Below are 57671 nucleotides of genomic sequence, written 5' to 3'. Positions count from 1 at the left end.
GCGGTCGCATCGCACCCCATTCTAGCTCTTCAACACACATAGTTCATAATTCCTGAACTATTGAATCGCCGAACTACCACCTCTCATCCGATGCTCCAGAAGGCAGAACGACGCTGCTCATCCCGAGCCCGCCAAAAACCACCGCCTTCACAGGAGTCTCATCATGGGTAAGCTCAATGGAAAAGTAGCCGTCATCACAGCCGCCACCTCCGGCATGGCCCTCGCCACCGCCAAGCTCTTCGTCGAAGAAGGCGCCTACGTCTTCATCACCGGCCGCCGCAAAGACAAGCTCGACGAAGCCGTCAAAGCCATCGGCAAGAATGTTACCGGCGTTCAAGGCGACGCTTCCAACCTCGCCGACCTCGACCGACTCTACGACACCGTCAAGAAAGAAAAAGGCCACATCGACATCCTCTTTGCCAGCGCAGGACGTGGAGAGTTCGGTGCGATCGGTCAGATCACGGAGCAGCACTTCGATGAGACCTTCGACCTCAACGTTCGCGGCACGCTCTTCACAGTGCAGAAGGCTCTGCCCCTCTTCAACGACAACGGCTCAATCATCCTGAACGGCTCGATCGCTGGCGTGAAGGGTTTCCCTGCCTTCGGCGTCTATGCGGCGAGCAAGGCAGCCGTGCGCTCGTTTGCGCGTACCTGGCTCAATGAGCTCAAGGACCGCAGGATTCGCGTCAATGTGATCAGCCCCGGCCCAATTGACACCCCAATCCTCGATCCCCTCGGTCCCGACGCCAAGGAGCAGTTCACCGCGCTCGTCCCCCGGGGTGAAATCGGACGTCCAGAGGAAATCGCAACCACCGCACTTTTTCTTGGCTCAAGTGACTCGAGCTTTATAAACGGCGTCGACCTGTATGTTGACGGCGGCCTGGTCTCCATCTAATCGCAAATGTCCCTCATTTTTTGCGCAAACAAAAAGCGGCGAGCCGAAGCCCGCCGCTTTCATTCGTTTCGCGACCGGCAAGGAAACTCTCGCCGTCCGCGCAGGACTACTTGATGATCTCGGAGATCGTACCCGCGCCCACGGTGCGGCCGCCTTCGCGAATCGCGAAGCGCAGACCCTTCTCCATGGCAACAGGCGTATGCAGCGTAATCTCGAGCGAGATGTTATCGCCCGGCATCACCATCTCGGTACCTTCCGGCAGCTTCGCCGAACCGGTCACGTCCGTGGTCCGGAAATAAAACTGGGGACGATAGCCGTTGAAGAACGGAGTGTGACGCCCGCCCTCTTCCTTGCTCAGAACGTAAACCTCGCCCTTGAACACGGTGTGCGGCGTGATCGAACCCGGCTTGGCCAACACCATCCCGCGCTCAACATCTTCCTTCGCGATACCGCGCAGAAGAAGACCAGCGTTATCGCCCGCCAGACCTTCATCCAGCTGCTTCTTGAACATCTCGACGCCCGTAACAACCGTCGCCTGTGTATCGCGGAAGCCGACGATCGATGCAGCCTCGCCAACCTTGATCTTGCCGCGCTCAATACGGCCGGTGACAACCGTTCCACGACCAGAGATCGAGAAGATATCCTCGATCGGCATCAGGAAGGGCAGATCAACAGCGCGCTCCGGCTGCGGAATGAACTTGTCCACCGCCGCCATCAGCTCGTCGATCTTCGCTTCCCACTGGGCTTCGCCATTGAGCGCACCAAGTGCAGAACCGCGGATGATCGGTGTATCGTCGCCCGGGTAATCGTACTTCGAGAGCAGCTCGCGGACTTCCATCTCCACCAGCTCGATCAGCTCTTCGTCCTCAACCGCATCGCACTTGTTCAAGAACACGACGATGAACGGAACGCCAACCTGGCGCGCCAACAACACATGCTCCTTGGTCTGAGGCATCGGGCCGTCGGTAGCCGCGACCACAAGAATCGCGCCATCCATCTGCGCTGCGCCGGTGATCATGTTCTTGATGTAATCCGCGTGACCCGGGCAATCGACGTGCGCATAGTGGCGGTTCGGCGTCTCGTACTCCACGTGCGAAGTAGAGATCGTGATGCCGCGCTCGCGCTCTTCTGGAGCGTTATCGATGGTGTCGAACGAGCGGAAGCTGTTCTTCGGATTATGCTTCGACAGCACCTTCGTAATCGCCGCCGTCAGCGTCGTCTTGCCATGATCGATGTGTCCGATCGTTCCAATGTTTACGTGCGGCTTGCTGCGATCAAATTTTTCCTTCGCCATGACTGCTCACTTTCCTCTCGATATCGAATCTGTCTTACTGCACAACTCACCGCCGGCCGCTGTCCCGAAAGCCCAGCCTTAATCCGGCTCATGCGTTTAGCTCTTCCTAGTAATACGCGTAGATCTTGAAATGTTTGTCACGAAGCTTAACTTCCACCTGCTCCACCGACGCCAGGTAGAACTCGCGAATCTGCCCCTGGTCGCCATTCGACAACTTCCCATACTGCGCCGCCGTCTCCTTGCCCAGCAGCCCAGCCTGCAGCACGCTCTCAAAGCTGCGAATCCGCACGCCAGCGCGCTCCACCGACTTCAAAAACTTCTCCACATTGCCCGGCGCAAACGCGCTCGCAATCGCCTGTTTCACCTCGGCAAACGTGGTTGCGTCCACAATATCCATTGCCGGGCGCTCATACAGAGCGGTCGTGCGGTCTACCTGAAACTGGGGTTGCGCCATCGTGTACTACCGTCCTTCGGGGTTCTTCAAAATCTGGAGCGGGAGACGGGAATCGGACCCGCGACCAACAGCTTGGAAGGCTGTGACTCTACCACTGAGTTACTCCCGCCCTGCCTTACAAAATTCTGGAGCTGATGATGGGGCTTGAACCCATGACCTCTCCCTTACCAAGGGAGTGCTCTACCACTGAGCTACATCAGCGTTCCTGTTCTCTTCGCTCCTCGATTCGTGCGCGCATATTCGCGATCACGACCCGAAACGCAAAGAGCCCTAAAAACAAGATCGGCAACCATCGAATCTCGACGTCCCGATCCGCAATCCCCACATACCTGGAAGAATACCCATGCATGTGGAGTACCGCCGCGGGATCAATCGTGAACCACGACAGCAAGCCTAAGACTACCAAAACTCCGAGTGCAACAAACATCCGCCCTCGGTCCGCCGCCGGGTTGAGTGATCGTTCCATACCTCACTCACTCCACTTACAACTGAGAACTAACAACTAACAACTGAAAAATGGTGCACAGGGAAGGATTCGAACCTTCGTAGCGCATAACGCGGCAGATTTACAGTCTGCTGCCATTAACCACTCGGCCACCTGTGCCCAAGCCTCACCAATCGCTTTTCCCGCAACCCATCGCTTCCGCAATCCAAGTTCGCGCGATCTCGCACGAAATCTTCTGCCGGAGTTGTCGATGGCGAACGCTGCAAGGGGTAACAACCGGCAGGTACAACCAACTTCCTTCTCATCTACTGCGCCCCAGAAGTCTGGAGCTGGCGAAGGGATTTGAACCCCCGACCGCCTGATTACAAATCAGGTGCTCTACCAGCTGAGCTACGCCAGCCCGATAGCCGGGCCCCCTTCGAATCTCTTCGCTTGAATTCCTCAGCTCGAAGCTCTCCGGGCAGTACGCCAAAACCCTCTCAAGACATCGCTGCCCAACTGGGTTCTAACAGTAAACGGCGCTCGTCAAAACACCCGAGCGCAGCTTTCACTTTACCATAGGCGGCACGCCGCGAGAAACCCCGCCAAACCCCCGCGCGACGCATCCCCTGCCCGATAATCAGCCCTACTGAAGGATCTCCGGCGTCCCCGGCGCGACCGATCCACAGTCCGCCCCCACATACTTGCTCTCCCACTTCGTATCCATCGTCATTTCTTTTCCCCCGGCGTTCATCACCATGTGCATCGACCCGTGCCCCGTCGACCCGCTCCCGAAATCCATCTCAACATGCCCCGTCGCTTTGCTCGACGAGCAGCTCAAATCGAAGCTGTAGCTCGTCGCCGTCCTTTTTTCGTTCACCGGCGTGCAGTCCTTATTCTGCCGCGACTGCCCAAACGCCTTGCTCCACGACTCCGCCGTCGCGCAGCTCCGTATCTTCATCGACCGCGGCGGCATATCCATCCCCGGCATCTGCATGGTCGTCGACGACGTCGTCTCCCACAACCCCAGCTTCATCGGCGGCGCCATCGGCGCCTGAAAAAATCCCGCCAGCAACCCGCTCGTCGCCACGACCTTCACCAACATCTTATTAACCACAAAGCACCTCCGCCCCACCATTTACCGAGCATCCTAGTCACCCGATCCCCCCACACGCAACCAAAAAATCATCCCCACCCCTGTGACCGGCGCCCTATCGCCGCCCTCCCCATCCACCTACAGTCAGCAGCAGAAGGAAGCCCATGCCGACCCTCACCGCTCCCGAACCCACCGCAACAACGTCGGCCAAAAAGCCTTTCATCCGCCGCCATCTCCTCGACCACTCCCAGCGCATCCGCCACGCCGTCCAGATCGCCTTCCTCGCTCTCAACGCCTGGCTCGGCCTGGAGTTCTATCTCTGGGTTCGCTATTACGAAACCAACGGCCGCGGCTTCTACATCGACCGCCCCGCCGGTATCGAAGGCTGGCTCCCCATCGCCGGCCTCATGAACCTCAAGTACTTCCTCTCCACCCACCACGTCTCCGCGATCCATCCCGCAGCCATGGTTCTCCTCGTCATCTTCCTCATCTCGAGCTGGCTCCTGAAAAAATCCTTTTGCTCCTGGCTCTGCCCCGTAGGCACCGCATCGGAATACCTCTGGCATCTTGGCCAGCAACTCTTCCACCGCAGCCTAATCCTCCCCCGCTGGCTCGACATCCCCCTCCGCAGCCTCAAGTACATCCTTCTCGCCTTCTTCGTCTACGTCGTCGCCACGCTCTCGGCCGACGGCCTCCACCAATTCCTCCTCGCCCCCTTCGGCATCATCGCCGACGTCAAGATGCTCAACTTCTTCCGCCACATGAGCCTCATCGGCATCGCCGTCATCCTCACCCTCGTGCTTCTCTCCCTAATGATCCAGAACGTCTGGTGCCGATTCCTCTGCCCCTACGGCGCGCTCATGGGCCTAGTCTCCATCCTTAGCCCAGTAAAAATCCGTCGCGACGAAGCCGCCTGCATCGACTGCAACAAATGCACCCACGCCTGTCCCTCCCACCTCCCCGTAGCCCAGCTCGTCACCATCCGCTCCGCCGAGTGCACAGGCTGCCTAAGCTGCATCGCCATCTGCCCCGCAGAGAACGCCCTCAACTTCGCCTTCCTACCGCGCCAAACACCGAACGTCCAGCTCGCTGCGGACATCTCGCCCGCAGTTCAGTCCCTCGCCATCTCCACCATCCGGTGGCACAACCGCGCCCTCCAACCCCGCACAGTCGTCCTCATCCTAGCCATCCTCTTCTTCGGACTCATCACCGCAGCCCGCATCACGCACCACTGGCAGACCAACCTACCCCGCTCGGTCTACCAACAACTAGTCCCCCACGCCGACGACTACACCCACTAGCCTCAGTTCCACTCTCCGTCTCCGACCACCAAACCGTCGTCATCTCGACCGGAGCGCAAAGCGCGCAGCGGAGAGACCCCTGCATTTGCAATTGCCGTTGCTCTTGTTCCTGCTCCTGCTCCTGCTCCTGCTCCTGCCCTTGCTCCTGCTCCTGCCCTTGCTCTTGCCCTTGCTCTTGCCCTTGCTTTTCTGTCTGTCATTCCGAGCGCAGCGAGGAACCTGCTGTCTCCCGTTCTCCCCTTTGCAACGCCCATAAATCAAGCCCCTCCCCACATCTAGCTCCCGTTGTCCGCGCAGGACCAAAGACCTAGCCTTTGCTAAAAGCCAGAACCTGGAAGCTAAGAAAGCATCTGTACCAAATCCTCCTCCGCCGTCCCAATCGCCATCAAGTTATAGTTCTCCCGCAACAGCGCCAACACTCCCGGCGACAAGAACGCCGGCAGCGTAGGCCCAATCCGCAGATTCTTCACCCCCAAATAAAGCAGCGTCAGCACCACCGCAATCGCCTTCTGCTCATACCAAGACAGCACGATCGACAGCGGCAGATCATTCACCCCACACTCCAACGCCTTCGCCAGCGCCAGCGTCACCTGCACGGCCGAGTACGCATCATTACACTGCCCCATATCCATCAATCGCGGCAGCCCTGCCACCTCGCCAAACTCCAACTTGTTGAACCGATACTTCCCGCAAGCCAGCGTCAAAATTGCGCAGTCTTCCGGAACTTCCTTGGCCAGCTCCGTGTAGTAACTCCGCTCGGACCGCGCCCCATCGCATCCCGCAACCAAAAACAAATGGCGCAGCTTACCCGACTTCACCGCCTCCACCACCTTGTCCGCGACGCTCAACACCGCGTGATGTCCAAACCCCACCGTAATCTCCCGGCCCCCACCAGCCTCCGCAAATCCCTCCGCCTCGAGCGCCGCCTCAATCACCGCAGCAAAATCCACACCCTCCACGTGCTTCACCCCCGGCCAATGCACCGCGCCCGAAGTAAAAATCCTCCCCTCATAAGAAACCTTCGGCTGCTGCATGCAATTCGACGTCATCAGGATCGCCCCCGGGAACGCCGCGAAATCCGTCGCCTGATCCATCCACGCCCCGCCATAATTCCCCGCCAGGTGCGCAAACGCTCTCAGCTTCGGATACCCATGCGCCGGCAGCATCTCGCCATGCGTATACACCTCGATCCCCGTCCCCCGAGTCTGCTCCAGCAGCGCATAGAGATCATGCAAATCATGTCCCGAAACCAGGATCGCCTTACCCTTGCGCGCGCCCAGCCGCACCTTCGTAGGTCGCGGATGTCCGAACGTCCCCGTATGCGCCTTATCCAGCACCTCCAGCACGCGATAATTCAACTCGCCTACGCTCAGCGCCATCGCCAACAACTCCGCCACGCTCGGGTGCTCGTGCGTAAGAAAGCACAGCACCTCATGAATCTTCCCAAAAGCCTCCGGATCGCCAGCACCCAGCGCCAGCGCATGCTCCGCATACGCCGCCACCCCCTTGATCCCGTACAGCACCAACTCCTGCAGATTCGCAATCTCCTTGCTCTCATACTGAATCCGCGCCGGCAGCGTCACCGTCAGTCCCTGCGCAATCAATCCCTCCACCGTCTCCGCCGGTATCCATTCCGCCGTGCCGCCAAACTCTACAGCCGCAATCCCACTCTCGCCCGCCGCGCGCTCATACACACACCGCGCCGCCGCCCGCATCGCCACCGCCTCATAAATCAGCTCCACCAGCCGATCCTTATCGAAGTTCACATTCGTCAACGTGGCAAACACCGCCTCGACCACAAACGCGTCCACCTCGGGATCGCACACCCGCAGCCGCTTGTCCGCGACGCCCAGCAACCGAGCATGGTGCGCATACACCGAAATCCCCTTCACCACATGAATCAACAAATCCTGCAGTGATGCCGTCGTCTCATCCTTGCCGCACACACCCTGCGTCTGGCATCCCACACCCTTGGCCGTCTGCTCACACTGATAGCAAAACATGTCTCGTTTCCTCCCTGGATTCCATCTACTGTTTCCGTCTACCCCACCACCCTAACCACCACCTGCCAACCCGCGCTGCGACGCCCATCACATATCCCAGGGATCCATTCCCGAAATGTCATCCCCAAAAAAATAAATGTGCGTCGTGTGATTTCAATCGCAGCGACAACCCGCCCAACCCTTCTAAGTTCGATCCAAGGGAGTTAGCCATGACGTCCACCGAGACCCACCTACCCGCAACCCACAACGCCGCAGAGTACCTCGCCGCCATCCCAACCGTTCGCGACATCGCCCTCCACCAACCCACCGCCATCCGTGTATTCGAGCACCTTGGGATCGACTACTGCTGTGGTGGCAACCAGTCCCTCGCCGCCGCCTGCGCCGCCGTCAACCTCGACGCCCACGCCGTTCTCCTCGCCCTCGAGTTTGCCGCCGGCCGCCCCACCCTCCCCCAGCCCGAATGGGGCAAGGCCTCCCTCGAGCTCCTCTGCGCCCACATCATCGTCAAGCACCACGCCTACGCCCGCCGCGAGCTTCCCCGCCTCCTCGACCTGGCCACCAACGTCCTCGCCCGCCACGGCGAAACCCACCCCGAGCTCGCCGCCATCCATGCCGCCCTCTCCCAGCTCGACACCGAGATCAACCAACACCTCGCCAAGGAAGAGTCTGTCCTCTTCCCCTACATCGTCAGCCTCGAGCGCTCCCTCACCTCACCCGACGTCGATCCCGTCAGCTGCTACGGCTTCCTCCCCGACCCCGTCGCCGTCCTCTCCCACGACCATGAAGATGTCGGCGCCCTCCTCTCCCACATCCGCCAACTAAGCCACAACTTCACTCCACCCCTCGGCGTCTGCCTCAGCTACCGCATCTTCTACACCGGCCTCCAGGAGCTAGAGCACGACCTTCGCCAACACATGCACTTAGAAAACAACATCCTCTTTCCCCGCGCCATCATGCTCGAAGCCGCCACCGCCTTCGCCGTAGCCTAACCAAACTGCTAGCTACCGGCCTTGCAGTACCCCACCCGTCCGCGAACCAGCGAGCGGGTGGGAACGAAGACGTCCCACCACCCACCAGCCTCGTCATCTCGACCCAAGCGCAAAGCGCGCAGCGGAGAGACCCCTGTATTGGCACTTGTCGTTGCCCTTGCCTTTCTGGCTGTCATCCCGAAGGGATCTGCTTCTTCTTTTGCCGTTGCCTTTGCTTTTGCTCTTGCTCTTGCCTTTCTGGCTGTCATTCCGAGCGCAGCGAGGAACCTGCTTCTCGCTCGCGCAGCGAGCGCCCGTTCTTGCCTTTAGCTAAAGCTAGAAGCTAAAAGCTCCCATCTCTCACACACCCTGACCGCCCAGGCGCGCGCAGCGCGTCTTGCCCAGCGCGTAGTGGTAGCATGGCACCCATGGCCACGGTTTCACCCGCACCCATACATCCGCTCGCCGACCACCCTCAGCGCCGCGCCTCCCTCGCCTCACCCTCCCCGCACAACCTCAAAGGCACATGCGCAAACGCACGCTGATTCCCCTGCTCATCGCCATCCTCCTGCTCTGCGTCCTGGGAGTCATGCTCTATCTCCGCGCCAAGGCTCCCCCTGAAGCCGCGCGCCTCCTACCCGAATCCGACGCAATCGTCTTCCTCAACCTCAAGCCCGTCCGCGCCGCCACCCACTTCGACAAAACTACCCTCCAGCGCAGCCCCGACTTCCAGCACTTCATCGACGTCACCGGCATCGTCCCCGAGCGCGACCTCGACTCCGTCGCCCTCGCCTTCCACCGCATGCCCGACCCCAACGGCCCCAACGGCCCCGTCGCCTTCTCCGAAGTCTTCGTCGGCCGCTTCGACGGCGTTCGCCTCGCCCAGTACCTCCACTCCCTCGCCTCCACCGAGGAGCCGTACGCCGGCCGCACCATCTTCACCATCCCCATCGACGGCCGCCAGCTTCGCATCGCCCAGCTCGGCTACGATATTCTCGCCGCCTCCAACATGCCCACCACCGAGCAGATCCACTCCATGCTCGACCGCTCCCGCGCCGGCGCCCTCTCCACCCCCGGCTCCTCGCTCCTCGCCGCCCGCTATCACGAGGTCCCCATCCTCTCCGAAGCCTGGGGCATCGGCCATATAGGCCTCCCGCTCTCCTCCGACGACGACCCCAACTTCATCAGCGTCCTCGGCCTCCAGCTCCCCCTCCGCACCGACACCGACTTCGTCGCCAGCCTCCGCTACACCGCCGCCGCCCACGTCCTCTCCGGCGGCGCCGTCCACCTCCGCATCGAAGAGTTCGCGCCCGACTCCACCTCCGCCACCTCCACCGTCGACGCCCTCACCAACCTACTCAACCTCCTCCGCGGCATCAGCGCCGAACAGGCAGCCGCCCAGCAACCCCCCAACCCCTCCAACGATGCCATCCAGTCCATCCTCAACTCCATCACGCTCACCCACCACGACGACCGCGTCCTCCTCAACGCCAACGCCGGCATCGACCAGCTCAAAGCCTTAACCACCACCCACGACCCCGCCGCCTCCCCCCTCGCCCCCTCATCATTCAGCCCCACCTCCCCAACCCCCGCCCCACCGCCCTCCTCCCCACCGGCACGCCAATCCCCTGCCCCAAAACCTCACCATGCGACCCGAACGCCCCCTGCTGCGTCCAACTAACCGAACCCTGTAGCACTCGTTGCCGTTGTTGTTGCCGTTGCCGTTGTTTGTTTTACGCCGTCATCCTAGAGCGAAGCGAAGGATCCCTGTATTTGTTGTTGCATTTGCCGTTGCTGTTGTTCTTGCATTTGCCGTTGTTCTCGCCGTTGCTGTTGCTCCTGAGATAGGTTCGGGCTTTAGCCCGGACAATAACAACCCACCCGTAGACGGGCTTTAGCCTCTGGGACATCGTCGCCCTCGCCGTTGATCTTGCCCTTAACAAAAAGCTGCACTTCCTCACCACCCTTCGCCACCAAGGACTGCCCATGAACCCGCGAATCACCCTCCTCGCTCTCGCCCTCTGCACCTCCGCCGCCGTCGCCCAGAAAATCCCAGCCGCGACAGCGCCCCCACCGCCGCTCCTCACCGGCCAGGCCGCCTTCACCGACTGGAACCAGCAACATCCCGGCGTCCGCCACAAGATCACCACCGCCGACCTCCCCGCCCCCAACCCCACCGAAGCCGTCGACAACGGTCCCAACGTCGTCCCCCGCCCCATCAACGCGTGGCCCATCGCGCCCGCCAGCTTCAGCGTCACCCTCTACGCCGGCGGCGATTCCACGCCCCTCGAGCGCAAAGACGCCACCGAGCACATGAAGCTCTCCAACGGCACCTTCACCGAGCCGCGCCTCATCCGCACCGCCCCCAACGGCGATCTCTTCCTCGCCGACTCCGGCGCCGGCACCATCTTCATCCTCCGCGGCATCGCCCCCAACGGCCGCGCCGCCACCATCGAAAAATTCGCCACTGGCCTTGACCACCCCTTCGGCATCACCTTCTACCCCTCCGGACCCAACCCTCAGTACGTCTACATCGGCAACGCCACCACCATCCAGCGCTTCGCGTACAAAAATGGTGACCTTCACGCGACCGGCAAACCCGAGACCATCGTCCCCGACATCCCCGGCTACGCCCAACTCCGCGGCGGCGGTCACTGGACCCGCGACGTAGTCTTCACCAAGGATGACAAGTACCTCCTGGTCTCTGTAGGCTCCGGCTCCAACGTAGACGACGCCGACACCCACCCCCGCGAGTTCCACCGCGCCGACGTCCTCGCCTACACCCCCGACGGCAAGTTCGTCGAGGTCTACGCCAACGGCCTTCGCAACTGCGTCGGCGAGGCCATCAATCCCGTTACCGGCTCTCTCTGGTGCTCCACCAACGAGCGCGATAACCTCGGCAACCACCTCGTCCCCGACTACGTGACGTCGGTACCGCATGGCAGTTTCTTCGGCTGGCCCTGGTACTACATGGGAGGCCACCAGGACCCACGCCTACCCCAACCCTGCGCCAACGGCACCGGCCCCAACCCCGGCCTCGCCAAGCCTCTCTCCGCGGCCGACGCCAAAGACTGCAAGCGCGTAGACCTCTCCTCCAAAGTCCGCACTCCTGACGTCTTAGTCCAGCCCCACATGGCCTCCCTCGAGATGACCTTCTATCCCGACAAGACCACCATCGGCAAAGCCCACGGAGCCTTCCCCGCAACCTACGACGGCGGCATCTTCGCCGCCGAGCACGGCTCCTGGAACCGCGCCAACCGCGCCGGCTACGAACTCATCTACATCCCCATGAAAGACGGCCGCGCCACCGGCGAATACGATGACTTCCTCACCGGCTTCGTAACCCTCGACGGCCAGGTCTGGGGCCGCCCCGTAGGTGTAACCGTAGGCGCAGACGGCAGCCTCTACGTAACCGACGACGGCAGCCGCTCCGTCTGGCACGTAAGCTACCTAAGCAAATAACCCCGCCACCAAATCAAACGGCGACAGCAAAAGTTGTCGCCGTTTCACCCTACCCTTACCTTTGCCCTTGCTCTTGCTCTTGCCTTTGCCTTTGCCCTTGCCCTTGCCCTTGTCCTTGCCTTTGCCCTTGCCCTTGCCTTTCTGTCTGTCATTCCGAGCGCAGCGAGGAACCTGCTTCTCGCGCGAAGCGCGCCCGTTCTTCCCCAACATGTCATCTCGAAAAGCACACCGGCACTTAACCCACGCCGGTGCGCCCTCACTCAGATTTGGACCTGCGAGTAATCCATCCCATCCAAATCAGCGATCAGCCCCGGCCCACTCGGCTTCCATCCCAGCTTCTTCCGAGTAATCGCGCTGGACGAAGGCATATCCAGCCGCGCAAACATCGCCAGCCACCCAAAGTGAGCCTCAACCTCGTCCGGCGTGATGCTCTTCACCGGAACCTTCAGCCCGCGCCCCAGCGCCTCGGCAATCGCCTTCATCGACACGCCCTCCTCATCCACCGCGTGATAAATCGCCCCCGGCTCCGCCTTCTCCACCGCCAGCCGATACAGCCGCGCCGTGTCCGACACATGCGCCGCCGGCCACCGGTTTCCGCCCTCGCCAAGGTAAACCGACACGCCCTTCTCCCGCGCCACCGCTGTCACGTAAGGCACCAGCCCTTGCTTGTGCGTGTCGTGAATCTGCGACAACCGCACCACCGTGGTATTCACGCCGCGTTCCGTCAACGCCTGCACCGCCGCCTCCGAAGCCGCACGCGGATTGTGCGAAGATTTCGGGCTGTCCTCAGTCGACGGCTTACCGTCAACATTCGCCGCAATCGCCGTTCCCGACGTCACCACCAGCGGCCGCTTCGACCCCAGCAGCACCTCGCCCATCGTCGTAATCGCGCTCCGGTCGACCTCACAAACCTTTTGGAAATTCGAGAAGTCGTGGATGAACGCAAGATGCACCACACCCTCTGACTTCGCCGTGCCCTCGCGCAAACTGTCCAGGTTCTCGAGATCCCCATACTGCACCTCAGCCCCAGCCGCCCGCAGCGCTTCCGCGCCAGCCTCCGACCGCGTCAACCCCAGCACCGTATGCCCCGCCGCGATCAACTCCGGCACCAGCCTCGAACCAATAAATCCCGTCGCGCCCGTCACAAAAATACGCATGAGCTTCTCTCCTCAATCCAGAATGTCCGGCCATCTTGCACCGTCGATCACTAGATGGCTCCTACACTTCGGACGATCTATACTGAAAGTCCGTATGATTAGTCCAATCGTCCCGCCCATCGAGCTTCACCACACCACCAACTCCACCACGCCGCCCGCTAAGCCTTACCAGCCCTTGAGCCCCCGCATGGACCCTCTCTCCGAGGTCCTCGCCCTCATGAAACCCCAGCTCTACGTAGCCGGCGGCTTCGCGGTGATCGGCGACATCGCCGTCCACTTTCCCAAGCACGCAGGCATCAAGTGCTACGCCATGCTCGCCGGTCAATGCTGGCTGGTAGTCGACACCGTGCCCGAGCCCGTCCTCCTCCACGCCGGCGACTGCTTCCTCCTCCCCCGCGGTCTACCCTTCCGCCTCGCCACCGACCTCAGCCTCGAACCCATCCACTACACCGAAGCCTTCGCTCGCCTCGGCACGATCAGCGAAACTCCCGGCGACCACCTCGACGCGCCGTACATCGCAGGCGGCCACTTCGCCCTCACCGGCGGCCCCGCCGAGATGATCCTGCAATCGCTCCCGCCCATCGTCCACATCCGCCGCGAGTCCGACAAGGCAGCCATGCGCTGGTCCCTCGAGCGCATGCGCGAAGAACTCCGCAGCGCCCAACCCGGCAGCTCCCTCATCGCGCAACAACTCGCCTACATGATGCTCGTCCAGGCCCTCCGCCTGCACTTGGCCGACGCCGCCACCGCCAGCCCAGGCTGGCTCTTCGCTCTCTCCGACAAACACATGAGCCTCGCCATCACCAGCATCCACAACGACCCCGGCCATCCCTGGACGCTGCAGTCGCTCGCCGAACGCGTCGGAATGTCCCGCTCCGTCTTCGCCCTCCGCTTCCGCGAAATCGTAGGCGCCACCCCCATGGAGTACCTCACCCGCTGGCGCATGCTCCTCGGTGCCGACCGATTAAAAAACACAACAGACTGCCTCTCGGTCATCGCCACCTCCCTGGGCTACGAATCCGAAAGCGCCTTCGGCAAAGCCTTCCGCCGCGTAATGGGCTGCGCCCCCAGGCAGTACGCCCGCTCCACCGCCGCCTCGTAGCCCATCCAACCTCACGCTATACTTCGCTCGCAAGCTTCATCTCTCGGAGAACGGAAATGATCTATGACGTAGTGATCGCCGGCGGTGGGCCAGTAGGCCTCTTCCTGGCCTGCGAGCTGCAGTTGGCAGGAGTATCCGTCCTCGTTCTCGAGAAGATGGCCGATCCTCGCTCTCCCCTGAAAGAAGGGTGGATGGGCATGCGTGGCCTCAACTTCCCATCCGTCGAAGCGTTCTATCGTAGAGGGCTCTTGGATGAGGTGCGCGCCGGCGCGTTGGGATGGATGGGTGCAGACCCGAAGGCTGGCCTCGAGTTGCGCGGCACCGGCGGTGCAGCCCCGACCACCGCGCCACGTTTTGCCGGGCACTTCGCCGGCATCATGCTCGACATGGCGAAGGTCGATTTTTCCGATCGGAAATACGTGCTCTCCGGCCCCTCTGCCTCCGGCGGCATGATCAGCCTCGAAACCCTCGAGTTACTGTTAGCCCAACACGCCGTAGCCTTGGGCGTCGACCTGAAGCAGGGCCTCGAAGTCACGGACTTCAAGGAGCACGAGAACGGAATCACTGTCATTGCCGGTGACGAGACTTTCGAAGGCCATTGGCTGGTCGGCTGCGATGGCGGACGCAGCGCCGTACGCAAGCTCGCAGGATTCGAATTCGCCGGCACCGAGCCCGAGTTCACCGGCTACACCGCGTCCGCGAAACTCGTCGACCCCGAGAAACTCCGGCCCGGCTTCAATCTCACTGAAACCGGTATGTACATCAATGGACCCGGACCCGATCGCATCGGCTTGGTCGACTTCGACAATGCCGCCTTCGACCGCAACACCACCATCACCCTCGAAAGCCTTCAGGCTGTCCTTCGGCGAGTATCTGGCACCGACGTCACCATCGCTTCTCTGGGCGTAGCCTCCAGCTACACCGACCGCGCACGCCAGGCAACCACCTATCGCAAAGGTCGCGTCTTGCTCGCCGGAGACGCCGCCCATGTGCACTCGCCGCTCGGAGGCCAGGGATTGAACACCGGTATCGGCGATGCGATGAATCTCGGTTGGAAACTCGCTGCCACCATCAAAGGCTGGGCGCCTCCAGACCTCCTCGACACCTACACCGAGGAACGTCATCCCATCGGTGCCTGGGCTCTCAACTGGACACGCGCCCAGGTTGCCATCATGAGACCCGACCCACACGCACGCGCCATCGCCTCCGTCATCCGCGACCTCATGCAGACAAAAGATGCATCAACCTACTTCGTAGCAAAGACGTCTGGCATATCGTTGCGATATAACCTGCCCGGCGACCACCCACTGATCGGCTGCAGCGCCCCCGACCTTGAGTTCGAAGATGGCACCCGCTTAGGCGATCGCTTGCACGATGGCAAAGGTCTATTGCTCGACCTCACAGAGGCAGCCGAGCTCTCCGCCCTCGGCCACACCCCACGCGAGCAACTCAAATTTGTCTCCGCCAAAGTAAAAGACGCCAGAGGCCTCACGGCGCTCCTCGTCAGACCCGACGGCTTCGTAGTCTGGGCCACTGAGTCGAAGCCAGTCGCAAGCTCCGCGAACGAAGCAATCGAACGCTGGTTCGGCCGAGCAAACTAGACCCTCCTCAAACCTGCTGGTCTTCTGAGCGATCTCAGCAGAAAGACAGCCATCACAAAGCACAGTTTTCGTGATGGCCATCGATATTCCAGGCGTGCGTTTTTCCAAGGGCCCGCGCACAAAGACTAAGCAGCCTTGGGGACAAGCCGAGGTGCGGTCTCAGCCAGATGGAGCAACGCAAGAGTATTGGTCGAGAAGATCTTCTTGCGATCGCCTTCATCGGCGATCGTGTCGTCTACAAGATCGATGTGCAACTTCGGACTCATAGGGACCGGTCCGAAATCAGTTCCAAACAATACGTGGTCAACGCCGCACGTTTCGATGATGCCCCTAAGAGCGATCGCGCTTGGGCCCATCGTATCCACATAGATATTCGACTTGAAATATTCCGACGGCTTGCGAAGGTTCTTATCCACCTTTTCAATCGGTGGATTTTGAATCCCCTTATAGTTCAACTCCCAGTTCCAATCGAGTCTGCAAATCACCGGAGCAATCGCTCCGCCCATGTGAACGAAAAGAACCTTGAGCCTTGGGTACCTGTCAAAGACGCCGCTATAGATCATGCGAGCCGCCGACAGCGCAGTATCGAATGGCCGGCCGAGCGCTTCATTGAGCCTGTACTTCTGCATGGCGACAGCGCCTATCGCTACCAGCGGTGGATGAATATGAACCAGAACATCCTTATCCTGCGCATACTCCCATAGCCACTCGGCCTTCGGCGAGTCGAGAAACACCTGATCGGCACCGGCTCCGTAGCTGGTGCAAATGCTGATGGCGCATGCTTCTTTGCTGGAAATCAGAGGATCAATAACATCACGCGTATTCTCCTCGAGAGCATGGGCGTTGGCCATGACGGCAATGTCCTTCGGGAATCTATCTCGAAGTTCGAAGGATTCGTCGTGCAGGAATTTGATTGTGTCGACGGTGCTTGCCTTAATGATGCTCTGGGCGAACGTCTCGATCTCGCCGCCATAGCTGTTCAGGCAGAGCGTCACTCCACTCTTCTGCTGGATCTCCATCGAATAATCAACGTCCACCGACTCCCGATAGAAAAACATCTCGCCAGCGTTTGCCTGCGGCAACGGCTTTGACGGATCAAAGCCTATGTTCTCCACGAATTTCTGAAGCAGTTTCGGACCGAAGATGTGCCGATGCGTGTCGATAATACTTCTGGTTGATCGGGATTGAGTCATTGGGAGTACCTCTACCAGGAGGCTCTACCAAATGCCCTCTTTCGTCTGTGCCGCCAAACACACCCTCGCACAGACGACCGAAACGCTGCAGCAGCACTGCCCCCCGCTCAGACACCCGAAACTAGGCTAAACAAGTTGATTTGGGACGCGAAACCGGGCTAAGTCGCGCAGGAAAACACCGAAAACACGCTCTTTTCCAGATTCGAGGCTAGCGTCCGCCGCCCGTCACGCCACCAATCTGCGCCATCGTAGTGCGCAGATACTTGTGCGGATTCACCGGGATTCCCCGCACCCGAACCTCGTAATGAAGGTTCGGCCCGGTCACCCGCGTGCCGCTATGTCCAACATAACCAATCACTTCGCCCTTGACCACGTTCTGGCCGGCAATCACGTTGAACCCCTGCAGATGCGCATACAGCGTCACAATCCCGTTCCCGTGATCGATCTGCACCTCGCGCCCATACCCAGTCCCCATCCCCGCCTTAACCACCCGCCCCCCAGCAGGAGCATGCACCGGCGTCCCATTCGGCCCACCAATGTCCACACCCTCGTGAAACTCCCCTTCCCCAGTGCCTAAAACAGGATCTTCACGCTCGCCGAAACCGCTATTAATCGGTCCCATGATCGGCCACATATCGGGAACATTCGCACCCACGCTCGCATCAAATGACGCGAAATCACTCAGCACACCGCGAACCCCAAGATTCTGATTCACCGGCTGCGGCGCCGTAAGTCCTTCCGTAGCCGTGTCTTTCAGCGCGTTAAACGTCTCAAGCGATTTGTAATAGCTATCATCGCTGAAATTCGCCGCATCATCCTTCAACGGCGCCTTCGCCGCTTCCACCGCCGCCGACTTCGAAAGGTGAGGCCCGTGAATGTGAGTCAATTTCCCGGCAGTCAGCCCGTAAATTGCCGAAACCTCGACCGCCAGAGACCCGAGGCTGGCCGCTTGAACATCTTTCTCATGAGCCTGCTTCTCCAGGCCCGCATAATCTTTGCGCGTCATCGCCAGCTCATCACGCATGTGATTAATCGATTCGGCCTTCACCAGCATCCGCGTGTACGATCCCGCCATGCCGGCGATCGAAAACATTCCCACCACCCCGGCCACGACGAACATCGTAACGTACCGCATCGGGATGCCCACACGCTCCACCGTGCCATCCTCATGCTGCGTTACATAAACAATAAAGCGTTTCCGCAATGCTTCTCCTGCCTACACCAGATTCGCGACAACCTTGCGCGTCTTCCTTCCCTCGCTGAAACAATACTCCCGAGTGCAACGCAGGGCCGTAACGATAGCCGCTTTTTTTGCGACCTTTTTTGTGATCAGCATCGAGTTGGAAACCTGGGAGAGTTCCATACGATCACCCGATGAACATCTCTCTATCTTAACGGAGTGGTCGCCTTAGAGCAACCAGTAAACCAGCCGTTCGCAGCCTTTCCGTCACTCTCCAACAGCGCTTCGCCTCGTGGATTTACTCTGGAATCTGTGCCTTATCCCTCCCGCCGCCGCCCTGTGCAAAATCCCTTCGGCGAACTACGCATCATCGACCGCATCCGCGCCCGCACCTCCCTCTCAAACGCGGTCCGCCTAGGCATCGGCGACGACTGCGCCATCCTCAAACCAACCCCCGGCCACGAGCTTCTCGTCACCACCGACTTCTCCCTCGAAGATCGCCACTTTCGCCGCCAATGGCATAGCCCAACCTCCATCGGCCATCGCGCCCTCGCCCGCGGCCTCAGCGATCTCGCCGCCATGGGAGCCAAGCCCCTCGCCGCATTCCTCTCCCTCGCCATGCCGAAATCCACCGCCCGCAACCCTCGCTGGCTCGATGGCTTCCTCGATGGACTGCTAGCCCTCGCCACCACATACAACGTGCCCCTAGCTGGCGGCGACACCTCGCAATCTCCCGCCGATCAAATCCTCGCCGACATCGTCCTCATCGGCTCCGCGCCCGCAGGCCGCGCTCTCCACCGTTCCGGAGCCCATCCCGGAGACCTCGTCTATTGCACCGGCACTCTCGGCGGCGCCGCAGCCGAGCTCACCGCCCTCTCCGCCTCGCCACGCAAATTCCGCAACGTAACTTCCGCAGACAACCACCCGCACCTCTTCCCCCAGCCGCGCCTCGCCGTCGGCCAAGCCCTCCTACGCCGCCGCCTCGCCACCGGCTGCATCGACATCAGCGACGGCCTCTCCACCGACCTCGCCCACCTCTGCACCGCCTCCAACGTCGCCGCCGAGCTCGACCTCGCGCGACTCCCACTCCACCCTCTAGCCGCCAGCCTCGACGACGGCGCCCAGATCACCGCCCTTCTTCACGGCGGCGAAGACTACGAACTCCTCTTCACCGCCGCTCCCTCCACAAAAATCCCGCGCTCCATCGCCGGCGTCCCCATCGCCCGCATCGGCCGCCTCCTCAAGCCGCAAAAAAACAAACCGCAGATGACCCTCCTCAGCGACAACGACCGTTTCGAGCTCCAACCCCACGGCTGGGAACACTTCAGCTAGATAATTTGTCATCCTGAGCGAAGTCTCTCGCGGCACTATACGAGAGACGCAGTCGATGAATCCCGAAGACGCCGGCCCTACCCAAATTGTTCGAACCATTCAGCCCATGACCCAATCCTTCCCTCAAACCTGGACCGCGCGCATCCTCACCGCTCCGCCGCTCATCGCGCCTGCTCGCCAGTACGTCTACCCGCAGCACATCCCCGGGGAAGAAGACGCCATGAACCGCGGCGCTCTTCTACTCGACGTCAAACCCGCAGCCTCTCCGAACTTTCTCGCCACCTGCGCCCTCGGCTTCCGCGAGCCCTCCCTTCCCACTGGAATCTTCGCCTGCCCGCGCCCCGACGATCTGCTCGCCATCGCCGGCGGTTACGCTTATCTCATCGACACGCGCGCCCCCGATCACTGCCTCCACCTCCCCCTCCGCCCCGTCACCCAGGTCCTCCCGGCGCCCACCGCCGGCCTCATCCTCCTCGCCGGCTTCCACAACGTCCTCGCCCTCGACGCTGCAGGAATCCGCTGGCAAAGCGCGCGCCTCAGCTGGGAAGGCATCACCCTCACCCACACCGACGCCGACCACCTTCACGGCACCGGATGGAACTTGCACACCGACCGCGAAGTTCCCTTCACCGTCGATCTTCTAACCGGCGCTCACCACGGAGGCGGCTTTACAGGCTGAAGGCTGGCAGCTTCACGCCACAGCCTGCAACTTTGCTACGCTACCCATATCGCTCGACGACGAGGTGCCCTTCTTGCTGGACGTCCACCCTCCCCACGAATCCATGCACGGCTGGCGCGATTTCTTTCTCCACCTCACCACCATCACCATTGGCCTGCTCATCGCGCTCTCGCTCGAAGGCATGGTTGAGTGGCAACACCGCCGCCATCTCGTCCATGACGCCGAAGCCGGCCTGCACGCCGAAATCAAAGGCAACGCGCAAAACATGGACGCCACCCTCGCCGACCTCCATAAGCGCCAGGACATCCTCAAGCACGACGTCTACGTCCTCAACTACATCGCCACCAACGGAAAATATCCCGAGGACAAACACATGCAGGTAGATTTCCAAATTGTCGGCTTCGAAAGCGTAGGCTGGAAGACCGCGCAATCTACCGGCGCGCTCTCCTACATGCCCTACGACCTGGCCCAGGACTACTCGAGCATCTATTCGCAGCAGGACCTGCTCACTGGCGCAGAACAACAGGCCGCACGCGACTCCGTCCTCGCCATCGGTCCCTTCCTCAACCAGCCCAATGACTCTGCGCCGCCCTCTCGCGAGCAAGCCCAAAGCATCATCGAGAAGATCGAAGTCCTCCAGGGGCAACTGATTCTCGTCAACTCGTTCATGGAGGGACTCTCCTCCAACTACAAACAGTTCCTCGCCGCCCACCCCAGCTAAACCAACAAAGTCGGCTCGCTTTATACAACCCGATAGAAGCTCAGCGCAGCATCTCCCTGCTCCAACACCCGCGTCCTCTGCAGCACCGAATACCTCGCCTCCAGCGGCGACTTGCGAGCATGTTCCGCCACCACCACCGCTCCATCCGCCAGCACCGCAGCATGATGCCGCGCCAGAAACTTCAGCGTCTCTTCATAAGCCTCGGCATCCTCGTACGGCGGATCCAGAAACACGATCTCCGCGGCGCGCTCTTTCGTCAGCAACGACTCCAGCATCTTCTTCACGCCTCGATCTTCAAGCGCAAAACCCCCAGCAATTTTCAGCGCCGACAGGTTCGCTCGAATCGCCGCTGCCGCCGGCCGAGCACATTCCGCGAACCACACAAAATCCGCGCCCCGGCTGATGGCCTCAATCCCCACCGCCCCCGAACCCGCATACAAATCCACAAACCGCGAACCCTCCACCAGCGGCCCTAATACATTGAACAGCGTCTCCCGCAACCGGTCACTGGTTGGCCGCGTGGCGACGCCCTTCGGCGCCTGCAACATCCGCGACCGGTACTCCCCCGCAATCACTCGCATCTTAAGTTCTTCTCCCTACGCTCTACACTCTATCCTCTATCCCCTGTTCTTCCGCCTACAATAGATCCATGCTGCGTTCGTCCATCGCCATCGGCAGATTCATGAATGTCGATCTGCGCGTACACATCTCTTTCGTCCTTCTGCTCATCATCTCCGTCGGCTTTTCCGTCGTCGAAAACGGCGGCGCCACCCGCGGCGTTGCTCTGTGGCTCGGGATGTGTTCCGCCGTTCTCGTTCGCGAAGTCGCGCGCTCCATCGCAGCAACCTACGTAGGCCTCCGTCTGCGCGCGCTCTTTCTTCTCCCCATCGGCGGCCTCATGGCCTTCTCCACATCCTCAAACGATGCCACTCCCGAAGCCAACACCCGCCTGCTGATGCTGACCGGCCCCATCGCCAACTTCGGCGTTGGCCTGCTCCTGCTGGGCACAAGCTATGGCCTTGAGCCGCATGTCTCACTCCTCGCTCAGCCCTGGATCTCGACAAGCCACATCCTCCGCAGCCTGGTCTGGATGCAGATCATCCTCGGCATGGTCAGCCTTCTGCCTATGCCCGTGGTCCCCGCCGCCGCCAAAACCGAACCCGCAGTAGAAGGCAAGCCCGCGAAGTCCGGCGTCGCCAGCATGCTGCCCTTCCCCTCCTTCGGTTTGGGAACCGGTCTTGCCCTCGCCATGATCGTCGCCGGCTTCATCCTGATGAGCCTGTGGATGGTCATCCTCGGCGGCTTCATGATGCTTGGCGCACAACTCTCCAGCGCCCACACCGTCTCCACCACTGACGCCGAAACCATCCTCGTCCGCGAAGTCATGCTCACCGAGTACACCCTGCTCTCCAGCTCCGACACCCTCCAGGGCGCTCTCGACCGCTCCGTCCACAGCGGCCAGGATGTCTTCCCCGTCGTCCGTGGCGACCGCCTCGTCGGCTCCATCGCCCGCCAGACCATCGCCGACCGCCTGGTCTCCGACGGCGACAGCTATCTGCAAGGCATCATGACCCGCAGCCTGCAACTCGCCAGCCCCACCGACAAGCTAGTCGAAGCCCTCCGCCGCGCCGCCCTGCTTGGCGCCAGTGAATTCATTCCCGTCGTCGAAGACGATGGCGCCGACTTCAAGATGATCGGCATCCTCACCCCGCAAAGCCTCTCCCGCGCCGTCCAGCAAATCAAACTCATGCGTCCCACCACCTCCAAACTGCGCGAGAACATCCGTGATTGACCCGTCAGCCGAGGACGACCTGTCCAACTCTGAGCTGTCGCACGACAGGCCCCTCGCCCCCGGCCTCTACCTCGTCGCCACCCCCATCGGCAACCTCGAAGACATCACCCTCCGCGCCCTCCGCGTCCTTCGTTCAGTCGACCGCATCGCCTGCGAGGACACCCGCCAGACCGCCAAGCTACTCGGCCACTTCGGCATCCGCACACCAACGATCAGCTACCACACCCACAACGAAAATGCCCGCGCCAGCGAGCTCATCGAAGCCCTCAAAGCCGGCGGCCGCATCGCCGTAGTCTCCGACGCAGGCATGCCCGGCATCGCCGACCCCGGCGCCACCATCGCCGCCGAAGCCATTGCCGCCGGCATCACCGTCTACCCCATCCCCGGAGCCAACGCCGCGCTCAGCGCCCTAATCGCCAGCGGCCTCAACGCCGAACGCTTCGCCTTCCACGGCTTCCTCCCCAGTAAAGAAGGCCAACGCCGAACCACCCTCGAAACCCTGCGCGATGGGCTCTACCCTCGTTCCGTAGATCGTCCTTCGTCTTCGGGGACCGCCCCAGATCAGGTACCCCAAGGCTTCAGCGTTGGGTCTCACAACCCTTCAGAAAAGATGAGGGGCTTTAGCCCCGGCGAACAACCAACCACCCACATCTTCTACGAAACCCCCCACCGCATCGTGGACGCACTAGCCGACATCGTCGACCTCTTCGGCCCCAACCAGCGCATAGTCCTAGCCCGCGAGCTCACCAAGCTCCACGAAGAGTTCCTCCGCGGCACCGCCGCCGAGCTTCTCGCCAACCTCCGCGCCCGCCCCTCCGTCCGCGGCGAAATGGTCCTCCTCATCGACGGCACTCCCACCACCGCATCTACCACCAGCGCAACCACGCGCCCCACCACCCTATCCGACGAAGTCGCAGCCCTCATGCGCTCTGAATCCCTATCCGAAAAAGACGCCCTCAAGCGCGTAGCCAAATCCCGCAACATCGGCAAAAGCGAAGCCTACCGCGAATGGCAGCGCTCCCAACCCCGCAAACGCTAACCTGGTTCCACACCGCCAACGGCGCGGTATCATCACAGCCTAGGTCGAAGGCCTAGGCTCAGGCCGCCAAAATACCAAGGGCTGAAGGCCCGGCATATCGCGCGAACAAGCCTCTACCGCCCCTTGATCCGATCGTAGTCATACCGATCGCTGGTCGTCCCCAGCGCCTCGTTATAAAGCACCATCGATCCCACAGCCTCTTTCAACTGCTCATCAAACCCATGCAGCGCGCGCAGATGATCAGCCGTCGCCGGAATCTCCAGCTTGCCAGTCTTGAGAAATTTCTGATACCCACGATCCACCAGGCGCGCAATCTCTCCACCCAACACCCATCCGCCCTTAGTCAGCAAACGAGTCGGAGCATCTTTCTCCGGGCTCGGCGCAATCTCTGCCGCGCACCCGTCCTTACTCACCCGGTACGCTCCCGCCGCTCGATTTGAACCTTCCGTCGCCGGAGACACATCAAACTTTTCGCTACCCAGGGTAGCCAGCACTTCATCAAACGTAGGAACCGCTTTCGTCTTTGCCATGATCGATTTCACAACTCTCTGCCCAGCCCGCCCATCACGCACAGCGAGCCAACGGCTAAACCTCTACTAACTCTCGCACATCCCCGCGCGCAGATTCAATGAACCAGATCACAGCCGGACGATACACTCAAAAGCTACCGAGAACTTCCGCACACCTCATGTCCACCGCAACCCAAACGCAACTAGGCACCAGCCTCCTCGACCGCATCGGCAACACGCCCCTCCTGCGTCTCGATCGCCTCACATCGCATCTCCCCAACATCCAGCTCCTCGGCAAGGCCGAGTGGTCTAACCCCGGCGGCAGCGTCAAAGACCGCGCCGCATCGGCCATCGTCCTCGCCGCACAGCGCGAAGGCAAGCTCACCCCCGGCAAAACTCTACTCGACGCCACCAGCGGCAACACCGGCATCGCCTACGCCATGCTCGGCTCCGCAATGAATTTCCCCGTTGTCCTCTGCATGCCCTCGAACGTCAGCCCCGAGCGCAAAAACATTCTCGCCGCCTACGGCGCAAACGTCATCTGGACCGACCCAGCCGACGGCTCCGACGGCGCCATCCGTAAAGCCCGCGAGCTCGCCGCCGCCGAACCCGAAAAGTATTTCTACGCCGACCAATACGGCAATGAAAACAACTGGCTAGCCCACTACCACGGCACCGCCAACGAAATCTGGCAGCAAACCGAAGGCCGCATCACTCACTTCGTCGCGGGCCTCGGCACCTCCGGAACCTTCATGGGCACCACCCGCCGCCTGCGCGAGCTCAACCCGTCCATTCAGTGCATCTCCATGCAGCCCAACTCGCCGTTCAACGGCCTCGAAGGCCTCAAGCACATGGCCACCGCCATCGTCCCGCCCATCTACGACCCCACCCTCGCCGACCGCAACATCGACATGCCCACCGAGCGCGCCTACCTCATGGCCAAGCGCCTCGGCAAAACCCAAGGCCTGTTAGTCGGAGTCTCCGCAGCCGCAGCCGTAGCCGCCTCCCTCGACATCGCCGAAGCCGAAGCCCGCGCCAACCGCGAAGCCGTCATCGTAACCATCCTCCCCGACTCCGCCGACAAATACCTAAGCGAACGTTACTGGACCGAAAAAACAGAAGGCGAATAACCCACTCTACGAACTAAAATCTCGCTGCCTCGAACAGAAATCTGTCATCCTGAGCGGAGTGCGCAGCACGCAGTCGAAGGACCCCGACGCTGTCCATCTGACCTCAACTCTCCACCACTTTCCAACCGGATCCGTCTTCGAGCAACCACAAATGCCCCTCACCATCCCCCAGCCCCTTTACGACGAACTCCGCGCCCACGGCGAAGAAACCTACCCGCACGAGTGCTGCGGCATCCTCCTCGGCAAATCCGCCGACCCCGACCTCCACGTCCACCAGATAATCCGCGCCGGCAACACCCGCACGGACAGCGCCCACAACCGCTACAACATCGCCCCTCAAGAATTAATCGCCGCCCAGCGCCAGGCCCGCAAGTCCGGCCTCGACATCATAGGCTTCTACCACTCCCACCCCGACCACCCAGCCCAGTGGTCCCCCACCGACTTCGCCGAGGCCCACTGGTTCGGCTGCGCCTACGTCATCACCGCCATCGAAAAAGGCCACGCCGCCATCACCAACAGCTTCCTCCTAACCGGCACCACCGAAGACGACAAAACCTTCATCTCACATCCCATCGAAGTCACCTAGCGCCTCAAACATCTTGTTCTCGCACGCACGAGTCAAGGCAACAGACCCGACGTAACAATCCCACCCGTCAGTATGCTAAGAAAAGGCAATGATTACTTCCGCAGACCTTGAAAAAATTCCGCTCTTTGCAGGCGTTGAAGAACAAGAACGACGACGCCTCGCGCGCCGTGCCGCCGACATTCACCTCGAACCCGGAGAGTGGCTCGCCCGTGAGGGTGAAGAGCCGCGCTTCTTCGTCATCCTTGATGGAGAACTCGACGCTATCAAAGACATCGTCGGCCAGCGTCGCGTACTTGGAAGGAGCGTCGCAGGCATGTTCTCCGGAGAAACGCCCATCTTCATGGGCACCGCCAACATCGTCTCCGTCCGCGCCGTTACGAAATGCCGCGTCGCTCGCTTCGAACGCCAGCAGCTCCAGGAGCTCGTTCGCGATAGCCCCTCCGCCGGCGAAATCATCTTCTCCACCATGACCCAACGCTTCGGCATGGCCCAACAGCTCGCTCGCGACACGCCCTCCTCGCGCGTTCGCATCGCCGGATCGAAATACGACCACAACTGCCGCGCCATCCGGGCATTTCTATCCGCCAACCGCATCCAGTACGACTACGAATGGCCTCCCGAACCCCCTGAGGCGGAAACCATCACCACCGCCTTCGTAGAAGGACGAGAGGTCGAAACTCCTACCGTCCGCAGCGTCGCCGAAGCCCTCGGCTTCCAGACCATCCCCAAACATTCGCGTTACGACATCATCATCGCCGGCGCTGGTCCAGCAGGCATGGCCGCCGCTGTCTATAGCGCTTCGGAAGGACTCAAGGTTCTCCTCGTCGAACGCTTCGCCGCTGGAGGCCAGGCGGGCACATCTTCATGCATCGAAAACTATCTCGGTTTTCCCGCCGGCATCTCCGGCGACGAACTAACCGAACGCGCCCTCAAGCAGGTCAAACATTTCGGCGTCGAAATGTTGGTCAAGCGCAACATCGAGGAGGTGCAATCGCTCGACGATGGCCACTGCGTCACCCTCGATGGCGGCGACCGCATCAGCGCATCCGTTCTCCTGCTCACCACCGGCGTCTCCTGGCATCGCCTCGAGTTTGAAGGCCACGACGATTTGCTCGGCCGAGGAATCATCTACGGCGCGTCCCGCTTTGACGGTATTGCCGTCACCGGCCGACGTATCTTCATCATCGGCGGCGGCAATTCTGCCGGACAGGCCGCCGTCTTCTACTCCGGCTACGCTGCCGAAGTCATCATGCTTGTCCGCGGCGCCGGGCTTGCACAAACCATGTCGCAATACCTCATCCAGCAGATCCACGACAAGGCCAACATCCGAGTCGAGCCCTATACCCAGGTCACAGCCGTCCTCGGCGAAGACCATCTTGAGCAGATCACAACCACGTCCCGACCACCCGACGTCCCCGAATCCACCTGCACCCGCGACGCCAAAGCACTCTTTATCATGACTGGAGCTGTCGCCAAAACCCACTGGCTACCCCCATCCCTCGAGCGCGACGCCAACGGCTACATCTGCACGGGCCGCGACATCAGCACCTGGTCACTCGACCGCGAGCCCTTCGCGCTCGAAACCAGCATCCCCGGCATCTTCTGCGCCGGCGACGTTCGCCACGGCTCCGTCAAACGCGTTGCCAGCAGCGTCGGCGAAGGCAGCATGTCGATTGCCTTCATTCACGAATACCTGGCACTCACAGATACAGGTCCGCAAGGTAGCGTGTAACCGCCCAACGCATCTCTATCGATGGAGCACCCTGACGCGTCATAATGAAAGCTATGCAGATCCACATCCCCACCCCGCTGCGCGCCTACACCGACAAGCAGGAAACTGTCTCGGTCTCAGGCTCGACGGTCTCCGAAGGCCTGGCTGCGCTCGTCGCCGCGCACCCCGCCATGCAGCAGCACCTCTACACCCCCGAGGGCAAGCTGCGCTCCTTCGTCAACCTCTACCTCAACGACGACGACGTCCGGTACCTTCCCGCCAAGGAAGAAACCGCCGTCACCCCCACCGACGAACTCACTATCATCCCCAGCATCGCCGGCGGTTCCGCCGCCACCGGTTGTTGTCGCTAGCCGCGAGAACCCCACCCCACCCCACATCCGAATCGCACCCGCCACCCCGAGCATCTGCTCTAGGTAGGCATCACCGCGCCCCGCATCCCGCCTTGGAGATGTGGGCCGACGCCGCTACACTTAAGGACACCATGCCGACCGCCTTCGAACCCGAAACCGCCGCCCTCCCCAAGCTCACCAACGAGGAGATCGCCCGATACTCCCGCCACCTCATCCTCCCCGAGGTCGGCATGGAAGGCCAGCAGAAACTCAAGGCCGCCAAGGTCCTCTGCGTCGGCACAGGCGGCCTCGGCGCCCCGCTAGCCCTATACCTCACCGCCGCCGGCGTCGGCACCATCGGCCTGGTCGACTTCGACATCGTCGACGAATCCAACCTCCAGCGCCAGATCATCCACTCGCAGTCCACCGTCGGCAAACTCAAAGTCGACTCCGCCGAGATCACCCTCAAAGGCCTCAACAAGAACACCAACATCATCAAGCACAACACCATGCTCACCAGCGCCAACGCGCTCGAGATCTTCAAGGACTACGACGTCATCGCCGACGGCACCGACAACTTCCAGACTCGCTACCTCGTCAACGACGCCTGCGTCCTCACCGGCAAGCCCAACGCCTACGGCAGCATCTTCCGCTTCGAAGGCCAGGCCTCTGTCTTTGCGACGGAAGACGGACCCTGCTATCGCTGCCTCTATCCCGAGCCACCACCGCCGGGTCTCGTCCCCAGCTGCGCCGAAGGTGGCGTCCTAGGCATTCTCCCCGGCCTCGTCGGTGTCATTCAAGCAACCGAAGTCATTAAATTAATTCTAGGTATCGGCGAACCCCTCATCGGTCGCCTTCTTCTAGTCGACGCGCTAGCCATGAGCTTCCGCACCATGAAGCTCCGCAAAAATCCCGAGTGCCCCATGTGCGGCACCCACGAAATCAAAGAGCTCATCGACTACGACCAGTTCTGCGGCATCCCCAAGCCCACAGAAGCCGGCCCCCTCGAAGTCTCCTCACACGGCTCCACGCCCGATCTCCCCATCGTCGACGGTATCCCGCAAATGTCCGTCGAGCAGCTCAAAGCCCGCATGGACAGCAACACCGCGCCCTTCATCCTCGACGTCCGCGAGCCCCACGAATACCAGATCGTCGACATCGGCGCACCGCTCATCCCCGTCGGCGATCTCCCCAACCAGCTCCACCGCCTCACCTTCCCCAAGACCACCGAAATCGTAGTCCACTGCAAATCTGGAGCCCGCTCCCAGCGCGCCGCCCTCTTCCTCAAGGAACAGGGCTACACCAACGTCAGCAACCTCTCCGGCGGCATCCTAGCCTGGGCCGACCGCATCGATAAATCCCTCCCCAAGTACTAATCCAACACAACTACGCAACGAAACAACGGCCCTCCTCCCGAGGGTCGTTGCTTTTGCTCTCGCTCTTGCTTTTGCTCTCGCTCTTGCTTTTGCCGTGCTCTTGCTTTTGCTTTTGCTTTTCTGGCTGTCATCCCGTAGGGATCTGCTTCTGTCGTTGCCGTTGCAGTTGTCCTTGTTTTTCTGGTTGTCATTCCGAGCACAGCGAGGAACCTGCTTTCTCCCGTTCTTGCCGCTGCCCTTGCATTCCTTCTGTCATAACTTCTGGAAATCTCGTTCTATCGTTGCGGTCGCGCCCCAACCTGCTACAACAATTCCATGATCACCGACCCCACCCAGGACGAAGCCAACATCCGCACCGCGCGCGCCCACTCCAACCGCTCCATCGCCCGCCGAAACCTCCTCGGCGTAGGTGACTCTCTCGCCGAAAACTTCGTAGCCGTCATCGGCGACGGCACCTTCGTCCCCACCCGCGCAGCCTACCTCAAGCTCTTCAAGCAAGGCTTCGACGCCCCCAAGACCTCGCTCACCTACGAGCGCGTCACCGACACCATCCAGCTCTCCACCACCCACCCCATCGCCGCCGAACAAGGCCACTGGATCGCCACCGACGCCAACAACAAAACCGTCTACACCGGCACCTACATGGCCATGTGGGAACACACCAAAGACGGCTGGAAGATCCGTTCCGAACTCTATGTCAACCTCGCCCACCGCTAGTTCACAGCCCGCTAGTCCGTGTCCCGATCATCTACCACCAATATCTGCAAACAGACCGGCGGCTCCAGCATAAAATCAAACCCCGCCATCTCCTCCACCGCCTCCTTCAGCCATGCACTCATCGACGGCTCCGTCGTCACCACGAACGGCAACCGATCCCCCGCAAAGCCGCGGTGCTGCAGGATCGAATCAATATTCGCTCCGACCTTCGCCAGCGCCCCCGCAATCGCGGCCACAATCCCGGGCCTATCCGCCACAACGAACCGCAGATAGTGCGGCGCCACCACGTCCCCCACCACCTTCATCTTCTGCGCCGGAAGCCGCACCTGCACGCTTCCCTCCGCAATCGCCCGCACGTCGCTCATCACCGCGACCGCCGTAGGATGCCCGCCCGCACCATGTCCGCTGAACACCACATCCCCGCCAAACTTGCCGCTCGTCACCACCATATTCTGCGTCCCGTGCGAGTACGCAATCGGCGATGTCCTCGGCACCAGCATCGGCCCCACACTCGCGCTCACCACACCCTCGATCAATTCAGCGCGCGACACCTGCCGCACCGTGCACCCCAGCTCCTTCGCATACGCAAAGTCCACGGCAGAGATCATCGCAATCGTCTGTGTCGGCACCTCGTCCGGATCAATCTCCGCATGCAGCGCCAGCCGCGCCAGCACACACAGCTTCGCCCGCGCATCGAAACCATCCACATCCGCTGACGGATCTGTCTCCGCATACCCCGCCGCCTGCGCCTTCGCCAATACCTCGCTGTAGTCCGCGCCGTCCTCCATCGAGCTCAAAATAAAATTGCACGTCCCATTCACGATCCCGCTGATCCGGGTAATCACATCCCCGCTCAGCCCCTGCGCAATCCCCGGAATCACCGGCACGCCGCCCGCAACCGCAGCCCCGTACCGCAGTTGCACGCCCTTCTCCGCAGCTAGCGCAAACAGCTCCGCACCGCGATATGCAATCAACAGCTTGTTCGCCGTCACCACGTGCTTACCCGCATTCAACGCCGCGCGTATCCAGCCCTCCGCCGGATCCAGCCCCCCCATTAACTCCACCACCACATCTACATCCGGCGATTCGAGCACGTCCTCCACCCGCTGTGTCCACACCACATCCTTCGCAAGAAACTTCGCCCGCGCATGCGTCCGTTTCCTGTCCACGCCGCGATTGAATACATGCGTAACCCGCACCAACGCGTGCCCGTGGGCCGCCGCATCTCCATGCGCAGCCAGGTCGCCATGCGCCGCCAGCACCTCTGCAAATGCGCTGCCCACCGTCCCGAACCCCAATAGCCCTACCCGCACTACACTCTCGTCAGACATCAATACTCCACTCTCATTGGGCTTTCCATCCACGCAGCAAACGCCTTCCCCGCATCTTCCCGACACAGATTCACAACCGGCAACGTCCGCTCACCAAGCGGCTTCTTCATCTCTTCATACAAATACGCATCATCGAATCCAGCCTTCGCCGCATCCGCTGCCGTACACCCGTAATAAATTGTCCGGCACCGCGCCCAATAAATCGCCGCAAGACACATAGGACACGGCTCGCAGCTGCTATAGATATCGCAACCCTCCAGCTGAAACGCCGCCAGCGACGCGCACGCATTCCGAAGCGCCGTCACCTCCGCATGCGCGGTCGGATCATTCGTCGCAGTCACCTGGTTCGCGCCGGTCGCAATCACCTTGCCATCCTTCACGATCACGGCGCCGAACGGTCCGCCCCGCCCGCTGGTCACGTTCTCAACCGCCAACGCAATCGCCTGCTGCATAAACTCTTGGTTACCACCTTCCATCCCGCCTCCACGAAAGCACCCAGCTTTCGAGTAGAGAGTCTCTCCCTACCCTCTATCCCCTATCCTCTACACTCTGTTGTAATCAGCATCATGGTACACGCTCTCCGCTCCCGTCGCGTGATCACGCCCCATGGCGAGCAGGATGCCACGGTCATCATCGAGGACGGCATCATCTCCGCAGTCCACCCAAACGCATCCCGCCATTCGAATCTCCCCACCGAAGATCTCGGCTCGCTCGCCCTGCTCCCCGGCCTTATCGACGTCCACACTCACATCAACGAACCCGGCCGCACCGACTGGGAAGGCTTCGCCACCGCCACCCGGGCCGCAGCCGCCGGCGGCTTCACCACCCTCATCGACATGCCGCTCAACTGCCTCCCCGAAACCACCAACGTCGCCGCCCTCGAGCTCAAGCGAGAAGCCGCAGCAACTGGCGGCCCCAACGGAACCTCGCAGTGCATGATCGACTACGCCTTCTGGGGCGGCTGCGTCGACAACAACCAGCGCGACCTTGAACCCCTCGCCTCAGCCGGCGTAGCCGGCTTCAAAAGCTTCCTCATCTACCCCGGCTGCGACGGCTTCACCGCCATCGACAAACAAAACCTCATCCGCGCCATCCCCCACATCGTCCGCACCGGCCTTCCCCTCCTAGTCCACGCCGAACTTGACCCCTCCATCAACGCCGCCGTAGCCCACCTCAACGCCACCAACGCCGACTGGACGCAATACGCCACCTACCTAGCCTCCCGCCCCGACGAAGCCGAGCTAGACGCCATCGAAATGCTTCTAGAACTCTGCCGCGAACACCGCTTCAAGCTCCACATCGTCCACCTTTCGACAGCGCGTGCACTTCCACTCATCGCCGCCGCCAAGCGCGAAGGCCTTCCCGTCACGGTCGAAACCTGTCCGCACTTCCTGCACCTCACCGCCGAGACCATCCCCGCGAATCCCAACGGCCCCACTCTCTGCAAGTCCGCACCAGCCATCCGCAGCGCCGCCAACCGCGAACAACTCTGGCAAGCCCTCATCGACGGCACCATCGACCTGATAGCCACCGACCACTCTCCCTGCCCGCCGCACATGAAGCGATTGAAAGACTACAAAAATGGGAATACAGCCGCCGGCCGCTTCGACCTGGCCTGGGGCGGCATCCCCTCTCTCTCCACCGCGCTCTCCGTCCTCTGGACCGAGTGCACCCGCCGCGAGCTCCCCCTCACACACCTAGCCCACTGGACCTCCGCCGCGCCCGCCCGTCTCGCCGGCCTCGCCACGCACATCGGCTCCATCGAACCCGGCAAGCACGCCAATCTCGTAGCCTTCGACCCCGACGCGATCTTCACCCTCACCCCCGACATGCTCCACTACCGCCACAAAATCTCCCCCTACCTAGGCGAAACTCTCCGCGGCCAGGTCCGCTCCACTTGGCTCCGCGGCCAACGAGTCTTCACCCGCACCAACAACACCGACGAATTCTCCCTCCCACCCCAAGGCCGCGAACACCAGATATCCTTTTCCTAAACCGCCTCCATAAACGAGGTAAGTGCAACGCGGCCAAATCCAACGGTCAAATCCAACTCGACAAAGCAATTCAACACCGTAAAGCAACGCGGTAAAATTCGTCATCTCGACCGAAGCATGACGGCTTCACGTCATGCGCAGTCGAGAGACCGCTGTATTTCGCTTCTGTATTTGCTTCTGCCTTCGCCTTTGCCTTCGCCTTCGTCTTTGCCTTTGCTTTCGTTTTCGCTTCTGCATTTGCATTTGCTTTTCTGGCTGTCATTCCGAGCGCAGCGAGGAACCTGCTGTCTCCCGTTCTTCGACCAACACCACCAACTATGTCGACCACCAACCCCACCCTCGACGCCTGGCACGCCCTCGACACCTCCGCCGCCGCAGCAGCCATCCTCCCCTGCAACGGTTCGCAGGCCTGGGCCGACCAACTGGCCGCCCTCCGCCCCTTCGCTACCCCCTTCGACCTAACCTGCACCGCCGACATAGTCTGGCGCTCCCTCCCCGCCGCCGACCAGCAACATGCCTTCGACTCCCACCCCCGCATCGGCGAGCGCCACGCCAAATCCGCCACCGCCGAGAGCCTCGCTCTCTCCGCAACCGAACAGTCCACCGCGCAACTCACCACCGACACCGAAGCCGCCCTCGCCGCCGCCAACCGCGCCTACGAAGAAAAGTTCGGACGCATCTTCATCGTCTGCGCCACCGGCAAATCCGCCGACGAGATGCTAGCCATCCTCCAACGCCGCCTCTTCAACGACCCTGCCACCGAACTCCGCGAAGCCGCCGAACAACAACGCCAAATCACCCAGATCCGCCTTCGCAAGTGGCTGGCCTCTTAAAGTCCCTCTCTACGCTCTACCCTCTATCCTCTACACTCTGTCCAATGGGACTCTCCACTCACATCCTCGACACAGCGCTCGGACGCCCCGCCGCCAACGTAACCATCACGCTCTCGCAACTCGATGCCGAAGCCTGGCACGACATCGGCAGCGGCCACACTGACGCCGACGGCCGCTGCAAAACCCTCCTCGGCAACAACCCTCTCGCCGCCGCCACCTACAAGCTCCGCTTCAACACCGCGCCCTACTTCCATGCGCTGAGCCTGCCCAGCCTTTACCCCTACATCGAAATAGTCTTCACCATCACAGACCCCACCCAGCACCACCACATCCCTCTCCTGCTCACCGCCAACGGCTACACAACGTACAGAGGCAGTTGATCGACTCAGTGCCTGTAACGCACAACTGAGAACTGAGAACGAACAACTGACAACTCGCACCCAGGAGCCCACATGCCCGCAAAACTCCACACCAACCGCTACGGCAAATCCCGCGTCCGCCTCATGCGTCTCACCAAGCACTTCGACCACCACGACCTCGACGAGTGGACCGTCCAAATCCTCCTCACCGGCGACTTCGAAACAGCCCACACCCTCGGCGACAACTCCAAAATCCTCCCCACCGACACGATGAAGAACACCGTCTACTTCGTCGCACGCCAAACCAAGTCCACCTCCATGGAGTGCTACGCCCAGGAGCTCGTCGACTACATCCTCACTCGCAACCCCCAGGTCGCCTCCGCCGAAGTCATCATCGAATCCACTCTCTGGAAGCGTCTCACCGTCGACGGCAAGCCCTTCCCCACCGCCTTCATGCGCGGCTCCGACGAACGCCAGACCACCACCGTTGCGCGCGCGCAAAACGCTCCCTTCACCATCACCGCCGGCCTCGACCGCCTCACCCTCCTGAAGACCTCGAACTCCGCCTTCACCGGCTACATCAAGGACTCCCTCACCACCCTCCCCGAAACCACCGACCGTCTCTTCGGCACGGCCCTCAAGGCCGAATGGCCCTACGCCCCCGAAGCCATTGCAAGCGCCGCGTCCTCTCCGGAAAATGCCATCGACTTCAACAAAGTCCGCGATCACATTCGCGACGTCATGATCACCGTCTTCGCCAAGCACGACTCCCTCTCCGTCCAGCAAACCCTCTACGCCATGGCCGAAGCCGCGCTCCACCACACCACCCTCATCGACGAGATCTACCTCCTCATGCCCAACAAGCACAACCTCCTCGTCGACCTCGCTCGCTTCGGCCAGGAAAACCCCAACCACATCTTCGTCCCCACCGACGAACCCCACGGCACCATCGAAGCCACCATCCGCCGCGCTTAGTCCCTCCCCACTGGGCTCCCCATCTTCGGCGCGTACGTTGCGCCTAAGGTGGGCCGCCACAACTGCGGGGCGCCCCATTCATGACATCTTCTCGTCATCAGTGGGATGTACGCTCCATGATCCACCAAACTCAACTCTCGCCGTCCGCGCAGGACCGCCGTCCACGCAGGACCGTAGAATGATTGCTGCATGCCCCACACGCCCACCACCACCGAATCCCTCGCCGCCCGCGCCACCACCGTGATCGCGCGCTGCCGCGAGCTCGCCCGCATCACCGACATCCCCAACCAAACCACCCGCCTCTTCCTCTCGCCCGCCACACGCGACGCCCACACCCTCCTCGAGTGGTGGATCCGCCAGGCCAACCTCACCGCCCGCACCGACGACGCCGGCAATCTCCGCGCCACGCGCCGCTCTCCCCACCCCGACGCCCCCACCTTCGTCCTCTTCTCCCACATCGACACCATCACCAACGCCGGCGCCTTCGACGGCCCCCTCGGCGTCCTCCTCGGCCTCGCCGCCATCGAGCAACTAGGCGCCACACCTCTCCCCTTCCACATCGAGCTCATCGCCTTCGCCGAAGAAGAGGGCGTCCGCTTCGGCTTCCCCTTCCTCTCCTCGCTAGCCACCACCGGCCAACTCAACCCCGACCATCTCGCCCGCACCGACGCCGCCGGCATCACCCTCGCCGACGCCATCCGCAACTTCACGCGCACCGACGGCACGCACCTCGACCCCGACAACATCCCCCTCACCTGCCCGCTAGCCCCCAACACCTTCGGCGCCCTCGAAGTCCACATCGAACAAGGCCCCGTCCTCGACAAGAGCGACACCTCCCTGGCCGTAGTCGAAGCCATCGTCGGCCAGTCCCGCCTCGAGCTCACCTTCGAAGGCCACGCCAACCACGCCGGCACCACCCCCATGTCGCTGCGCCAGGACGCCCTCGCCGCCGCCGCCCAATGGATCGTCGAAGTCGAGCGCTACGCCGCCAACTACACCCAACTCGTCGCCACCGTCGGCCGCATCTCCACCGAGCCCGGAGCCATCAACGTCATCCCCGGCACGGTCCGCACCTCCCTCGACATACGCCACCCGAAAGACGAATCCCGCCACGCCGCCATCGCCCATCTGCTCACCAAGGCCGAAGCCGCCGGCGCCCTCCGCGGCGTTCGCGTCCATGCCACCGTCCAGTCCGAGCAGCGCGCGGTCCCCATGGATCGCGACCTAACCCTCAAGCTTCATCAAGCCGCCGAGCGAGCCGGCTTCGACGCTCAACCAATTTTCTCCGGCGCTGGCCACGACGCCATGATTCTCGCCGCCGCCGTCCCCACCACCATGCTCTTCCTCCGCTCCCCCAACGGCCTCTCCCACCACCCCGACGAAGACGTCCGCCTCGAAGACGTAGAAGCCGCCCTAGCCACAGTCCTAAACCTCCTCCTACACCTCCACCCCCACAAATAACCCACCGCCGCTTTCGCCTCTGCCTTGCCTTTCTGGCTGTCATTCCGAGCGCAGCGAGGAACCTGCTGTCTCCCGTTCTTCTTCCAGCCGACCCCATCCTCATGGACGCTGTCGCCCACCGAACTCCGCTTCTGCAGTTGCCTTTCCCTAGAAGCTAAAAGCTAGGAGCCGCTTCCCTATCCCCTATCCTCTACGCTCTATCCCCTGCCCTTTTCCTCTACACTCTCTCCTATGCACAACCTCGGCCAAACGCGCAGCGCGAACCATCGCGACCACCTGCTCCTCACCCCCGACACCTTCATCCGCACGCCCCTCCCCGGCCTCACCAACGGCCTCGCCATCGTCCACGTCGCTCCCCCCACCGGCGCCGCCTTCACTATGATGACCCTCGAAATAGCAGCCGACGGCAAACTCATCCAAGGCCCGAGCCAACGGTTCCTCTACGTCCTCGAAGGCAATCTCAAACTAGACGAGCCAGGCAAGTCCATCCCCCACGACCTCTCCCCCGGCAGCTACGCCTACTTCCCGACGGGCTATGAACACACGCTCACCGCCGTCACACCCGCACGCGTAGCCGTCATCGACAAGCCCTTCCTCCCTCTCGACCCGCTTTACATCAACGACCCCGGCGCCGACCCCGATCCATGGTTCCTCCTCAACCGCGAACCCGACATCGCCCCGGTCGCCCTCAACGGAGACCCCGGCCTCCAGGTCCGCTCCCTCCTGCCCGACTCCCACATCTTCGACTTCGCCGTAAACACCATGACCTACGACCCCGGCGCCGCCCTCTCGCAAGTAGAGATCCACTACATGGAGCACGGCCTGCTAATGCTAGAAGGCGGCGGCATCTACCGCCTAGGCGACAGCTGGTACCCAACCAAAGCCGGCGACTTCATCTGGATGTCCGCCTACTGCCCCCAATGGTTCGGCGCCATAGGCAAAGCGCCCGCAAAATATCTAATCTACAAAGACTTCAACCGCCATCCCCTCGGCTGACGTCCCCGGGCACAACACGCCCTTGCTGCTGCTTTTGCCTTTCTGGTTGTCATCCCGCAGGGATCTGCTTCTTCTTTTGGTTTTGCCCTCGCAGTTGCACCTGCCTTTGTTTGTTTTTCGCGGTCACCCTGGGTGAAGTGAAGGACCCCTGTAGTTGCCGTCGCTTTTGCTTTTGCTGTTGCTGTTGCTGTTCTTATTGCCTTTCTTTCTGTCATTCCCTCTAAGAATCTGCTTCTTGCTGTTGCTCTTGCCTTTCTGTCTGTCATTCCAACCGCAGCGAGGAACCTGCTTCTCGCGCGCGAATCGCGCGCCCGCTCCTTCAAGGAACAACCATGACCGACCTCCACATCAACACCGACCGCCTCCTCCGCGAGCTCCACCACCTCGCCACCCTAACCGACTGCCCACCCAACACCGACACCACCCTCGCCTCCCCCACCACAGCCGTCACCCGCATCGTCTTCACTCCCCGCGACCTCGAAGCCCGCGCCTACATCCGCACACTCGCCGAAGCCGCAGGCTTCACTCTCCGCGTCGACGCGATCGGCAACACCTTCATCCGCTTCCCCGGCACCGACCTCACCCTCCCCGCCGTAGGCACCGGCTCCCACACCGACGCCATCCCCCACGCCGGCATGTACGACGGCACTGTCGGCGTCCTCGGCGGCCTCGAAGCCATGCGCTCCCTCAAAGAGTCCGGCTTCATCCCCAAGCGCTCCATCGAAACCCTAATGTTCACCTCCGAGGAGCCCACCCGTTTCGGCATCGGCTGCATCGGCTCCCGCCTCCTCGGCGGCTCCATTGACCCGACCACAGCCGACAACCTCCCCGACCGGCTCCCCGAAACTGATCCCCAGGCCACCACCGGCCTGACCCTGCACGACGTCCGCACGGCCGCCGGCTTCACCGCCAGCCTCGACACCGTCAAGCTCCCCCCGCACTACTACCACGCCTGGGTAGAACTCCACATCGAGCAAGGCCCCCTCCTCGAACGCGAGCAAATCCCCATCGGCATCGTCACCAACATCGCCGCCCCCGCCAGCTACCGCTACGAGATCACCGGCTTCGGCGGCCACGCCGGCGCCCTCCTCATGCCCGACCGTCGCGACGCCCTCTGCGCCGCCGCTGAAACAATCCTCTCCATAGAGAAGCACACCCTCGCAGCCAACGCCGCCTCCGGCACCTCAGACTCCGTAGCCACCGTAGGCACCATCGCCGTCCATCCCGGCGCCATCAACTCCGTCCCCTCCCGCGTCACCCTCACCCTCGACATTCGCGACACCGACGTAGCCCGTCGCAACCAAATCATGTCCGCCCTCCACAACGACATCCGCGAGATCGAATCCCGTCGCCAAGTCACCATCACCGAACAAAAAATCAACGCCGACGTCCCCGCCATCAGCGACCCCCACATCCTCGCCACCCTCGAATCCATCTGCACGTCCAACGCCATCCCTTATAAAAAAATGGTGGCACGTGCCTACCACGACACTAACTTCATCGCCCCCATCGCTCCCGTCGCCATGCTCTTCATCCCCTGCCGCAACGGTGTATCCCACCGTCCCGACGAATACGCCACCCCCGAATCCATCGCCCTCGGCACCCGCGTCCTCGCGCTCGCCCTCGCACAGTTAACCAAAGAGGTTTACACCTCCTAGCCCCGACGCCGCCTTACAGCTACACTACTCACACCAAGACGGAAGCAACCATCTTTCAATCTTCACCGAACCACACGCTCTAGCCTTAACTCTCAATCCTCTACACTCTGCCTATGATCCAATCCCTGAATCCGGCCAATGGAAAGCTTCTCCGCAGCTTTGATCCGCTCACACCTGAAGCTCTCAACGCCAAGCTAGCCATTGCAGCGAGCGCCGCCAAAACCTATCCCAAGGAGACGCTCGACCAACGCATCTTCTGGATGCGTCGTCTCGCCGCGCTCCTCGAAGCCGACATCGAAGAGCTAGCCATCACCATGACCTCAGAGATGGGCAAGACCCTCGTCTCCGCCCGCGACGAAGTCTCCAAGTGCGCCGCCGGCTGCCGCTACTACGCCGACAACGCCGCCCGCATCCTCGCCCCCGAACGCATCGCAACCGAGCACTCCGACAGCTACGTCCGTTACGACCCCCTCGGCGTTATCCTCGCCGTCATGCCCTGGAACTTCCCCCTCTGGCAGGTCTTCCGCTTCCTCGCCCCCGCGCTCATGGCCGGCAACATCGGCCTGCTCAAGCACGCCTCCAACGTCCCGCAATGCGCCCTCGCCATCGAGGCCCTCGTCCGCCGCGCCGGCTTCCCCCGCGGCGTCTTCCAAACCCTCCTCATCGAGGCCCGCCAGGTAGAACACCTTCTCAACGACCCCCGCGTCGCCGCCGTCACCCTCACCGGCTCCGAGGCCGCTGGCCGAGCCGTCGCCGCCCAGGCTGGCTGGCTCGTCAAGAAGTCCGTCCTCGAACTCGGCGGCTCCGACCCCTTCATCGTCCTCCCCTCCGCCAACCTCGCCGCCGCCGTCGAGAACGCCATCAAGGCCCGCTGCATCAATAACGGTCAAAGCTGCATCGCCGCCAAGCGCATCATCGTCCACGAAAGCATCTACACCGAGTTCGAAAAACGCTTCGTCGCCGGCATGGCCGACCTTCGCATCGGCGACCCCATGCTCGAAACCACCGACATCGGCCCCCTCGCCACCCCGGAGATCCTCGAAGAGCTCCTCCAGCAGGTCACCATGGCTCGCGAATCCGGTGGCCGCGTCCTCACCGGTGGAGCCCGCGCCTTCGTCGAAGACGGCGACATGGGCAACTACTTCAAGCCCACCGTCATCGCCGGCCTCATGCGCAACGCCCCCATCTGCCAGGAAGAGATCTTCGGCCCCGTCGCCCTGCTCTTCCGCGTCGCCTCGCTCGACGACGCCATCGCCCTCGCCAACGACACCCCCTTCGGCCTTGCCGCCAGTGCCTGGACCACCGACGACGCCGAACGCCAGCGCCTCGCCATCGAGCTCCAGTGCGGCGCTGTCTTCTTCAACACCCCCGTAGCCAGCGACCCCCGCCTTCCCTTCGGCGGCATCAAGCGCTCCGGCTACGGCCGCGAACTAGGTGCCGCCGGCATGCGCGAGTTCCTCAACGCCAAGACCATCGTCGTCGCCGAACTCCCCGCCGAAACCCACCCCACTCCTCTGGACAAATCAACAGACAAATCTTCAGACAACGTCAAACCCAAACCCACATCCGAGCCCCCCGCCGACCCGCGCTCCGACAAGCCAAACGAGTTCCAGCACATCGCCGATCAGATACGCAAATTCGAGCCGAACAAGCCCTCGTCGCCAACCACAGAGCCCAACTCTCCAAATCCGCTCCAGCCCGAACCAACCAGCGCCGAGCCAATCCCGGCAGAACCACCCCCACCCGAGCCAGCTCCTTCCCAACTCAATCCCCAGGAGCCCAATAAGGACGACGACACGCCCCCACCCCCCGACGGCTCCATGCTCCACCTACGCTGAGCGCCACCACAAATCCGGGTGCCCAGGTGATCTAAGCAAAAGAGGCGCAGCCACCAGGCTGCGCCTCTTCTCTTCCCCGCCTGCAGTTAGAACGTGAACGACGTCTGCAGCGTAATCCGTCGCAGCGCGCTGGTCGTCGTATAAGGCTGTCCGTAAATCTGCGTCGACTGTCCAAAATTCGACGACGACAACACACCCTGAGGTGTCGACAGATCCTTATTGTCGAACAGGTTCTGCACCTGCACGCCGAACGCCAGGTTATAGCGCTTGCCCGTACTCGTACCGCCGCCGCCTCCCATACCCCCACCACCTCCGCCAGGACCGCCGCGACCGCCGCCTCCACCACCACCGCCGCCGCGACCGCCACCACCACCAGGACCGCCGCCAGGACCGCCCGGACCACCACCGTTTCCGCCAGCATTCGCCCGCGTCGACGCTCCAAAGCCAAACGTCTTCGTCACCCTCAGGTTGAACGTATACAGCGACGGCCCCGTGCAATAGTTGATCGGCACCACCGGCGCTCCGCCCACAATCCCCGGCTGCGCAAATGTTCCGCACCCAGGAATCGACTTGATCGTGCTTCCATTCGGCGCTACGCCCGTCACCAGGTCCGCGCGGTCGTTGTAAAACGTGTCCAGATTGTTGTCGCTGCCGGTCGTAATGTTGTAAGGCGTTCCGCTCTGCGCCAGGAAGAACGGGCTCAGTTGGATATACTTCGGCAGCGTCACCGACCCCGCCAGGAATATCCGGTTCCTCACATCGAACGCCGTGCGTCCATAATCCGCCGCAATATTTTCCGGCGTCGTAATGTCCGACGTCGCGCCCGACGTATCGCCATGCGCCGAGTTCAACGAGTAATACCCGAACAGCGAGATCGCCTTCCCCGTCTGCACCCGCCCATGCACAATCAACTGGTTCTGATTGAATACGCCTTCGCTGAAGAACTGATACTGCGCTGTGCTCGCCGCAGGATCTGCAAAGTTATAACCAATATTCTGCGTCGCAAACTGATGCACACCCTGCGTGTGCAGATAGTTCACCGAGATCGTTCCATTGCGTCCCACCTGCTGATCCGCACCTGCCGCAAACTCCAGAATGTACGGTGCGCGAAGATTCGGCGCCGACGTATAGGTCGTCTGCGAGTCCGACGTAGCGCCGCACGCCTCAATCAGATTCGGTGCGCTCGGATTGCAGCTCGTTCCCGGATCGGCCACGGTGTACGACGTCGTGTTGATCCCGTTCTGTTCCTCCGTAGTCAGCACGTACTCCTGCGCAAACCGCGTGTAGAACATGCCGAATCCCCCACGGATCACCGTCTTAGGCGCACCCTTGCCGCTGAATAATCCATAGTTGAACGCCACGCGCGGAGCGACCGCCTGGTTGTTCGCAAGATGATTCTGCGTCTCGTACCGGATGCCATACGAAATCGTTAGATTCTGCCGCGCCTTCCAGTCGTCCTCCGCATACAGTCCAACGTCCGTGAGCGTGTCCCCAATCTTGTGATTGTTCACCACCGTAATCCGGAACTGACTCGGCGTTCCCGCCAAATAATCATCCGACGTCGCATAGGTGAACGATCCGTTCGTCAGATTTCCCGTGTTCTCCGCCTCCCGCGTCGCCCGCAGCCTCCCGCCGAATCGAATGAAATTCTTCTTCAACTGAATCGAGTTGTAGCTCTGCACCTCGTAGTGATCCTGGTGATCGCTCAACCCTTGTGCCGAGTAGCCGCCGCCTGTAAACGATCCCGACACACCCACCGCCGGTGCCGTGCTCGCCGGCGTTACCGACGTATGTTCGCGCTCATACTCAAACCGCGTCTCCGTCACAATGCGCGAGTTCCACGTCTCCGTATCGCTCATCTGCAGAATGTTGCTCAACGAACTCTGGTCGTATGCCGTCGATGGCAGATTCAAATTGTTCACGCCATCATTCTTAGCCGAGTTGTTCACATACTGGTACCGCGTCGTCAGAACATTCTTCGCTCCCAGCGCCAGGTCCAGCCGCGGATTAATGTCCCCGCGCTTCTGCGGGAAATACGTCGACGCCTGGAACGGAGTCTCCACGCACGTCGCATCTCCCGGCGCGCACAGTATCGGCGAACCCGCCTCCGGCGCCAGAATAATTGCGTTCGTAAATTCATCCGACTCAATGTCGCGATAGCTTCCGCCAATGTTGTACGACGCTCCCTTGTTCAGCGGCCCCGTTAGATTTCCGAACCCGAAAAGCGTGTGGTACGGGGGCTGATATCCCGTCGCCAGCGGGTTGCCGGAATTGAACTGGGAAGCGTTTCCGTTTACCTGGAAGTTGCCATGGATCTTGTCCGTTCCCGGCTTCGTAAACACCTCCACGCGCCCATACCCAAGCTGGTCATACTCCGCCGAAAATGGATTCTGATTAATTCGAATCTCGCGTATCGACGACTTCGGCGGAAGCTGCCCCCCCGTGAATCCATCCACATAAATCTGCCCACCATTCGGCCCCGCCGCCGGCCCCGCCAGCGCCGTCAACTCATCCGACAACTCATCCGGATCATCCGACAGCGCATCCAGGTCCTTGCCCGTCAACACCACCGCGCTCGCGTTAGAATCCGGATCCACACTCAACTGCACCGAATCCGAATTCACCGTAATCACCTGCGACTGCACGCCAATCTGCATCTTCGCATTCAGCGTCATCCCGTTCGCTGCGCCAATCGCAATATCCGTTGCCGTGTACGTAGCAAAGCCCGGCATAGTGAACGTCACCGTATAGGTCCCCGGCGTCACCGCCGCACTATACGATCCGTCCGACCCCGACGTCGCCTTCACCGCCGGCCCGTTCCCCGTCAGCGTCACCGTAGCTCCCGGAATCAACGCTCCATCCGGATCCGTCACCACGCCATGCACGCGCGTCTTCCCCGACTGAACCACCGCAGCCCCGGCCGCCTGCGCGCTCGCCGCACCATGCGCTCCAACGATCAGTGCGACCGCCAACCCTGCTCCCAACCATCCCGACATCGTCTTCCTGCACAAGCCATCAACCAGCATTCTCACTCCTGAACTCTCCAACGGTCCGTCTTCCGTCTCGCTCTGCAGCGATCCTCACAACCGAATCTTCTCTGCTTAGGACGACCGACACGTCGCCTACGCCTACACACCCAGGCCCTACCTACGTGTAAATTCCACTGCAACCGCTTCTATCGCGAACTCGCCTACCGCTGTCCGCCTTCCGGTCCGCCGCCGCCTTCGCCGCCCTCGCCACCGCCCAGGCTCCACGGCGACAACGTCATCGTCTGCCCGCTCGGCGACGCCCGCAGAATCGCGTCCACGCCCGCCAACAACGTCACCGCCATCGGTGTCTCCGTATCCGAGCTCGGCGAAGTCGCCACAATCATCACCGCATCCCCAACCTTCAACCCAGCCAACGTCTCGGTCGGTAGCCGCGACAACATCTGCGACAGATCCGACCCCGCACTCCGCTCGCGCTGCGCCCCATCGGCAGCCGGAGCTCCTTGAGCTGCACCCGCGGCTCCTGGCGCTGCGCCCGTTCCCTTCATCCGCGCCGCCACCCTCTCCGCCATCATTGGAGGAATCCTCCGCACATCGCTATTCGCCCCCACCGCCACCGTCACCGTCTTCTTCGTCGTCAGATCTTTCAGCGTGACAGTCCCCGCCGTCGCATCGATCGAAGCAACCAGCCCCGAATAATTCCGGAACATCCCGGTCACCAACTCATCGGCCGTAATCGTGCTTCCATCAGCCGACTTCGTGCCCCGCACCCGCAGCTGATCGCCCTTCTGAATCTGCGCAATCGTGCTCACCTTCGCATCCGCAAACCGCACCGACTCACCCGAGTAGCGCCGAATCACAGTCTGCGGCGTCACCATCACCGTCACCGTCTTCAGCCCGCTCGCAATCACAATCGTTCCTGTGGCCGGGTCAACCGACTTCACAATCCCGCCCCCACCCTTGCTCCAGGCCGCCTCTTCCGCCTGGTGCGTCGCCGCAATCGCCCCCGCCTTCATCAAAATCACGCGCGTCGCCGTCAATCCCGAACCGCTGGCATCCCCAACCACCAGCACCTTATCCCCAACCGTCACATCGCTCAACGTTCCCGGCGTAGCCGACTTCAAATCCTTGCTCCCGGGCGCGACCATCAATACCTTCGCCGCATCCGGAATCGTTACCACCACATCCTGCCCAGCCGCCGTCGTCAGCGTCAGCCCCGTCGCGCTCGTCGACTTCACCGTCCCCACCTGCCGCTCCCCCGCAGCTGCCGGTGCCTGCGCCGCCATCGGCATCATCGGAACCGCCAGCACAGCCATCATCATCGACACTCTCGCCCAAACTCTCGCTAAGCTCATCATTCGCATCTCTCTTGCTCTCATCCTTGGTCTCATCGCATCGGAAGTCATTCTTCTTCTACCTGTGATGCGGGAACGACCCGTCCAACCAGGCAGCGATGACCCGGCGCTCGCGCAGCCGAAGCGCCCAAAAACAAAGCCGCTTCCCGCCGGGAACACGCAGGCACTCTTCAAGATACGAACCAAGGGCGCAAAAGTTTCTCTGGAAAATACGTTTTCTAGACTACATCGCAACCAGACAAACCCGGCCCATGTGCTCATTTCTCAATAATTTACTTGGACAAACCTCGATGTGGCTGACACATCTTGCGATCGACGCTTGACCCTGTCATCCGAACTCAAACAAGGACCCGCGCGCTCAGTCAGGAAGTCTGCCGCACCTAAAACTTGTGAAACATGAAGAACGCCCCCGCCACCAAACAGGTGAAAGCCACGAAGTGGTTCCAGTGCAGCCGATCCCCAAAGTAAAACACGCTGAACACGCCGAACACACTCAACGTGATCACCTCCTGGATCACCTTCAGCTGATCCGGGGAGAACGTTCGTGAGCCAATCCGATTCGCCGGCACCTGCAGGCAATACTCAAAGAACGCGATCGACCAGCTGATCAGGATGACCTTCCACAGCGCCACTTCCTTGTACTTCAAGTGGCCATACCACGCAAACGTCATAAAGATGTTTGATCCGATCAGAAGCAACACAGTCCACATTTCAACTTGGATGCTGGTTGACCCGGACCGTCATCATCTTTTTCGCTACGGCAAAGCCGCTCCATCCGCCACCGGCAGATCCAAATGCGACGGATACTTCGCCGACCCAAAAATCGACACCGTCTCCGACTGATATGCCGACGCCGGCGCTGTCATGATGTTCTCCACATACGTCTGCGGATTCCGGTCATACAGCGGAAACCAGCTCGACTGCACCTCCACCATCATCCGATGCCCCTTCAAAAACGTATGGTCCACCCCATGCAGACTCCACTTGTACTCGGCCACCTCACCCGGCTTCACCGCCTCCGGCTTCGTATAGCTCTTCCGATAGCGCCCGCGCAAAATCTCCTCGGCCACCATCAGCTCATATCCGCCCTTCGCGCCTTCACCCGTAGCCTCTCCAGTCTCAGGAGTCGTCACCCCATCCGCGCCCTCGGGATACACATCAACCAGCTTCACAATCCAATCCGAATCCGTGCCCGTCGTCGCGCCAAAGATATCCGCCACCACGTCGCCCGTCACCGTCACATCGCTCGTCAGCAGCGGTGTCTCAAAATTCGCCAAATCTTTTCTTCCACTCACAAACCGCTGGTCTTCCACCAGCCAAGTCCGCCAAGTCGATCCCTCACCATACGTCGACTGTACCGGCCGATGCCGATAAGGCACCGGGTCCGCCGGATCCGCCACATACGCCGCCGCCTTCACGTCATAATCACCTTTCGGCCCCACGAACCCCAGCTTATGATCGGCCTCCAAATACAAACGCTCCGCGTGATATCCCACCTTCGGCGGCCAGATCGCATACGTGTGCCACCGGTTCTCGCCCGTCCGGAAGGTAGCCGTATCCTCGAGATCAAATCCCGGCTTGCCCTTCAAATACATCTCGAAGAACGGAGCCTCGAAGTGCGCGCGATAATACGCACCCGTCTTCTCTCCACCAAACGTAATCGTTCCAAACTTCCCGCCCAGCCTGTCTCCCGGACCGCCCGCCCATCCACCGTGATTCCACGGCCCCAGCACCATCCACACCTTATGCAGCGGCTCGTTAGCCTTCTGATGCGCACGCAGCGCCGCGTACTCCGCCTGCGTCCCCCACATATCTTCCTGGTCCCAATACCCGCCCACCTCCAGCGTAGGAACCTCCGGCCGCTTCAGATGCGGCTCCACGGCCATGTCCTGCCAGAACTTCACATAACTCGGTTCCGTCAGAAAAACCTTCGCCGTTGGCAGGTCTGTCATCCCCGCCGACGCTGCCGCGCCCGCAAAGTTCACATGACTCAGGAAGAAATTGAACTGATCCTCCTTCGAGCTCACCACCCCATCCGTCTTCTGCGCCTCGAGCTGCTGCACATAATCAAATCCATACGACTCGCGAAACGCCCCATTGTGAAAGAAGTCATCGCCCACCCAAATATTCGTCATCGGAGCCTGCGGGCTGATCGCCTTCACCGCCGGGTTCGCATCAATCCCCGCCATCATCGCCAGGAACCCCGGATAGCTGATCCCCAGCACGCCCACCTTGCCAGCATTGTTCGGCACATTCTTCACCAGCCAGTCGACGGTGTCATTCGTATCAGTCGTCTCATCCACACCATCCTTCGTAGCATGCGAAACAATCGGCCGGTTCATCACAAACTTCCCACCCGACGCATACCGCCCGCGAATATCCTGCGCCACAAAGATGTATCCGCTCGCCGCCAGCTCCGGCTTTTGCAGCTTCAGCCCAACGTCCGAATACCCCTCCACTCCATACGGCGTCCTCGTCATCAGAAACGGCAGCGGCGCCCCATCCTTCTCGCTCCCCACCGGCCGCAGAATCACCGTGTGCAGCGTCGCCCCATCGCGCATCGGAATCATCACCTCCGACCGCACGTACTCCGGCCCGTGATAGTCCTTCAACGCCGCAGCAATTCGAGCCTTCCGCGCCGCCGCCTCATCCTCAGCCTTCGCCGGAACTGCCGCAGGCACCTGCGTCGTGATCGTCGGAATTGTCGTCGAAGCCGGCGCCGTCTGCGCAAAACCATACCCACCCAAGCTCCCCACCAACCCCAGACAAACCGCCAGCTTCATCGACCGCATGTGCACTCTCCCAAACAGCATCCACAACGCTGAACTGACAACTGAGAACTAACAACTGAGCACTGAGAACCGCCCCTAAGTAAGATTTCCCGGAGGCACGGTCTCACACAACCAGTTATTCCGCGCATGCGCTCCATCACAGAACGGGCGCTTCTCGCTCAACCCGCAACGACAAAGACTAATCGCCGGCTTACCCGTCAAATCCCACTCCCGCCCATCGGCATCCTTCAGCACAATATGCCCTTCCACCCGCAACGGACCATTCGGCCGCACCGTAATACAAACTGTCTCATCTGCCATATCCAACACCTCCATACGAACCTCCAGCATAGCAGCGCCGACTCCCCGACAGACCGCTCGCCCCCGCTGCTATCCTGAATATTCACTCAGCCCAACCGGGCCAACAGGACACGTCATGTATCGTCTCGCCACCGCGCTTGCCCTTTCGCTCCTCTTCGTCTCCAGCCACTCCATCGCGCAGGAACAGGACCCGGCCAAAACCGTCACCGACGAGCTGAATCCCAATTTCAAACCGCCCGCAATCACACCTGCCGCGGCGCCTGACTACGAAAAACACGTCGTCATGATTCCCATGCGCGACGGCGTCAAGCTCTACACCGTCATCGTCGTGCCCAAGGACGCCAAGGGAGCGCCCATCGTGCTCACGCGCACCTGCTACAACGCCGCCGGACGCGCCGCCCGCTCTACCTCCCCGAAGATGCTCGAAGCCCTCCCGCTCAGCGACGAGGACTTCGTCAAGAACGGCTACATCCGCGTCTATCAGGACGTCCGCGGCAAGTACGGCTCTGAGGGCATCTACCTCATGACCCCGCCGCCCGTAGGCTCTGGCTTCAACACCTCAGGCGCCGACGACACCACCGACGCCTACGACACCATTGATTGGCTAGTGAAGAACGTACCGGAATCCAACGGCCGCGTCGGCATGATCGGCTCTTCCTATGAAGGCTTCACCGTCGTCATGGCGCTGCTCCACCCACATCCCGCGCTCAAGGTAGCCGCACCCGAAAGCCCCATGGTCGACGGCTGGATGGGCGACGACTGGTTCCACTACGGCGCTTTCCGTCAGCCGAACCTCGACTATTTTACGGAGCAGACAGCGAAGCGGGGTGAAGGCTACATGGTCCCCCGCGGCGGCCGCGACGAGTATGCGAACTTCCTCCGCCTCGGCAGCACCGGCGACGCCGCCCGCGCCATGGGCGAAGATCAACTTCCCTTCTGGAAGGTGGTCGAAGCCCATCCCGCCTACGACGCCTTCTGGCAATCCCAGGCCCTCGATCATCTCCTCGCCGCCAAGGGCCTCACCGTCCCCACGCTCTGGGAGCAGGGCGAGTGGGATCAGGAAGACATGTGGGGAGCCATCCATTCCTACCGCGCCATTGAGGCCACGCACAAAAACGATCCGCTCAACCACATCGTCATGGGCCCGTGGTTCCACTCGCAAATCAATCGTAGTGGCCGCAGCCTCGGCCCTTTCCAGTGGACGACGGACACAGCCGAACAGTGGCGTCGCGACTACCTCGTTCCGTTCTTCAACACCTACCTGAAGCCCGGCTCTCCCAAATTCGATCTCCCCAAGGCGCTCATCTATGACGCCGGCGGCGAAAACCTCGGAGGCCTCGGCACCGACCACTGGGACACCCCCAAAGTCTGGCCCACGGTCTGCGAGAAAGGCTGCCCCGAAACCTCGAAGCCGCTCTACCTCACCGCCAACGGCACGCTCTCCTTCGAAGCCCCCACAGCCGGCGCACCCGACGAGTATGTCTCCGATCCCGCCAATCCCGTGCCGTTCTCCCCACGTCCCTATGACGGCTCCAACTGGCGCACCTGGCTTGTCACCGATCAGCACTTCGTAGAAGGTCGCCCCGACGTCCTCACCTATATCTCCGAGCCCCTCAAGGCGCCCCTCAAGCTAGCAGGCGAACCGGTTGCTCATCTCTGGGCCTCCACCTCCGGCACCGACTCCGACTGGGTCGTCAAAATTATCGACGTCTACCCCGACGTCCCGATGACTCGTGGCGCAGGTGCGGCAGGCGCGGGCGACACCGGCCCCTTCGCCGGCGTCCTCGGCACCCCCTACAACATGAACGGCTATGAGGCCCCCATCGGCATCGACATCTTCCGCGGCCGCTATCGCACCAGCTTCGAGCACCCCTCTGCCCTCATCCCCAACCAGGCCGCCGAGTTCACCTTCGGTCTACCCATGATCGACCGCACCATCCCCGCCGGCCATCGCCTCATGGTGCAGGTGCAGTCGACGCTCTTCCCGCTCTACGACCGCAACCCGCAAACCTTCGTCCCCAACATCTTCAACGCCAAGCCCACCGACTACATCAAGGCCACGCAAAAGATCTGGCACGAACCCGGCAAGGCCAGCTACATCAGCCTACCCATCGCAACGGAGTAGGACTTCAACCACCCCGACGAACACAACAAGCCCCCACCCGCACACCTTTCATCCAACCTCCGCACCAACTGACAACTGAGAACGGACAACGAACAACTGGCTCTTAAAACTCCACCATCACCTGATCCACAAAACACCATCCCCAAGCCTCGCCCGGCTCCACCGACCGCATTACCGGATGCTTCGTCGCATGAAAATGCTTCGTCGCATGCTTGTTCTTCGACGAGTCACAGCACGCCACATTCCCGCACACCAAACACTCCCTCAGATGGACCCACTCATCGCCCATCGCGATGCACTCTGCACATCCCTTCGCATAGCTAGCCTTCGCACTCGGCACCGGCTTCAAATGTTCAAAATGATGACACGCCATAATCCCTCCTCGATTCCTTCCTCCAACCGCAAAACGAAATCATAGCGCCATTGCCCTACTTCGTCTCCCGCGCCATCTCCCAACGGTGCCCGAACGGATCCAGCACCCCTCCCACCCGCCATCCATGATCATCCGTCATCGCGCAAAGAACTGTCGCACCCGCCGCCACCGCGCGCGCAAACAGCGCATCCGGATCATCCACCACCAGAACCAGCCGCGTCGTCACGCCGCCCACGGTCTCCGGGCTGAAGTTGCGATTCTCCGGCGACTCGTCCGCCAACCAGAACTCCGCGCCATCCACAATCATCCGAGCCACCACGCCCCCCTCGTTATCAATCAGTAGAAGATTCTCCGCGCCAAATGCTCGCTTATAGAACTCGACCGCCTCCACCCCGCGGCCCTTCTTCACCGAAATCCAGGGTGCAATCACGCACTCTCGAATCGCACTCCGACCCGCCGTCGTCTCCATCGTCAACCCTCCAGACAAGCCCTCTGCGCCGCCAGCAACTCGCGAATCCCCACCTCCGCCACATCCAGCATCTCGTCCAGCTGCTTCCGCGTGTACGTCCCCTTCTCCGCCGTAGCCTGCGTCTCCACCAAACCGCCCCCCGAGGTCATCACGACATTCATATCCACCTCCGCCCGCGAGTCCTCCTCATACGCCAGGTCCAGCAGCACCCGCCCATCCACCACCCCAACACTGGTAGCCGCCACCATCTCCCGCATCGGAGACTCCTTCAAACTCCCCGCCTCCACCAACTTCCCCAGCGCCAACGCCAGCGCGGTACAAGCTCCCGTGATCGCCGCCGTCCGCGTCCCGCCATCCGCCTGCAATACATCGCAATCCAGAATCACCGTCCGCTCCCCAAGCAGCTTCATGTCCACGACGCTGCGCAGACTTCGCCCAATCAGCCGCTGAATCTCATGCGTTCTCCCGCCAATCTTGCCCTTTTCGGCCTCCCGCGGCGACCGCGTCAGCGTAGCCCGCGGCAGCATTCCATACTCCGCCGTCACCCATCCGCGTCCCGAGTTCCGCATCCACCCCGGCACCCCATTCTCAATCGTCGCATTGCACAAAACCCGCGTATACCCCACCTCAATCAACACCGACCCCTCCGCCGTCGCCACAAATCCCGGCGTCAACTTCAGCTCCCGCGCCTCATGCGCTCCACGTCCACCACTGCGATACAGCTCCGAACCCTCAACCTTAGTCATACCGCTCATTATAGAAACCCTTCCACTCCTCTGCTCCGAATCAGTACATCCATCACTGCAATTCCCAACCGCCTGTGCTACTGTGCATCCCATAGTCCTGTTCCATCTCGGGAATTTTTTCGGGAATTCCTGATCTCAAGGCTAAATCTGTCGATAGAGGTAAGAGTAGTCCCAACCCGTCGCGATTCAATCGTTCCAATCCGGAACGCGATAGGCCACTCAAACCAAACAATACCTGTTCACCCCGGAGATCACCATGCAGGCTCAACCGCAGAGCAATCTGGCCGCACGGGTTCCCTCACCGCACGGTTTACCGCCAGTCCCAGCGCCTTCCCTCAAGACGCAGCCCGCGCCGCATCCGGCGTCCTCCCTCGCCGAAACCACCGGCCTCGCCCACGACGCAGGAAACCTGCTCGCCGCGCTCGGTCTCTACTGCGATCTCCTCAAGGTCCCTGGCGTTCTGCGTCCAGAGCATCAGCACTACGCCACCGAACTCCGCCTCATCTCCGACCGCAGCTCCCAGCTCATCCATCGCCTCCTGGCGAAGCCCGCTACCAGCATCCTTTCGCTCAGCGCGAGCGCCGCCTCTGTTCGTCCATCCAAGCGTTTTCGCCGCCGCAATGCGCGCACCTCCGACGTCCTCGCCAACACCTCCAACCACGCCGCCATGTTGCTCAGCCTTACGCCTGTGCTCCGCCGCATCGCCGCCGGAGCAGCGGACGTCGCCGTCACGTGCCAGGATTCGCTTCCTCCACTCGGCTTTCCTTCCGAAACCATCGAGCGCATCACCGTCAATCTCGTCCGCAACGCCGCCGAAGCCATTCGGCGCGACCAGGCCCGCGCCTCCTTCGTTCCCTTTCTCCCCGCTGGCGAAATCCGTGTCACCCTCGCCGTCGTCGATGATCGTCTGCAGCTAACCGTCGAAGACAATGGCCCCGGCATGTCGCCAACCAACGTCGAGGCCTATCTTCATCCCGAGCCGCTGCCACCCGGTGCCAACCACGGCCTCGGCCACCGCATCGTCCATGAGCTGGCCGCCGCCAGCGAAGGTCAGCTCTCTATCCGCGTTCGCCCCGGCCAGGGCACCTCCTTCCGTCTCAAGTGGCCCATTCAAGCCGCCCTAACCGTCGAGCCCTGCCCTTCGAACATCCACTCAAGTCCCCCTACCCCCTAAGCACCTCCGAGGATCATCCCGTGCTAACCCCCAAGCTGTACTCACCCGATTCCATCGCCCCGCTTCCACCGGTCCCCCACCAGGCCCCCGCGCCGCAGCCCTCGACCGTCTCCTGGCCCCAGTACAAACCAACGTACCCCGTCTCGCGGAGCACCGACGCCGATCGCGCCCCTGCCCTCCGTGTCCTGGTCGTAGACGACGACGCCCCCGTCCGCAATGCCTGCTCCGAGATCGCCACCAGCCTCGGCTTCACCACCCAGTCCGCCGACTCCGTCTCCACCGCGCGCCTCGCCCTCGCCCACAGTTCCATCGACATCCTTCTCCTCGATTTGAAACTTCCCGGCGGCGGTGGCCTCTCTCTCCTCGAAGACATCCACGCCCATCATCCTCAGACCATCGTCATCGTCATGACCGCCTTCGCCACCGTCAACTCTGCAGTCGAGTCCATGCGCACCGGCGCGGGCGACTATCTCACCAAACCCTTCACCCTCGAAGAGCTCTCCACCACCCTCGAGCGCGCAGCGACGCGTCGCTCCTTCGACGTCGAATCCCGCCTGCTCCGCGACCGCCTCCGCACCGGCGCCTCCATGGGCAACCTGGTCGGCAACTCGCCCGCCATGGAGAAGCTCTACCGCATACTCTCCAAGGTCGCCGGTACCACCCATCCCGTCCTCATCGTCGGCGAGTCCGGCACCGGCAAAGAACTCGTCGCCCGATCCATCCACACCAACGGATCCAACGCGAACAAGCCCTTTCTCCCAGTCGACTGCGGATCACTCGCACCCGCAATGATCGAGGGAGAACTCTTCGGCTACGCCAAGGGTGCGGTCCCCGGAACCACTCGCGCCAAGGTAGGACTGCTCGCCGGTGCAGACGGTGAAACCATCTTCCTCGACGAAGTCGGCGAACTCCCCCTCGATCTCCAAGGCCGCCTGCTCCGCACCCTGCAGGACAAAATCGTCCTCCCCATCGGCTCCGATAACGGCGCCCCCTTAACCGCCCGCGTCCTCGCCTCGACCACCCGTGATCTCACCCAGATGGTCGAGACTGGCCGCTTCCGCAAAGACCTATACTTCCGTCTCAATGTCGTCACTCTCCGCATCCCCGCACTGCGCGAGCGGCGCGGCGATATCCCGCTACTCGCGGCCCACATCCTGGAACGCATGAAAGCCGAAAACGGCCTCGCCTACACCTTCGCCGACGAAGCCCTACACCTGCTCATGGAGTACGACTGGCCCGGCAATGTCCGCGAACTCGAGCGCGCCATCGAGCGCGCCTGCTCCCTCTCCAGCGGCCCCATCCTGCATCTAGGCGACTTCCCCACCCAGATGCAGGACTACCAGTTCCACGCCCAGCAATCCCTCCAGCAATTCAATCAGGCACTCAGCCACGGCGATGCCACCACCTTCTCCGGCTCGCCGGAAACCCTCACCGTACAGTCCATCGCCGACCTCGAAAAGCAAGCCATCCTCACTACCATCACCCAGCTCCACGGCGACAAACTACTAGCCGCCCGCCTGCTCGGCATCGGCAAGACCACCCTCTACCGCAAGCTCAAGGAATATGGCCTCGGCGAGGAGCTTGCATGACGAACCCTCAGTCCACCCCTGGTGCCCCGCCGCCCTCTCTACCCTCCACCCTCTACTCTCTACACTCTGCCCTTATGCCCACAGCCCTCCTCCTGATCGCCCCTGAATCCGCCGCCCAACCCATCGCGGAAGCCCTCCGCTCGGAACTCCACGCCGAAGTCGAGACCACTGCCAGCCGCCGCGCCGCGCTCACCTTCCTGCGTCGCAAGGACTTCGCCCTCATTCTCATCGACGAGAGCCTGGCCTCCGCCGAACCGGCAACCACCGACCTCCTCTACCAGAACTCCGGCAGCGCTCTCATCCTCGAGCTCAATCTCGCCCTCTCCAGCGCCGCACGCGTTGTCCGACAAGCCCGCAGCGCACTAGCCCGCCGCACCCAGGAACTTTCGAAGGCTCACACCGCAGCCGCATCCGCCCTCCAGAGCGAACTCAATACCGCCCTCGCCGGCGTCCTGCTCGAATCGGAGCTAGCCCTCCGCGACGCGTCCCCGATCCAGGCTCCACGCCTCCGTCACCTCGTTCAACTCGCCGGCGATCTACGCGACCGCCTCCGCGCATAGCTTCCAACCCTTCCCCTGGGTGCCCCATTCACGACGGCCCCATCGTCGTGGGTGGGCTTCACAGATCTTTCACCATAACGTAACGCGCGAACAACGCACACCGCGTGCGATCCTTCCCGACCGCTATGTACAATCTCATCTGGTCGCACAGACTATACCCCGATTCCCGACGGGTTGGTCGAGCATCCAATAGCTATACAGTTCGAGGAAAATCATGAAAATCACGCCCGGAAAACTTGCTGGTCTCAAATCCGTCTCCAACGAGCGCAATGTCATCGCCGCTGCCGCCATGGATCAACGCGGATCCCTGCAGAAGTCCCTCGCCAAGGAGCGCGGCGCCACCGCCGACGGCCACGATCTCGAAGTCTTCAAAACGCTCGTCACGGAAGTCCTCACCCACTACGCCTCCGCCATCCTCCTCGATCCCGAATACGGATTGCCCGCCGCCAAACACCGCAACGGCAAAGGCCTTCTACTCGCCTACGAGAAGACCGGCTACGACGCCACCACGCAAGGCCGCCTTCCCGACCTGCTCGATCTCTGGAGCGTTCGCCGTCTAGCCGAAGCCGGCGCCGACTGCATCAAGATCCTGCTCTACTACACCCCTCTCGACCAGCCCCGCATCAACGACATCAAGCACGCCTGGGTCGAGCGCATCGGCGACGAGTGCCGCGCCCACGACATCCCCTTCTTCCTCGAGTGTGTCGGCTACGACGAGCACGGCGGCGACGAAAAGGCCATCGAATTCGCCCGCAAGAAACCCGCCGTCGTCTCCGGCTCCATGAAGGAGTTCTCCAAGCCCCGCTACGGCGTCGACGTTCTCAAAGTAGAAGTCCCCATCAACATGGAATACGTCGCCGGCACCAAGGCCAACAAGGGCGCCAACGCCTACACCCGCGCCGAAGCCCTCGACCTCTTCCGCGCCGCCGCCGCCGAAACCACCCTGCCCTTCATCTATCTCTCCGCCGGCGTCTCCAACCCGGTCTTCATCGAAACCCTGGAGCTAGCCGGCGAATCCGGCGTAGCCTTCAACGGCGTCCTCTGCGGCCGCGCCACCTGGAAAGACGGCATCGCCATCTACGCCAAACAAGGCGCCGACGCCTTCCGCAAGTGGCTGGAAACCACCGGCGTAGAAAACATCCAGAACGTAAACAAGGCCCTCGAAGCCGCCAGCCCCTGGACCCTAAAGGTCAACCCATAACCACATAGGCAAGCGAGCGCCCGGCAAGCCAGCTCTCTCGGCAAGCTAGCCCTCCCGGCAATCGAGCGCCCCCCGGCAAGCCAGCGCCGTTGCTCGTTTTTCGTCGTCATCCTGAGCGCAGCGAAGGACCCCCGTATTTGCCTTTGCTCTTGCTTTTGCCTTTGCCTTTGCCTTTGCCTTTGCTTTTGCCTTTGCTTTTGCTTTTCTGTCTGTCATTCCGAGCGCAGCGAGGAACCTGCTTTCTCCCGTTCTTGCTCTTGCCTTTCATTCTGTCATTCCCTCTGGGAATCTGCTTCCTCCAAGAGCGAGCCGCCAAGCTCGCCCTTCACTATCAACCCACACGCAATTGCGCATCCGCACCATCTCCCATACCCTGACCACCATGCGCGCCATCCACCGAGCCCTCTCCACCGCATTCCTCGTCCTCACGCTCGCATCCCCAGCCCAAACCACCCACAAGCTGGACGCCGACGCCGCGAACCT

The 57671-nt window shown here is 61.7% G+C and carries 54 protein-coding genes and 4 tRNA genes (1 of these 58 only partly in view); 32 read left to right on the top strand and 26 right to left on the bottom strand.

Features of this window, described 5'->3' with window-relative positions:
- On the bottom strand, window positions 1-10 hold the 5' end (the start) of the coding sequence (locus GSQ80_RS05150) for a helix-turn-helix transcriptional regulator (RefSeq protein WP_158786505.1). Its footprint begins 362 nt before the window's first position; only the first 10 of its 372 coding nucleotides appear in the window; the start codon lies at window positions 8-10; its stop codon lies beyond the left edge, outside the window.
- A gap of 153 nt (window positions 11-163) precedes the next feature.
- On the opposite strand from GSQ80_RS05150, the gene GSQ80_RS05145 reads away from it, so the two are divergent.
- Window positions 164-895, top strand: a complete 732-nt coding sequence (locus tag GSQ80_RS05145; RefSeq protein ID WP_158786503.1) for an SDR family NAD(P)-dependent oxidoreductase — start codon at window positions 164-166, stop codon at window positions 893-895.
- 106 nt (window positions 896-1001) lie between these two features.
- Here GSQ80_RS05145 and tuf read toward each other — a convergent pair whose 3' ends face one another.
- From tuf to GSQ80_RS05105, 8 genes are all read right to left on the bottom strand, one after another.
- On the bottom strand, window positions 1002-2189 hold the full coding sequence (tuf, locus tag GSQ80_RS05140; protein WP_158786268.1) for an elongation factor Tu: 1188 nt from the start codon (window positions 2187-2189) through the stop codon (window positions 1002-1004).
- Window positions 2190-2295: 106 nt separating this feature from the next.
- Window positions 2296-2643 carry a hypothetical protein gene (locus tag GSQ80_RS05135; protein ID WP_158786501.1) on the bottom strand — a complete coding sequence of 116 codons (348 nt, stop codon included), beginning with the start codon at window positions 2641-2643 and terminating at the stop codon, window positions 2296-2298.
- A 34-nt stretch (window positions 2644-2677) separates the two neighbouring features.
- A tRNA-Gly gene (locus GSQ80_RS05130) sits at window positions 2678-2752 on the bottom strand.
- Between the two features lie 17 nt (window positions 2753-2769).
- A tRNA-Thr gene (locus tag GSQ80_RS05125) sits at window positions 2770-2844 on the bottom strand.
- Window positions 2840-3109, bottom strand: coding sequence for a hypothetical protein (locus tag GSQ80_RS05120; protein ID WP_158786499.1), 270 nt, complete (start codon window positions 3107-3109; stop codon window positions 2840-2842). Before GSQ80_RS05120 ends, GSQ80_RS05125 begins: the two co-directional genes overlap by 5 nt.
- Before the next feature lie 51 nt (window positions 3110-3160).
- Window positions 3161-3247, bottom strand: a tRNA-Tyr gene (locus tag GSQ80_RS05115).
- Window positions 3248-3412: 165 nt separating this feature from the next.
- Window positions 3413-3488: transfer RNA gene (locus GSQ80_RS05110), tRNA-Thr, on the bottom strand.
- Between the two features lie 225 nt (window positions 3489-3713).
- On the bottom strand, window positions 3714-4184 hold the full coding sequence (locus GSQ80_RS05105; RefSeq protein WP_158786497.1) for a DUF3617 domain-containing protein: 471 nt from the start codon (window positions 4182-4184) through the stop codon (window positions 3714-3716).
- A 143-nt stretch (window positions 4185-4327) separates the two neighbouring features.
- Between GSQ80_RS05105 and GSQ80_RS05100 the strand changes: the two genes are divergently transcribed.
- A complete protein-coding gene (locus GSQ80_RS05100; RefSeq protein WP_158786495.1) occupies window positions 4328-5464 on the top strand; it encodes a 4Fe-4S binding protein in 1137 nt (378 codons plus the stop codon).
- A gap of 338 nt (window positions 5465-5802) precedes the next feature.
- On the opposite strand, the gene hcp is transcribed toward GSQ80_RS05100, so the two are convergent.
- The gene (gene hcp / locus GSQ80_RS05095; RefSeq protein WP_158786493.1) at window positions 5803-7467 is read right to left on the bottom strand and encodes a hydroxylamine reductase; all 1665 of its coding nucleotides are present in this window, start codon (window positions 7465-7467) and stop codon (window positions 5803-5805) included.
- Between the two features lie 209 nt (window positions 7468-7676).
- Here hcp and ric point away from each other — a divergent pair, with 209 nt between their 5' ends.
- The 4 genes from ric (at window position 7677) to GSQ80_RS05075 (ending at window position 11897) form a co-directional block, all read left to right on the top strand.
- On the top strand, window positions 7677-8456 hold the full coding sequence (ric, locus tag GSQ80_RS05090; protein WP_158786492.1) for an iron-sulfur cluster repair di-iron protein: 780 nt from the start codon (window positions 7677-7679) through the stop codon (window positions 8454-8456).
- 505 nt (window positions 8457-8961) lie between these two features.
- On the top strand, window positions 8962-10116 hold the full coding sequence (locus tag GSQ80_RS05085; protein WP_216850144.1) for a hypothetical protein: 1155 nt from the start codon (window positions 8962-8964) through the stop codon (window positions 10114-10116).
- A 19-nt stretch (window positions 10117-10135) separates the two neighbouring features.
- Window positions 10136-10333 carry a hypothetical protein gene (locus GSQ80_RS05080; RefSeq protein WP_158786490.1) on the top strand — a complete coding sequence of 66 codons (198 nt, stop codon included), beginning with the start codon at window positions 10136-10138 and terminating at the stop codon, window positions 10331-10333.
- Window positions 10334-10421: 88 nt separating this feature from the next.
- The gene (locus GSQ80_RS05075) at window positions 10422-11897 is read left to right on the top strand and encodes a sorbosone dehydrogenase family protein (protein ID WP_158786488.1); all 1476 of its coding nucleotides are present in this window, start codon (window positions 10422-10424) and stop codon (window positions 11895-11897) included.
- Here GSQ80_RS05075 and GSQ80_RS05070 read toward each other — a convergent pair.
- Both GSQ80_RS05070 and GSQ80_RS05065 read right to left on the bottom strand, forming a co-directional pair.
- Window positions 11886-12107 (bottom strand): hypothetical protein, encoded by a 222-nt coding sequence (locus tag GSQ80_RS05070; RefSeq protein WP_158786486.1) that lies wholly within the window; start codon window positions 12105-12107, stop codon window positions 11886-11888. The two genes, GSQ80_RS05075 and GSQ80_RS05070, sit on opposite strands and share 12 nt — an antisense overlap.
- Before the next feature lie 50 nt (window positions 12108-12157).
- The gene (locus tag GSQ80_RS05065) at window positions 12158-13054 is read right to left on the bottom strand and encodes an SDR family oxidoreductase (RefSeq protein WP_158786484.1); all 897 of its coding nucleotides are present in this window, start codon (window positions 13052-13054) and stop codon (window positions 12158-12160) included.
- Between the two features lie 94 nt (window positions 13055-13148).
- Here GSQ80_RS05065 and GSQ80_RS05060 point away from each other — a divergent pair, with 94 nt between their 5' ends.
- Window positions 13149-14156, top strand: coding sequence for an AraC family transcriptional regulator (locus tag GSQ80_RS05060; protein ID WP_254059454.1), 1008 nt, complete (start codon window positions 13149-13151; stop codon window positions 14154-14156).
- Window positions 14157-14212: 56 nt separating this feature from the next.
- Complete coding sequence (locus GSQ80_RS05055; protein ID WP_158786482.1) at window positions 14213-15757, top strand: FAD-dependent monooxygenase; 1545 nt, start codon at window positions 14213-14215, stop codon at window positions 15755-15757.
- A gap of 125 nt (window positions 15758-15882) precedes the next feature.
- Here GSQ80_RS05055 and GSQ80_RS05050 read toward each other — a convergent pair whose 3' ends face one another.
- Together GSQ80_RS05050 and GSQ80_RS05045 are read right to left on the bottom strand one after the other, a co-directional pair.
- Window positions 15883-16872 carry an amidohydrolase family protein gene (locus GSQ80_RS05050; RefSeq protein WP_158786480.1) on the bottom strand — a complete coding sequence of 330 codons (990 nt, stop codon included), beginning with the start codon at window positions 16870-16872 and terminating at the stop codon, window positions 15883-15885.
- 286 nt (window positions 16873-17158) lie between these two features.
- A complete protein-coding gene (locus GSQ80_RS05045; protein ID WP_158786478.1) occupies window positions 17159-18154 on the bottom strand; it encodes a M23 family metallopeptidase in 996 nt (331 codons plus the stop codon).
- A 288-nt stretch (window positions 18155-18442) separates the two neighbouring features.
- Here GSQ80_RS05045 and thiL point away from each other — a divergent pair, with 288 nt between their 5' ends.
- From thiL to GSQ80_RS05030, 3 genes are all read left to right on the top strand, one after another.
- Window positions 18443-19462 (top strand): thiamine-phosphate kinase, encoded by a 1020-nt coding sequence (thiL, locus tag GSQ80_RS05040; RefSeq protein ID WP_254059453.1) that lies wholly within the window; start codon window positions 18443-18445, stop codon window positions 19460-19462.
- Window positions 19463-19517: 55 nt separating this feature from the next.
- Window positions 19518-20141 carry a hypothetical protein gene (locus GSQ80_RS05035; protein WP_254059452.1) on the top strand — a complete coding sequence of 208 codons (624 nt, stop codon included), beginning with the start codon at window positions 19518-19520 and terminating at the stop codon, window positions 20139-20141.
- A 64-nt stretch (window positions 20142-20205) separates the two neighbouring features.
- Window positions 20206-20862, top strand: coding sequence for a hypothetical protein (locus tag GSQ80_RS05030; protein ID WP_254059451.1), 657 nt, complete (start codon window positions 20206-20208; stop codon window positions 20860-20862).
- A 20-nt stretch (window positions 20863-20882) separates the two neighbouring features.
- Here the strand turns inward: GSQ80_RS05030 and rsmD are convergent, their stop codons facing one another.
- Window positions 20883-21443, bottom strand: a complete 561-nt coding sequence (gene rsmD, locus GSQ80_RS05025) for a 16S rRNA (guanine(966)-N(2))-methyltransferase RsmD (RefSeq protein WP_158786476.1) — start codon at window positions 21441-21443, stop codon at window positions 20883-20885.
- A 68-nt stretch (window positions 21444-21511) separates the two neighbouring features.
- Here rsmD and GSQ80_RS05020 point away from each other — a divergent pair, with 68 nt between their 5' ends.
- The gene (locus GSQ80_RS05020; protein WP_158786474.1) at window positions 21512-22654 is read left to right on the top strand and encodes a CBS domain-containing protein; all 1143 of its coding nucleotides are present in this window, start codon (window positions 21512-21514) and stop codon (window positions 22652-22654) included.
- Complete coding sequence (rsmI, locus tag GSQ80_RS05015; protein ID WP_254059450.1) at window positions 22647-23693, top strand: 16S rRNA (cytidine(1402)-2'-O)-methyltransferase; 1047 nt, start codon at window positions 22647-22649, stop codon at window positions 23691-23693. Before GSQ80_RS05020 ends, rsmI begins: the two co-directional genes overlap by 8 nt.
- 113 nt (window positions 23694-23806) lie before the next feature.
- Here rsmI and GSQ80_RS05010 read toward each other — a convergent pair whose 3' ends face one another.
- A complete protein-coding gene (locus tag GSQ80_RS05010; protein ID WP_158786467.1) occupies window positions 23807-24223 on the bottom strand; it encodes a hypothetical protein in 417 nt (138 codons plus the stop codon).
- A 158-nt stretch (window positions 24224-24381) separates the two neighbouring features.
- Here GSQ80_RS05010 and GSQ80_RS05005 point away from each other — a divergent pair, with 158 nt between their 5' ends.
- From GSQ80_RS05005 to GSQ80_RS04980, 6 genes are all read left to right on the top strand, one after another.
- Window positions 24382-25332 (top strand): PLP-dependent cysteine synthase family protein, encoded by a 951-nt coding sequence (locus GSQ80_RS05005; protein ID WP_158786466.1) that lies wholly within the window; start codon window positions 24382-24384, stop codon window positions 25330-25332.
- A gap of 151 nt (window positions 25333-25483) precedes the next feature.
- The gene (locus tag GSQ80_RS05000) at window positions 25484-25918 is read left to right on the top strand and encodes a Mov34/MPN/PAD-1 family protein (protein WP_158786570.1); all 435 of its coding nucleotides are present in this window, start codon (window positions 25484-25486) and stop codon (window positions 25916-25918) included.
- 88 nt (window positions 25919-26006) lie between these two features.
- Window positions 26007-27650 carry an FAD-dependent oxidoreductase gene (locus tag GSQ80_RS23725; protein WP_158786464.1) on the top strand — a complete coding sequence of 548 codons (1644 nt, stop codon included), beginning with the start codon at window positions 26007-26009 and terminating at the stop codon, window positions 27648-27650.
- 53 nt (window positions 27651-27703) lie between these two features.
- Window positions 27704-28000 (top strand): MoaD/ThiS family protein, encoded by a 297-nt coding sequence (locus GSQ80_RS04990; RefSeq protein WP_158786462.1) that lies wholly within the window; start codon window positions 27704-27706, stop codon window positions 27998-28000.
- Between the two features lie 131 nt (window positions 28001-28131).
- Complete coding sequence (gene moeB, locus GSQ80_RS04985; RefSeq protein ID WP_158786460.1) at window positions 28132-29355, top strand: molybdopterin-synthase adenylyltransferase MoeB; 1224 nt, start codon at window positions 28132-28134, stop codon at window positions 29353-29355.
- Between the two features lie 315 nt (window positions 29356-29670).
- Window positions 29671-30072, top strand: a complete 402-nt coding sequence (locus tag GSQ80_RS04980; protein ID WP_158786458.1) for a DUF4440 domain-containing protein — start codon at window positions 29671-29673, stop codon at window positions 30070-30072.
- A gap of 11 nt (window positions 30073-30083) precedes the next feature.
- Here the strand turns inward: GSQ80_RS04980 and GSQ80_RS04975 are convergent, their stop codons facing one another.
- Window positions 30084-31403 (bottom strand): homoserine dehydrogenase, encoded by a 1320-nt coding sequence (locus tag GSQ80_RS04975; RefSeq protein ID WP_158786456.1) that lies wholly within the window; start codon window positions 31401-31403, stop codon window positions 30084-30086.
- A complete protein-coding gene (locus GSQ80_RS04970) occupies window positions 31403-31879 on the bottom strand; it encodes a nucleoside deaminase (RefSeq protein WP_158786454.1) in 477 nt (158 codons plus the stop codon). Before GSQ80_RS04970 ends, GSQ80_RS04975 begins: the two co-directional genes overlap by 1 nt.
- Window positions 31880-31969: 90 nt before the next feature.
- On the opposite strand from GSQ80_RS04970, the gene allB reads away from it, so the two are divergent.
- From allB to GSQ80_RS04930, 8 genes are all read left to right on the top strand, one after another.
- Window positions 31970-33397, top strand: a complete 1428-nt coding sequence (allB, locus tag GSQ80_RS04965) for an allantoinase AllB (RefSeq protein ID WP_158786453.1) — start codon at window positions 31970-31972, stop codon at window positions 33395-33397.
- 317 nt (window positions 33398-33714) lie between these two features.
- The gene (uraD, locus tag GSQ80_RS04960; RefSeq protein WP_158786451.1) at window positions 33715-34230 is read left to right on the top strand and encodes a 2-oxo-4-hydroxy-4-carboxy-5-ureidoimidazoline decarboxylase; all 516 of its coding nucleotides are present in this window, start codon (window positions 33715-33717) and stop codon (window positions 34228-34230) included.
- 44 nt (window positions 34231-34274) lie between these two features.
- Window positions 34275-34610, top strand: coding sequence for a hydroxyisourate hydrolase (uraH, locus tag GSQ80_RS04955; RefSeq protein ID WP_158786449.1), 336 nt, complete (start codon window positions 34275-34277; stop codon window positions 34608-34610).
- A gap of 72 nt (window positions 34611-34682) precedes the next feature.
- The gene (gene pucL / locus GSQ80_RS04950; RefSeq protein ID WP_158786447.1) at window positions 34683-35564 is read left to right on the top strand and encodes a factor-independent urate hydroxylase; all 882 of its coding nucleotides are present in this window, start codon (window positions 34683-34685) and stop codon (window positions 35562-35564) included.
- A gap of 189 nt (window positions 35565-35753) precedes the next feature.
- A complete protein-coding gene (locus GSQ80_RS04945) occupies window positions 35754-37025 on the top strand; it encodes an allantoate amidohydrolase (protein WP_158786445.1) in 1272 nt (423 codons plus the stop codon).
- A 231-nt stretch (window positions 37026-37256) separates the two neighbouring features.
- Complete coding sequence (allE, locus tag GSQ80_RS04940; protein WP_158786443.1) at window positions 37257-38021, top strand: (S)-ureidoglycine aminohydrolase; 765 nt, start codon at window positions 37257-37259, stop codon at window positions 38019-38021.
- 332 nt (window positions 38022-38353) lie between these two features.
- Window positions 38354-39679 (top strand): M20 family metallo-hydrolase, encoded by a 1326-nt coding sequence (locus GSQ80_RS04935; RefSeq protein ID WP_158786441.1) that lies wholly within the window; start codon window positions 38354-38356, stop codon window positions 39677-39679.
- Between the two features lie 113 nt (window positions 39680-39792).
- Window positions 39793-41517 carry an NAD-dependent succinate-semialdehyde dehydrogenase gene (locus GSQ80_RS04930; RefSeq protein ID WP_158786439.1) on the top strand — a complete coding sequence of 575 codons (1725 nt, stop codon included), beginning with the start codon at window positions 39793-39795 and terminating at the stop codon, window positions 41515-41517.
- A gap of 86 nt (window positions 41518-41603) precedes the next feature.
- On the opposite strand, the gene GSQ80_RS23620 is transcribed toward GSQ80_RS04930, so the two are convergent.
- From GSQ80_RS23620 to GSQ80_RS04905, 5 genes are all read right to left on the bottom strand, one after another.
- Window positions 41604-44543, bottom strand: coding sequence for a TonB-dependent receptor (locus GSQ80_RS23620; RefSeq protein ID WP_256369872.1), 2940 nt, complete (start codon window positions 44541-44543; stop codon window positions 41604-41606).
- A 164-nt stretch (window positions 44544-44707) separates the two neighbouring features.
- Window positions 44708-45868 carry a hypothetical protein gene (locus GSQ80_RS04920; RefSeq protein ID WP_254059449.1) on the bottom strand — a complete coding sequence of 387 codons (1161 nt, stop codon included), beginning with the start codon at window positions 45866-45868 and terminating at the stop codon, window positions 44708-44710.
- A 371-nt stretch (window positions 45869-46239) separates the two neighbouring features.
- Window positions 46240-46569 (bottom strand): DMT family protein, encoded by a 330-nt coding sequence (locus GSQ80_RS04915; protein WP_158786435.1) that lies wholly within the window; start codon window positions 46567-46569, stop codon window positions 46240-46242.
- 45 nt (window positions 46570-46614) lie between these two features.
- Window positions 46615-48651 carry a CocE/NonD family hydrolase gene (locus tag GSQ80_RS04910; RefSeq protein WP_254059448.1) on the bottom strand — a complete coding sequence of 679 codons (2037 nt, stop codon included), beginning with the start codon at window positions 48649-48651 and terminating at the stop codon, window positions 46615-46617.
- Window positions 48652-48726: 75 nt separating this feature from the next.
- Window positions 48727-48951 (bottom strand): CDGSH iron-sulfur domain-containing protein, encoded by a 225-nt coding sequence (locus tag GSQ80_RS04905; RefSeq protein ID WP_158786433.1) that lies wholly within the window; start codon window positions 48949-48951, stop codon window positions 48727-48729.
- 115 nt (window positions 48952-49066) lie between these two features.
- Between GSQ80_RS04905 and GSQ80_RS04900 the strand changes: the two genes are divergently transcribed.
- Window positions 49067-51076 (top strand): CocE/NonD family hydrolase, encoded by a 2010-nt coding sequence (locus GSQ80_RS04900; RefSeq protein ID WP_158786431.1) that lies wholly within the window; start codon window positions 49067-49069, stop codon window positions 51074-51076.
- A 103-nt stretch (window positions 51077-51179) separates the two neighbouring features.
- On the opposite strand, the gene GSQ80_RS04895 is transcribed toward GSQ80_RS04900, so the two are convergent.
- From GSQ80_RS04895 to rph, 3 genes are read right to left on the bottom strand one after another with little or no spacing between them, the layout of a single operon-like run.
- On the bottom strand, window positions 51180-51449 hold the full coding sequence (locus GSQ80_RS04895) for a UBP-type zinc finger domain-containing protein (RefSeq protein ID WP_158786429.1): 270 nt from the start codon (window positions 51447-51449) through the stop codon (window positions 51180-51182).
- Window positions 51450-51504: 55 nt separating this feature from the next.
- Complete coding sequence (locus GSQ80_RS04890; RefSeq protein ID WP_158786427.1) at window positions 51505-51918, bottom strand: VOC family protein; 414 nt, start codon at window positions 51916-51918, stop codon at window positions 51505-51507.
- A gap of 2 nt (window positions 51919-51920) precedes the next feature.
- Complete coding sequence (gene rph, locus GSQ80_RS04885; RefSeq protein WP_158786425.1) at window positions 51921-52673, bottom strand: ribonuclease PH; 753 nt, start codon at window positions 52671-52673, stop codon at window positions 51921-51923.
- 247 nt (window positions 52674-52920) lie between these two features.
- Between rph and GSQ80_RS04880 the strand changes: the two genes are divergently transcribed.
- The 4 genes from GSQ80_RS04880 to GSQ80_RS04865 all read left to right on the top strand — a co-directional run bounded on the left by GSQ80_RS04880 (window position 52921) and on the right by GSQ80_RS04865 (window position 57188).
- The gene (locus GSQ80_RS04880) at window positions 52921-53838 is read left to right on the top strand and encodes an ATP-binding protein (RefSeq protein ID WP_158786423.1); all 918 of its coding nucleotides are present in this window, start codon (window positions 52921-52923) and stop codon (window positions 53836-53838) included.
- 20 nt (window positions 53839-53858) lie between these two features.
- Entirely contained in the window at window positions 53859-55427 is a 1569-nt protein-coding gene (locus GSQ80_RS04875) for a sigma-54 dependent transcriptional regulator (protein ID WP_254059447.1), read from the top strand.
- Entirely contained in the window at window positions 55424-55987 is a 564-nt protein-coding gene (locus GSQ80_RS04870; protein WP_158786421.1) for a hypothetical protein, read from the top strand. The genes GSQ80_RS04875 and GSQ80_RS04870 overlap by 4 nt, the downstream gene beginning before the upstream one ends.
- Window positions 55988-56201: 214 nt before the next feature.
- Complete coding sequence (locus GSQ80_RS04865) at window positions 56202-57188, top strand: tagatose 1,6-diphosphate aldolase (protein ID WP_158786419.1); 987 nt, start codon at window positions 56202-56204, stop codon at window positions 57186-57188.
- The last annotated feature ends 483 nt before the right edge of the window (window positions 57189-57671 follow it).

Origin of the sequence: Granulicella sp. L46, assembly GCF_009765785.1 — a bacterium.
In the GTDB taxonomy this organism is placed as follows: Bacteria; Acidobacteriota; Terriglobia; order Terriglobales; family Acidobacteriaceae; genus Granulicella.
This window is presented reverse-complemented; position numbering and strand designations above follow the sequence as displayed.

Coding starts and splice junctions, on each gene's coding strand:
- GSQ80_RS23725 (WP_158786464.1), top strand. CDS start 26,007: ATGATTACTTCCGCAGACCTTGAAAAAATTCCGCTCTTTGCAGGCGTT.
- GSQ80_RS05075 (WP_158786488.1), top strand. CDS start 10,422: ATGAACCCGCGAATCACCCTCCTCGCTCTCGCCCTCTGCACCTCCGCC.
- GSQ80_RS04870 (WP_158786421.1), top strand. CDS start 55,424: ATGACGAACCCTCAGTCCACCCCTGGTGCCCCGCCGCCCTCTCTACCC.
- GSQ80_RS05070 (WP_158786486.1), bottom strand. CDS start 12,107: ATGTTGGGGAAGAACGGGCGCGCTTCGCGCGAGAAGCAGGTTCCTCGC.
- GSQ80_RS04895 (WP_158786429.1), bottom strand. CDS start 51,449: ATGGCGTGTCATCATTTTGAACATTTGAAGCCGGTGCCGAGTGCGAAG.
- GSQ80_RS23620 (WP_256369872.1), bottom strand. CDS start 44,543: ATGCTGGTTGATGGCTTGTGCAGGAAGACGATGTCGGGATGGTTGGGA.
- GSQ80_RS04900 (WP_158786431.1), top strand. CDS start 49,067: ATGTATCGTCTCGCCACCGCGCTTGCCCTTTCGCTCCTCTTCGTCTCC.
- GSQ80_RS05000 (WP_158786570.1), top strand. CDS start 25,484: ATGCCCCTCACCATCCCCCAGCCCCTTTACGACGAACTCCGCGCCCAC.
- GSQ80_RS04890 (WP_158786427.1), bottom strand. CDS start 51,918: ATGGAGACGACGGCGGGTCGGAGTGCGATTCGAGAGTGCGTGATTGCA.
- tuf (WP_158786268.1), bottom strand. CDS start 2,189: ATGGCGAAGGAAAAATTTGATCGCAGCAAGCCGCACGTAAACATTGGA.
- moeB (WP_158786460.1), top strand. CDS start 28,132: ATGCCGACCGCCTTCGAACCCGAAACCGCCGCCCTCCCCAAGCTCACC.
- uraD (WP_158786451.1), top strand. CDS start 33,715: ATGTCGACCACCAACCCCACCCTCGACGCCTGGCACGCCCTCGACACC.
- GSQ80_RS04975 (WP_158786456.1), bottom strand. CDS start 31,403: ATGTCTGACGAGAGTGTAGTGCGGGTAGGGCTATTGGGGTTCGGGACG.
- allB (WP_158786453.1), top strand. CDS start 31,970: ATGGTACACGCTCTCCGCTCCCGTCGCGTGATCACGCCCCATGGCGAG.
- GSQ80_RS04915 (WP_158786435.1), bottom strand. CDS start 46,569: ATGTGGACTGTGTTGCTTCTGATCGGATCAAACATCTTTATGACGTTT.
- GSQ80_RS05005 (WP_158786466.1), top strand. CDS start 24,382: ATGTCCACCGCAACCCAAACGCAACTAGGCACCAGCCTCCTCGACCGC.
- GSQ80_RS04930 (WP_158786439.1), top strand. CDS start 39,793: ATGATCCAATCCCTGAATCCGGCCAATGGAAAGCTTCTCCGCAGCTTT.
- GSQ80_RS04910 (WP_254059448.1), bottom strand. CDS start 48,651: ATGCGGTCGATGAAGCTGGCGGTTTGTCTGGGGTTGGTGGGGAGCTTG.
- GSQ80_RS05010 (WP_158786467.1), bottom strand. CDS start 24,223: ATGGCAAAGACGAAAGCGGTTCCTACGTTTGATGAAGTGCTGGCTACC.
- ric (WP_158786492.1), top strand. CDS start 7,677: ATGACGTCCACCGAGACCCACCTACCCGCAACCCACAACGCCGCAGAG.
- GSQ80_RS05085 (WP_216850144.1), top strand. CDS start 8,962: ATGCGCAAACGCACGCTGATTCCCCTGCTCATCGCCATCCTCCTGCTC.
- GSQ80_RS04880 (WP_158786423.1), top strand. CDS start 52,921: ATGCAGGCTCAACCGCAGAGCAATCTGGCCGCACGGGTTCCCTCACCG.
- GSQ80_RS05100 (WP_158786495.1), top strand. CDS start 4,328: ATGCCGACCCTCACCGCTCCCGAACCCACCGCAACAACGTCGGCCAAA.
- GSQ80_RS05020 (WP_158786474.1), top strand. CDS start 21,512: ATGCTGCGTTCGTCCATCGCCATCGGCAGATTCATGAATGTCGATCTG.
- hcp (WP_158786493.1), bottom strand. CDS start 7,467: ATGTTTTGCTATCAGTGTGAGCAGACGGCCAAGGGTGTGGGATGCCAG.
- rsmD (WP_158786476.1), bottom strand. CDS start 21,443: ATGCGAGTGATTGCGGGGGAGTACCGGTCGCGGATGTTGCAGGCGCCG.
- uraH (WP_158786449.1), top strand. CDS start 34,275: ATGGGACTCTCCACTCACATCCTCGACACAGCGCTCGGACGCCCCGCC.
- allE (WP_158786443.1), top strand. CDS start 37,257: ATGCACAACCTCGGCCAAACGCGCAGCGCGAACCATCGCGACCACCTG.
- GSQ80_RS05065 (WP_158786484.1), bottom strand. CDS start 13,054: ATGCGTATTTTTGTGACGGGCGCGACGGGATTTATTGGTTCGAGGCTG.
- GSQ80_RS05060 (WP_254059454.1), top strand. CDS start 13,149: ATGATTAGTCCAATCGTCCCGCCCATCGAGCTTCACCACACCACCAAC.
- GSQ80_RS04920 (WP_254059449.1), bottom strand. CDS start 45,868: ATGCGAATGATGAGCTTAGCGAGAGTTTGGGCGAGAGTGTCGATGATG.
- GSQ80_RS04905 (WP_158786433.1), bottom strand. CDS start 48,951: ATGGCAGATGAGACAGTTTGTATTACGGTGCGGCCGAATGGTCCGTTG.
- GSQ80_RS04945 (WP_158786445.1), top strand. CDS start 35,754: ATGCCCCACACGCCCACCACCACCGAATCCCTCGCCGCCCGCGCCACC.
- rph (WP_158786425.1), bottom strand. CDS start 52,673: ATGAGCGGTATGACTAAGGTTGAGGGTTCGGAGCTGTATCGCAGTGGT.
- GSQ80_RS05055 (WP_158786482.1), top strand. CDS start 14,213: ATGATCTATGACGTAGTGATCGCCGGCGGTGGGCCAGTAGGCCTCTTC.
- GSQ80_RS04990 (WP_158786462.1), top strand. CDS start 27,704: ATGCAGATCCACATCCCCACCCCGCTGCGCGCCTACACCGACAAGCAG.
- GSQ80_RS05120 (WP_158786499.1), bottom strand. CDS start 3,109: ATGGAACGATCACTCAACCCGGCGGCGGACCGAGGGCGGATGTTTGTT.
- GSQ80_RS05145 (WP_158786503.1), top strand. CDS start 164: ATGGGTAAGCTCAATGGAAAAGTAGCCGTCATCACAGCCGCCACCTCC.
- GSQ80_RS05135 (WP_158786501.1), bottom strand. CDS start 2,643: ATGGCGCAACCCCAGTTTCAGGTAGACCGCACGACCGCTCTGTATGAG.
- GSQ80_RS05035 (WP_254059452.1), top strand. CDS start 19,518: ATGAATCCCGAAGACGCCGGCCCTACCCAAATTGTTCGAACCATTCAG.
- GSQ80_RS04865 (WP_158786419.1), top strand. CDS start 56,202: ATGAAAATCACGCCCGGAAAACTTGCTGGTCTCAAATCCGTCTCCAAC.
- pucL (WP_158786447.1), top strand. CDS start 34,683: ATGCCCGCAAAACTCCACACCAACCGCTACGGCAAATCCCGCGTCCGC.
- GSQ80_RS04970 (WP_158786454.1), bottom strand. CDS start 31,879: ATGGAAGGTGGTAACCAAGAGTTTATGCAGCAGGCGATTGCGTTGGCG.
- GSQ80_RS04935 (WP_158786441.1), top strand. CDS start 38,354: ATGACCGACCTCCACATCAACACCGACCGCCTCCTCCGCGAGCTCCAC.
- GSQ80_RS04980 (WP_158786458.1), top strand. CDS start 29,671: ATGATCACCGACCCCACCCAGGACGAAGCCAACATCCGCACCGCGCGC.